Origin of the sequence: Micromonospora sp. LHW51205 (genome assembly GCF_003315815.1) — a bacterium.
In the GTDB taxonomy this organism is placed as follows: domain Bacteria; phylum Actinomycetota; class Actinomycetes; order Mycobacteriales; family Micromonosporaceae; genus Micromonospora; species Micromonospora chalcea.
Genome location: NZ_QMEZ01000001.1, coordinates 1,410,237 through 1,466,883, shown reverse-complemented (window position 1 = coordinate 1,466,883; position 56,647 = coordinate 1,410,237). Strand labels below are relative to the sequence as shown.

The 56,647-nt window shown below is 71.3% G+C and carries 49 protein-coding genes, 1 tRNA gene and 1 pseudogene (2 of these 51 only partly in view); 24 read left to right on the top strand and 27 right to left on the bottom strand.

Annotation, left to right across the window (positions count from 1 at the left end; all coding sequences use genetic code 11):
* Positions 1-2,490, bottom strand: partial view of a helicase HerA domain-containing protein gene (locus DQE82_RS06915; protein WP_113972239.1) — the 5' portion only. Its footprint begins 777 nt before the window's first position; only the first 2,490 of its 3,267 coding nucleotides appear in the window; the start codon lies at positions 2,488-2,490; its stop codon lies beyond the left edge, outside the window.
* Entirely contained in the window at positions 2,487-3,146 is a 660-nt protein-coding gene (locus DQE82_RS06910; RefSeq protein ID WP_113972238.1) for a hypothetical protein, read from the bottom strand. Before DQE82_RS06910 ends, DQE82_RS06915 begins: the two co-directional genes overlap by 4 nt.
* On the opposite strand from DQE82_RS06910, the gene DQE82_RS30630 reads away from it, so the two are divergent.
* The 3 genes from DQE82_RS30630 (at position 3,145) to DQE82_RS06900 (ending at position 7,970) form a co-directional block, all read left to right on the top strand.
* On the top strand, positions 3,145-3,306 hold the full coding sequence (locus tag DQE82_RS30630; RefSeq protein WP_158559967.1) for a hypothetical protein: 162 nt from the start codon (positions 3,145-3,147) through the stop codon (positions 3,304-3,306). The genes DQE82_RS06910 and DQE82_RS30630 overlap by 2 nt on opposite strands.
* Before the next feature lie 215 nt (positions 3,307-3,521).
* Positions 3,522-3,851, top strand: a complete 330-nt coding sequence (locus DQE82_RS06905) for a CU044_2847 family protein (protein WP_013283485.1) — start codon at positions 3,522-3,524, stop codon at positions 3,849-3,851.
* A gap of 15 nt (positions 3,852-3,866) precedes the next feature.
* Positions 3,867-7,970 (top strand): WD40 repeat domain-containing protein, encoded by a 4,104-nt coding sequence (locus tag DQE82_RS06900; protein ID WP_113972237.1) that lies wholly within the window; start codon positions 3,867-3,869, stop codon positions 7,968-7,970.
* Here DQE82_RS06900 and DQE82_RS06895 read toward each other — a convergent pair whose 3' ends face one another.
* Positions 7,971-8,885, bottom strand: coding sequence for an NADP-dependent oxidoreductase (locus DQE82_RS06895; RefSeq protein ID WP_113972236.1), 915 nt, complete (start codon positions 8,883-8,885; stop codon positions 7,971-7,973).
* 115 nt (positions 8,886-9,000) lie between these two features.
* On the opposite strand from DQE82_RS06895, the gene DQE82_RS06890 reads away from it, so the two are divergent.
* Both DQE82_RS06890 and DQE82_RS06885 read left to right on the top strand, forming a co-directional pair.
* Positions 9,001-9,429, top strand: coding sequence for a helix-turn-helix domain-containing protein (locus tag DQE82_RS06890; RefSeq protein WP_043327477.1), 429 nt, complete (start codon positions 9,001-9,003; stop codon positions 9,427-9,429).
* A gap of 278 nt (positions 9,430-9,707) precedes the next feature.
* Positions 9,708-11,192: an endo-1,4-beta-xylanase gene (locus DQE82_RS06885; protein WP_113972235.1), complete on the top strand. Its 1,485-nt coding sequence runs from the start codon at positions 9,708-9,710 to the stop codon at positions 11,190-11,192.
* Positions 11,193-11,275: 83 nt separating this feature from the next.
* On the opposite strand, the gene DQE82_RS06880 is transcribed toward DQE82_RS06885, so the two are convergent.
* The 4 genes from DQE82_RS06880 to DQE82_RS31425 all read right to left on the bottom strand — a co-directional run bounded on the left by DQE82_RS06880 (position 11,276) and on the right by DQE82_RS31425 (position 13,530).
* A complete protein-coding gene (locus tag DQE82_RS06880) occupies positions 11,276-11,794 on the bottom strand; it encodes a cupin domain-containing protein (protein WP_113972234.1) in 519 nt (172 codons plus the stop codon).
* A 93-nt stretch (positions 11,795-11,887) separates the two neighbouring features.
* On the bottom strand, positions 11,888-12,625 hold the full coding sequence (locus tag DQE82_RS06875) for a class I SAM-dependent methyltransferase (RefSeq protein ID WP_113972233.1): 738 nt from the start codon (positions 12,623-12,625) through the stop codon (positions 11,888-11,890).
* A 255-nt stretch (positions 12,626-12,880) separates the two neighbouring features.
* The gene (locus DQE82_RS31055; protein ID WP_043327471.1) at positions 12,881-13,108 is read right to left on the bottom strand and encodes a hypothetical protein; all 228 of its coding nucleotides are present in this window, start codon (positions 13,106-13,108) and stop codon (positions 12,881-12,883) included.
* The gene (locus DQE82_RS31425; RefSeq protein WP_370446777.1) at positions 13,105-13,530 is read right to left on the bottom strand and encodes a hypothetical protein; all 426 of its coding nucleotides are present in this window, start codon (positions 13,528-13,530) and stop codon (positions 13,105-13,107) included. Before DQE82_RS31425 ends, DQE82_RS31055 begins: the two co-directional genes overlap by 4 nt.
* Before the next feature lie 416 nt (positions 13,531-13,946).
* Here DQE82_RS31425 and DQE82_RS06855 point away from each other — a divergent pair.
* Positions 13,947-15,367 (top strand): annotated as a pseudogene (locus DQE82_RS06855) (helix-turn-helix domain-containing protein).
* Here DQE82_RS06855 and DQE82_RS06850 read toward each other — a convergent pair.
* Positions 15,368-15,931: an NUDIX hydrolase gene (locus DQE82_RS06850; RefSeq protein ID WP_370446785.1), complete on the bottom strand. Its 564-nt coding sequence runs from the start codon at positions 15,929-15,931 to the stop codon at positions 15,368-15,370. It lies immediately after the preceding pseudogene.
* A 436-nt stretch (positions 15,932-16,367) separates the two neighbouring features.
* On the opposite strand from DQE82_RS06850, the gene DQE82_RS06845 reads away from it, so the two are divergent.
* Positions 16,368-17,897: a P-loop ATPase, Sll1717 family gene (locus tag DQE82_RS06845; protein ID WP_113972380.1), complete on the top strand. Its 1,530-nt coding sequence runs from the start codon at positions 16,368-16,370 to the stop codon at positions 17,895-17,897.
* 1,882 nt (positions 17,898-19,779) lie between these two features.
* Here the strand turns inward: DQE82_RS06845 and DQE82_RS06840 are convergent.
* A tRNA-Lys gene (locus DQE82_RS06840) sits at positions 19,780-19,851 on the bottom strand.
* Positions 19,852-19,982: 131 nt separating this feature from the next.
* Between DQE82_RS06840 and DQE82_RS06835 the strand changes: the two genes are divergently transcribed.
* Both DQE82_RS06835 and DQE82_RS06830 read left to right on the top strand, forming a co-directional pair.
* Positions 19,983-20,282: a hypothetical protein gene (locus DQE82_RS06835; RefSeq protein WP_064448380.1), complete on the top strand. Its 300-nt coding sequence runs from the start codon at positions 19,983-19,985 to the stop codon at positions 20,280-20,282.
* Between the two features lie 37 nt (positions 20,283-20,319).
* The gene (locus DQE82_RS06830; protein ID WP_113972231.1) at positions 20,320-21,402 is read left to right on the top strand and encodes an NAD-dependent epimerase/dehydratase family protein; all 1,083 of its coding nucleotides are present in this window, start codon (positions 20,320-20,322) and stop codon (positions 21,400-21,402) included.
* Positions 21,403-21,823: 421 nt separating this feature from the next.
* Here the strand turns inward: DQE82_RS06830 and DQE82_RS06825 are convergent, their stop codons facing one another.
* The 5 genes from DQE82_RS06825 to DQE82_RS06805 form a co-directional block, all read right to left on the bottom strand.
* The gene (locus tag DQE82_RS06825) at positions 21,824-22,975 is read right to left on the bottom strand and encodes a hypothetical protein (protein WP_113972230.1); all 1,152 of its coding nucleotides are present in this window, start codon (positions 22,973-22,975) and stop codon (positions 21,824-21,826) included.
* Positions 22,976-23,127: 152 nt separating this feature from the next.
* Positions 23,128-23,877 carry a ZIP family metal transporter gene (locus DQE82_RS06820; RefSeq protein ID WP_030500687.1) on the bottom strand — a complete coding sequence of 250 codons (750 nt, stop codon included), beginning with the start codon at positions 23,875-23,877 and terminating at the stop codon, positions 23,128-23,130.
* Between the two features lie 39 nt (positions 23,878-23,916).
* Positions 23,917-25,116, bottom strand: a complete 1,200-nt coding sequence (gene eis / locus DQE82_RS06815) for an enhanced intracellular survival protein Eis (protein WP_113972229.1) — start codon at positions 25,114-25,116, stop codon at positions 23,917-23,919.
* A gap of 52 nt (positions 25,117-25,168) precedes the next feature.
* A complete protein-coding gene (locus DQE82_RS06810; RefSeq protein WP_013283512.1) occupies positions 25,169-25,888 on the bottom strand; it encodes a PP2C family serine/threonine-protein phosphatase in 720 nt (239 codons plus the stop codon).
* Between the two features lie 93 nt (positions 25,889-25,981).
* Positions 25,982-26,545, bottom strand: a complete 564-nt coding sequence (locus DQE82_RS06805; RefSeq protein ID WP_113972228.1) for an XRE family transcriptional regulator — start codon at positions 26,543-26,545, stop codon at positions 25,982-25,984.
* 57 nt (positions 26,546-26,602) lie between these two features.
* Between DQE82_RS06805 and DQE82_RS06800 the strand changes: the two genes are divergently transcribed.
* Entirely contained in the window at positions 26,603-27,817 is a 1,215-nt protein-coding gene (locus DQE82_RS06800; protein ID WP_113972227.1) for a benzoate/H(+) symporter BenE family transporter, read from the top strand.
* A 7-nt stretch (positions 27,818-27,824) separates the two neighbouring features.
* Here DQE82_RS06800 and DQE82_RS06795 read toward each other — a convergent pair whose 3' ends face one another.
* From DQE82_RS06795 to DQE82_RS06765, 7 genes are all read right to left on the bottom strand, one after another.
* Entirely contained in the window at positions 27,825-29,729 is a 1,905-nt protein-coding gene (locus DQE82_RS06795; RefSeq protein WP_113972226.1) for a GGDEF domain-containing phosphodiesterase, read from the bottom strand.
* A complete protein-coding gene (locus DQE82_RS06790) occupies positions 29,716-30,339 on the bottom strand; it encodes an RNA polymerase sigma factor (protein ID WP_113972225.1) in 624 nt (207 codons plus the stop codon). Before DQE82_RS06790 ends, DQE82_RS06795 begins: the two co-directional genes overlap by 14 nt.
* Positions 30,336-30,629, bottom strand: a complete 294-nt coding sequence (locus DQE82_RS06785) for a hypothetical protein (RefSeq protein WP_069088721.1) — start codon at positions 30,627-30,629, stop codon at positions 30,336-30,338. Before DQE82_RS06785 ends, DQE82_RS06790 begins: the two co-directional genes overlap by 4 nt.
* 234 nt (positions 30,630-30,863) lie before the next feature.
* Complete coding sequence (locus tag DQE82_RS06780; protein WP_113972224.1) at positions 30,864-31,229, bottom strand: hypothetical protein; 366 nt, start codon at positions 31,227-31,229, stop codon at positions 30,864-30,866.
* 29 nt (positions 31,230-31,258) lie between these two features.
* On the bottom strand, positions 31,259-31,507 hold the full coding sequence (locus tag DQE82_RS06775; protein WP_026268772.1) for a hypothetical protein: 249 nt from the start codon (positions 31,505-31,507) through the stop codon (positions 31,259-31,261).
* 77 nt (positions 31,508-31,584) lie between these two features.
* Positions 31,585-32,055, bottom strand: coding sequence for a large conductance mechanosensitive channel protein MscL (mscL, locus tag DQE82_RS06770; RefSeq protein ID WP_043327441.1), 471 nt, complete (start codon positions 32,053-32,055; stop codon positions 31,585-31,587).
* Between the two features lie 40 nt (positions 32,056-32,095).
* Positions 32,096-32,779 (bottom strand): FadR/GntR family transcriptional regulator, encoded by a 684-nt coding sequence (locus DQE82_RS06765; protein WP_064448388.1) that lies wholly within the window; start codon positions 32,777-32,779, stop codon positions 32,096-32,098.
* 49 nt (positions 32,780-32,828) lie between these two features.
* On the opposite strand from DQE82_RS06765, the gene DQE82_RS06760 reads away from it, so the two are divergent.
* Positions 32,829-34,097 (top strand): MFS transporter, encoded by a 1,269-nt coding sequence (locus DQE82_RS06760; RefSeq protein ID WP_113972223.1) that lies wholly within the window; start codon positions 32,829-32,831, stop codon positions 34,095-34,097.
* Between the two features lie 10 nt (positions 34,098-34,107).
* On the opposite strand, the gene DQE82_RS06755 is transcribed toward DQE82_RS06760, so the two are convergent.
* Positions 34,108-34,464, bottom strand: a complete 357-nt coding sequence (locus tag DQE82_RS06755) for an STAS domain-containing protein (protein WP_030500698.1) — start codon at positions 34,462-34,464, stop codon at positions 34,108-34,110.
* A 159-nt stretch (positions 34,465-34,623) separates the two neighbouring features.
* Here DQE82_RS06755 and DQE82_RS06750 point away from each other — a divergent pair, with 159 nt between their 5' ends.
* Genes DQE82_RS06750 through DQE82_RS06725 form a run of 6 tightly spaced genes read left to right on the top strand, consistent with a single transcriptional unit; the run spans position 34,624 to position 40,204 of the window.
* Positions 34,624-35,484, top strand: coding sequence for an STAS domain-containing protein (locus DQE82_RS06750; RefSeq protein WP_043327435.1), 861 nt, complete (start codon positions 34,624-34,626; stop codon positions 35,482-35,484).
* A complete protein-coding gene (locus DQE82_RS06745) occupies positions 35,484-35,894 on the top strand; it encodes an STAS domain-containing protein (protein WP_043327433.1) in 411 nt (136 codons plus the stop codon). The genes DQE82_RS06750 and DQE82_RS06745 overlap by 1 nt, the downstream gene beginning before the upstream one ends.
* Positions 35,891-36,310, top strand: a complete 420-nt coding sequence (locus tag DQE82_RS06740; RefSeq protein WP_043327430.1) for an ATP-binding protein — start codon at positions 35,891-35,893, stop codon at positions 36,308-36,310. Before DQE82_RS06745 ends, DQE82_RS06740 begins: the two co-directional genes overlap by 4 nt.
* Complete coding sequence (locus DQE82_RS06735) at positions 36,307-37,320, top strand: SpoIIE family protein phosphatase (RefSeq protein ID WP_113972379.1); 1,014 nt, start codon at positions 36,307-36,309, stop codon at positions 37,318-37,320. The genes DQE82_RS06740 and DQE82_RS06735 overlap by 4 nt, the downstream gene beginning before the upstream one ends.
* Entirely contained in the window at positions 37,317-38,663 is a 1,347-nt protein-coding gene (locus DQE82_RS06730) for a sensor histidine kinase (protein WP_064448391.1), read from the top strand. The genes DQE82_RS06735 and DQE82_RS06730 overlap by 4 nt, the downstream gene beginning before the upstream one ends.
* A 2-nt stretch (positions 38,664-38,665) precedes the next feature.
* Complete coding sequence (locus DQE82_RS06725) at positions 38,666-40,204, top strand: SpoIIE family protein phosphatase (RefSeq protein WP_113972378.1); 1,539 nt, start codon at positions 38,666-38,668, stop codon at positions 40,202-40,204.
* A gap of 307 nt (positions 40,205-40,511) precedes the next feature.
* On the opposite strand, the gene DQE82_RS06720 is transcribed toward DQE82_RS06725, so the two are convergent.
* Entirely contained in the window at positions 40,512-41,300 is a 789-nt protein-coding gene (locus DQE82_RS06720; protein WP_064448392.1) for an AraC family transcriptional regulator, read from the bottom strand.
* Between the two features lie 31 nt (positions 41,301-41,331).
* Here DQE82_RS06720 and DQE82_RS06715 point away from each other — a divergent pair, with 31 nt between their 5' ends.
* A complete protein-coding gene (locus DQE82_RS06715; protein WP_043327422.1) occupies positions 41,332-41,898 on the top strand; it encodes a TIGR03086 family metal-binding protein in 567 nt (188 codons plus the stop codon).
* Between the two features lie 85 nt (positions 41,899-41,983).
* Here the strand turns inward: DQE82_RS06715 and DQE82_RS30780 are convergent, their stop codons facing one another.
* Complete coding sequence (locus tag DQE82_RS30780; protein ID WP_166455678.1) at positions 41,984-42,127, bottom strand: hypothetical protein; 144 nt, start codon at positions 42,125-42,127, stop codon at positions 41,984-41,986.
* Between the two features lie 22 nt (positions 42,128-42,149).
* Here DQE82_RS30780 and DQE82_RS06710 point away from each other — a divergent pair, with 22 nt between their 5' ends.
* Positions 42,150-43,094 carry a threonine/serine dehydratase gene (locus tag DQE82_RS06710; RefSeq protein ID WP_113972222.1) on the top strand — a complete coding sequence of 315 codons (945 nt, stop codon included), beginning with the start codon at positions 42,150-42,152 and terminating at the stop codon, positions 43,092-43,094.
* A gap of 6 nt (positions 43,095-43,100) precedes the next feature.
* Here DQE82_RS06710 and DQE82_RS06705 read toward each other — a convergent pair whose 3' ends face one another.
* Entirely contained in the window at positions 43,101-45,194 is a 2,094-nt protein-coding gene (locus DQE82_RS06705; RefSeq protein WP_113972221.1) for a S9 family peptidase, read from the bottom strand.
* 100 nt (positions 45,195-45,294) lie between these two features.
* On the opposite strand from DQE82_RS06705, the gene DQE82_RS06700 reads away from it, so the two are divergent.
* Positions 45,295-46,776 carry an FAD-binding oxidoreductase gene (locus DQE82_RS06700; protein WP_233514600.1) on the top strand — a complete coding sequence of 494 codons (1,482 nt, stop codon included), beginning with the start codon at positions 45,295-45,297 and terminating at the stop codon, positions 46,774-46,776.
* Positions 46,777-47,087: 311 nt separating this feature from the next.
* On the opposite strand, the gene DQE82_RS06695 is transcribed toward DQE82_RS06700, so the two are convergent.
* Positions 47,088-49,151 carry a SpoIIE family protein phosphatase gene (locus DQE82_RS06695; protein ID WP_043327416.1) on the bottom strand — a complete coding sequence of 688 codons (2,064 nt, stop codon included), beginning with the start codon at positions 49,149-49,151 and terminating at the stop codon, positions 47,088-47,090.
* A 168-nt stretch (positions 49,152-49,319) separates the two neighbouring features.
* Between DQE82_RS06695 and DQE82_RS06690 the strand changes: the two genes are divergently transcribed.
* Positions 49,320-53,684, top strand: coding sequence for a HAMP domain-containing protein (locus tag DQE82_RS06690; protein WP_043327414.1), 4,365 nt, complete (start codon positions 49,320-49,322; stop codon positions 53,682-53,684).
* Entirely contained in the window at positions 53,681-54,238 is a 558-nt protein-coding gene (locus tag DQE82_RS06685; RefSeq protein ID WP_013283536.1) for a two-component system response regulator, read from the top strand. The genes DQE82_RS06690 and DQE82_RS06685 overlap by 4 nt, the downstream gene beginning before the upstream one ends.
* A 4-nt stretch (positions 54,239-54,242) precedes the next feature.
* Here DQE82_RS06685 and DQE82_RS06680 read toward each other — a convergent pair whose 3' ends face one another.
* On the bottom strand, positions 54,243-54,767 hold the full coding sequence (locus tag DQE82_RS06680) for a GbsR/MarR family transcriptional regulator (RefSeq protein ID WP_223201263.1): 525 nt from the start codon (positions 54,765-54,767) through the stop codon (positions 54,243-54,245).
* Positions 54,768-54,820: 53 nt separating this feature from the next.
* Between DQE82_RS06680 and DQE82_RS06675 the strand changes: the two genes are divergently transcribed.
* Positions 54,821-55,714 carry an ABC transporter ATP-binding protein gene (locus tag DQE82_RS06675; RefSeq protein WP_069088713.1) on the top strand — a complete coding sequence of 298 codons (894 nt, stop codon included), beginning with the start codon at positions 54,821-54,823 and terminating at the stop codon, positions 55,712-55,714.
* On the top strand, positions 55,711-56,647 hold the 5' portion of the coding sequence (locus DQE82_RS06670) for an ABC transporter permease (protein ID WP_069088712.1). The gene runs 656 nt beyond the window's last position; only the first 937 of its 1,593 coding nucleotides appear in the window; it begins with the start codon at positions 55,711-55,713; the stop codon falls past the right edge of the window. Before DQE82_RS06675 ends, DQE82_RS06670 begins: the two co-directional genes overlap by 4 nt.

The window sequence follows — 56,647 nt, the reverse complement described above, 5'->3', positions numbered from 1 at the left end:
CCGGGCCTTGTCGGTGCCGCCGTCCACCCGGGCGTGCGGGGCGAGCGTGGCGACGGCGGCGTTGACGGCCGAGGTGAACCCGTCCGGGTCGTCGAGCACGTCGGCGAAGGCCGGCAACGGCTGGAAGCTCAACGGCCGACCGGCCTGCCGTCCCGGCGTCCAGACGACCACGTCGGTGCCGGCCAGATATTCCGCCGCGCGGCGGGCGTCGTCCGCGCCCCAGCCCGGCGGTGCGGCGGGCCAGGTCTCGCCGAGCCGGGCCAGGTCGTTGTTGGGGTCGAGCACGATGGCCGACACGCCACGCAGGGCGCACTCCTCGACCAGGCGGCGGATCAGTACGGTCTTGCCGGAACCGGAGCCGGCGAAGATGACTGTGTGCCGGCGCAGCGCTTCCAGGTCGAGGCCGACCGGTTCGGGCCGCCCGGTGACAGTGCCGATCTCCATCCGCTCCGGGTCGATGCCCGCCACCGGTGGCAGGGGAGCGACCACCGGCGGCGCCGGGTCGAGCCCGGCGGAGCGCGGCGTCGGGACGGGACCGGCGGAGCGCGGTGCAGCGGTGACCGGCGGTGGCGTCCCGACCGGGGGTCGGTCCGGCGCCTCCTCTGGCCGCTCCTCGGTCCGGACGGCTTCCGGCGCACCCGGCCAGTCGCCCAGCGCCTCCCGCAGGCAGGTGATGTCGGAGGCCGGCCGGCGATCGGCGAACCAGGGCCGCAGCGTCTCCCGCCCGTAGTCCTGGATGAGTTGTTCGAGCGCGGCCAGCCGGGCGACGTCCGGTGCGTCCAGGGGAAGCCGCCGACCGCCGGCCCGCTCGAACGCGTCAAGCACCTCACGGGTACGGGCACCGGCCGACCACTCCGCGCTGCGCAGCAGGAAGAGCCGTCGTTTGGCGACCCCCTCGGTGAGTCCGGCGGTCGTGATCGCGTTGCGGATCCGGTTGAGCACGGCGATGTGGTGCGGCGCGGAGATCGCCCGGAACGACCAGTGCTCCTCGTCCTCGCTGTCCTCGCTCAGGCTGTGCCGTAGCCGGGCGTGCAGCGCCGGCTTGGTTCCGGCGGGGATCGGGTCGAGGCTGAACGCGTCGACTGCCGCGCCCTGCGCGGCGATCCACGCGGTCAGGCCGGCTTCGAGCAGGCGCGGGACGCGGGCGTCCTCCGTCTGCGGGGACAGGGCGGTGTCGGCGGCGGCGACCAGCTCCGCGTACCGGGCGTCGAGCTTGCCGAATCCGTTCGTCCGGCTCTCCGGTGGCGGCCCGGTGACCGTGGCGGGCGCGATATCCCCGGCGACGCGCTCGCCGGTCGCGTGCAGCAGGTGCCGCAGTTCCCGCGCCTCGCCGTCGGCCAGGCAGGCCCGGACGTGCGTGTCGATCCGCCGTAGCAGCTCACGAGGGGTGAAGCCGACAACCTCCTGGAACGCGTCCGGGTGGACCGGCCAGGTGGGGTGCGGCGGGGTGAACCCGAGGCCCTCGAAAAGCACCGCGAACCGCTTCTCGACCAGCTCGCGGCCCACCTCGACGGAGGGGATCTCCTTGAGCGGGGCGGCCTCCCGGAACCGGTCCTGGACGGTGTCCGTCGCCTGCTGCTGGATGCTGCGCCACGTCTGCGGCAGGCACGAGACGACGGACAGCGTCCGGCGAGTGGTCTCGCGTAGCGCCATCAGACCGCTGGCGACCTGTTCGAGCAGGAGCGAGGTCTGCCAGTCCGCCTCGCCCCGGGCGTCCTGGTTCGTGGCCTTCACGGACTGGGCGATCATCAGGTCGATCTGGTCCACCGCGATCACGGTCGGACCGACGACGGCGAGCAGCCGGGAGATGTCCCGGACCACCTCCTGGGGCGCACGACGATTGCGCCGCAGCCCCCACCCGGCCCGTTGGCCGGGCTCCTCCTCGTCCATCGAGGAGAGGAAGTCGTAGCCGATGTCCTGCACGGCTGACTGCTCGGCCGCGTAGAGCACCAGGGCGCGCGCGGTGTCCTGGCACTCCGTGCCGATCTGCCGGTCCTTCTTGCGGATCAGGTCGACGAAGGCGTCGAGCGTCGGACGGCTGAGTTCGGTCTCACCGGCGACCGCGCGCCGTACCGTCCGGGGCGCACCCACCGCGTCGGCCAGCCGGCGCAGGAACGCCCGTAGCTGGGTCGTCTCGTCCGGCATCGGACGGACCAGGCCCTCCAGCATCGAGATCGCGGTGCGTTGCCAGAACGTCCGGGCTTCGAGCAGTTCGACCAGGAAGAAGAAGCCGCCGCGTCCCTGCACCTGCTGGCGGACCGTGCCGATGAGGTGGGTCTTGCCGGTGCCGCGCTGGCCGAGGATGGCCACGCCCACCGGACTGGAGTCGGTGCTGGCCTGAGCCTCCGCGAAGCTGTCCAGCACCGTCGTGACGACGTCGTGGTGCAGACCCTCCACGTGGAACGGTGTGGGTTTCCAGACGTCGTCCGGGGTCGGAGCCCAGTTGAACCTCAGCGCCGCCAGGGCACGGCGTTGCTCGTCACCGATCATGACGAGATGGCGACCAGATGCTTGTCCTGGTTGCCGATGGTCACCGCCGCCGCCCGCTCCTGCGGCTTCAGCACCTTCTGGTTGGACTCGGGCACCAGGTGCACGCCGCGCTCCCGGTTGAGCGTCACGAGCGCGGCGTCGAACTCGGGGCGGGGCAGGTCGGAGAGGGCGTCGCGAAGATCGGCCAGCATGACGTAGTCGCCGGGCTTGGCGGCCAGCTCGTGGTACGCCTGCCGGATCAGCGTGACCGCGTCCGCGGCCGGGGACGCCGACGACGCCACCGGCGGCGGCGCGACGACCTCGTCCCGGTTGATCTGCATCCGGAACAGGTCGTCGGCGCGGGTCCCGGAGTGGTCGATCAGCCGGCGCAGGAAGTCGAGCGCGACGTAGAGGGTTCCGCCCGCCGTGCCCGCGCGCTTCGGCGGTTCCGCGCCCAGTTCCTCGGTGGCCCGCTCCCACCCCTTGTCGGTGAGCGTCAACGTGATCGGCTTCTCCGTGACCTCGATCAGGCCGAGGGATTCAAGTCGGCTGCGGTGCTCCGGCTTCAGACCGATCCCGGCGACATTTCTGAGGTAAGTCTGCGGCAGAGGTGCCGCCTTCACCATCAGCGTGACAAGAATGCACCGGTCGACGAGGGTCAGTTCCTTTTCCGGCATGCGGATGCTCCTCTGCGGCACGAGCTCCCACCGCGTCGACGGTGTGATCGAAGGCTCGGAAGGGGTGGCCATGATCGAGGTGGGCAACGGGGACGACCCCGGCGCACGGGCCGATTCTGCCGACGGCGCCGGACTCGCGCAAGGTCACCGATCTCGCTGACGAAAGCCGACAGGGCCGCGTAGTGGATCTCCAACGGTCCTGCGTGGACGCCTCGATTGAAACGCCTGTTCGGCGGCTTCGGCGCGGTCGGTCGACCCGACCATTGCGAAATGACAAGGACAGCGGGCAGCATGGCAGACCGGCGAGAGGGCCGGAGTTCTGCTCCGCCGCGAACCCTCCTGCCTGTTCTCCAGAAATACGTCACGGAGGTGACCGTGCAGTCTGAGGTGGTCCGCTACCAGGTCGACGACGAAACGGTTGCCTTGATCGAAGTCGAGCCGACACCCGGTTTCCAGCCCGCAGGCTTCGGCGACGTCGCCGGCTGGGTACGCGAATCCGCGGCACCGGCGGTCGCCGCCGCCCGGGAATTGCTGGAACAGGTCAAGACCGTCTCTCCCGACGCGGTGGAGGTGCGCTTCGGGATCAAGGCCACCGGCACGGCGAGCTGGGTGGTGGCGAAGGCGACCGGAGAGGCGAACTTCGAGGTCACCCTCGCCTGGCAGCCGGACGGCCCCACCGATCGCGGTGCCGGTCCACGGCGCTGACGGACGGCTCGGACCGTGACAACGGGCCCGGACGAGAGCTCGTGGGCGGTTGCCCTGCACCGTGAGGCGGACCCGCACACGGCACTCGGCACCGGCATCGTCATCGCCACCAACCTGGTGCTCACCTGCCACCACGTGGCGTTCGCCGCCGACGGCACCCTCCGCCCCGATCTCACTGTCGCCTTCCCGCGCGCGCCCAAGGTCGCCTACTTCGACCGGCGCAAGGTCCGGCGGTGCCGGCACGACGGCATGCCGGCGGCGCACGTCGACGTGGTGGTGCTCGAACTCGTCGAGCCGGTGCCGGCGACCGTCACCCCGGCGCGGCTGCGCTGCCTCGCCCCCAAGCCGCTGCTCGACCGCCCCTTCTGGGCGTACGGCTTCCCGGCCGGGGTGGTCGGCGGCCTGCAGGCGACCGGTTCCGTCGTCGAAGACGGCGGGTACGGCCGCGTCACCATCGACAGCGGCGCTGCCGGGCCGCTCAGCAAGGGGTTCAGCGGGGGCGCGTTGTGGTCCCCGGAGTACCAGGCGGTGGTCGGCGTCGTCGTCACGGCCGACGGCAAGGGCAAGGGGCAGGCGGTGACGCTGCACCACGTCGACGAGCAGGTGCCGGCGATGACGTTGGGCGCGTTGTCGGCCTGGCGGGTCGAGGACGCCGACGACGCCGCGCTATCGGCCTGGGGGTGGACGTTGAGCACCGACGGTGAGGCCGGCCGGCACTGGCTGCCCCGGGCGCGGGGCGTCGCCGTGGACACCGAGGGCGGCGCGCGGTTCCGGGGTCGTACGGCCGCGCTCCGGCGGATCGTCGACTTCATCGACGGGAAGGCGCCCGCCACCCGGCCGCTGATCGTCACGGGTTCGCCAGGCGTCGGCAAGTCCGCCGTCCTGGGCCGCGTGGTGACCACGGCCGACCAGCAGATCCGGGACAGCCTGCCGGGCGGCGACACCGCCGTACGGGCCACTGTCGGCTCGGTGTCCTGCGCCGTGCACGCCAAGGGTAAGACCGCGCTCGAGGTGGCGCTCGAGATCGCCCGGGCGGCCGCCGTCGACCTGCCCGGTGCGCCGGCCGATCTGATGCCGGCCGTGCGGGACCGGCTGGCGCGGCGTCCGGCTCGCTTCGCGCTCGTCATCGATGCGCTGGACGAGACGGCCGACCCCGGTCAGGCCCGGCAGGTCATCGACGACGTCCTGCTGCCGCTGGCCCGGGAGTGCGGCCGGTACGGCGTGCGGGTGGTTGTCGGCACCCGGCGCGGCGACGACCGGGGTGACCTGATCGCCTGCTTCGGTGATCCGGTCGAGCTGGTGGATCTGGACACACCGGAATACTTCGCCGGGGCCGATCTGGTGAACTACGCCCTGGCGACCCTGCGACTGCTCGGCGCGGAACGACCGGGCAACCCGTACAGCGACTCGGCGGCGGCTATCCCGCTGGCGCGCCGGATCGCCGAGCTGGCGAAGGGAAACTTCCTGGTGGCCGGTCTCGTCGCACGGGCACACGCGCTGCGCGACATCGAGCCCGTCGACCCGGCGTCGGTGTCGTTCAGCGCGACAGTGGCCCATGCGCTCGACTCCTATCTGGCCGGGCTGCCGGCTGCCGGCTCGGCCTCCGCCCGGCTCGCCCTCACCGCCCTGGCGTACGCCGAGACGCCGGGTCTGCCGCTGTCGCTCTGGCGGATCGCGGTGACCGCGCTCGGCGGCACGGTCACCGAGGACGAACTCCTCGCGTTCGCCCGTACGTCGGCGGCGAACTTCCTGGTCGAGACCGGTGGCGGCAGCCGGCCCGCGTACCGCCTGTTCCACCAGGCCCTCAACGACGCGTTGTTGGACGGCGCGTCACGCCGGGACGACCAGCGACGGCTGGTCGCCGCCTGGGCGGACCTGGCGGCCGAGGTGGGATGGGCCTCGGTGCCCGACTACCTACGGCGCTCCCTGCCCCAGCACGCCTCCCGCGCCGGGCTCGTGGAGCGGCTCCTCGCCGACGAGGGCTACCTCCTGCACGCGCACCTGGAGCGGTTGCTCTCGGTCGTCGACATGGAGAGACCGCTGGAGCCGCTGTCCCGATCACGGGTGCGGCTGCTGCACCGGACGCCGCTCGCTGTCGCGGCGGCACCGGCCGAGCGCGCCGCCCTCTTCTCGGTCGTCGACCGGCTCGACGGACTGGGCAGCGGGATCGAGGCCGACGGCGCGCCGTACCGCGCGCGCTGGGCGCACACCCCGCCCCGGCAGGAGCGCAGCGTGCTGGACGGGCACTCGCAGGCCGTCTACGACGTGGCGGCCGTCGAGCTGGACGATCGGTGGTTGCTCGCCTCCGCCGGTGACGACGGCACGGTCCGGCTCTGGGACCCGATGACCAACCAGGCCGTGGGAGTCTTCCCGTGTCACAACGACACGATCCGCGGGCTGTGCGCTGTCCGTACCGGCGGCGGCGAGACGTTGATCGCCACCGCCAGCCACGACGGGACCGTCGGCCTGTGGGATCCCCGGACCGGCCAGCGTCGGCACGAACTGAGCGGGCACGACGACTGGGTCCGCAACATCTGCGTCATTCCACTGCCGGACGGCGACCTGCTCGCCTCGGCCGGCGACGACCGGACGGTCCGGATCTGGGATCCGGTGACCGGGACGCAGCGCTACGCGTTGACCGGGCACTCGGGCTGGGTGACGGCCGTGACGTACGTCCCGTCGGACGGCCGGCACCTGCTCGCCTCCACCGGCTTCGACGGCGTGGTCCGGGTCTGGGAGCCGACGGCCGACACGCGCCCGACGCTGACCCTCACCGGACATGTCGGCTGGGTGACCACGCTCTACGCCGTTCGAGCGCCGGGTGGCACGTTGCTCGCCTCGGCCGGCTACGACGGCACGGTCCGGCTCTGGGACCCGCAGAGCGGCGAATGCGTCCACGTCCTTGCCACCGGTGGACCGGTCACGGATCTGTGCACGGTCGAGGTCGACGGGGGCTGTCTGCTCGTGTCGACGGGTGAGGACGGGCTCATCCGGGTCTGGGACGTGCCGACGTGGACGAGCCGGCCGAGCCTGCGGGGGCACGCGAGCTGGATCCGTGCGGTCTGCGAGCTGCGTACGGCGAAGGACCGGATGCTGGCGACGGCGGGTGACGACGGCACGGTGCGGCTGTGGGACCCGGCCGGCGGCCGACCCGACACGGTCGCCGAGCGGGACCGGCTCGGGCCCGTGCACAGCCTCTGCGCGGTCCCTGACGAGCGACCGGGCCTGGTCGCCTCCGGCGGTGCCGACGGCCGGGTGCGGATCTGGGACGCCGCCACGGGCGAGCGGCTGCGGGAGATCCCGACACCCGGCGGGCCGGTGAACGCGATGTGCGCGGTCGCCGACGTCGAGGAGCCGCTGCTCGTCACCGCCCAGGACGACAACACGGTCGGAACCTGGAGTGTGCGGCACAGCGCCTTGGTGGGGGAGATGACCGAGCACCACGCTCCGGTGGCGGCGGTCTGCCCGATCGTCATCGGCGGTGAGACGCTCGTCGCGTCGGCCGGCGACGACCAGGCCATCCGGCTCTGGCACCCGCAGACCGGCACCGTGCGGGCGGTCCTGCTCGGGCACGTCACCCGCGCATGGGTGACGGCCCTCGCGACGGTTCGGTGGCCCGAGGTGGAGGCGCTCGCCTCGGCCGACAAGAGCGGCACGGTGATGCTGTGGGGCGGTGGTGACACGCCGGTCTGGACCCGGCAGGGACATCAGGACGCGGTCACCGCGCTCTGCGGCCTGGTCGTGGCGGGTCGCCGGATGCTGGCGTCGGCCAGCGCCGACCACACGATCCGTCTGTGGGACGCCGAGTGGGGTGAGCCCGTGGACGTGTTCACCGGCCACACGGCTGCCGTAACCGGGCTGAGCCTGGTGCGGGTCGGCGGGCGGGATCTGCTCGCCTCGACCAGCCGGGACCGGACGGTGCGGATCTGGGACCCGTCCACCGGACGGGCGCTGCACACCATCCCCGTCTATCACCCGGCGCTGACGTGCTGCACTGTCGACGGAACGTTGCTCGTCGGTCTGGATCAGGGCCTGCTGGCGTTGGACGTCGACGGCCGGAGCGACCTGCCACCCGAGGCCGCGGACCGTGCGGTCGCTCGGGTGGCGGTGCGCTGCTGATCAGGGGCGCAGCACGTAGCGTCCGCGTACCCCGCCCTCGGCCGCCGCCCGGTGCGCGTCCGCCACCCGGTCCAGCGGCACCACCGCGTGCACCCGCGCCGGCAGCTCACCGGCGGCGGTGCGGGCGAGCAGGTCGGCCAGGCGTGTCCCGTCGGCGTGCACCTCGACCGCGCGCACCGTGACACCGCGTTCGGCGGCCGGGTGGGCGTTCGGCCGTACCCCGACGAACACGCCGCCGTCACCTACCAGCGCGAGCCCTCGGTCCTGGAGCGCCGCGGCGTCGGCGACCGCGTCCCAGCCCGGCTCGGCGGCGGTGGTGAAGTCGGCGCCGAGCCCGCGCACGAACTTCTCGTCCCCGGCCCGCGCGAGGCCGGTCACCCGCCATCCCCGGTCCCGGGCGAGCGGCACGACGTAGCCGCCGACCGCGCCGGCCGCGCCGGTGACCAGCAGCCGGCCGCCGGCGGGCGGGTCGCCGAGCAGGTCGACGATCTGCGCCGCGGTCAGGCCGTTGAGCGGCACTGTCGCCGCCGCCACCAGGTCCAGATCATCGGGTACGACCGCCAGGTCGGAAACGGGCACGACGAGCTGCTCGGCGTACGTGCCGAAGTCGCGGTCGAACCCGCCGACCAGCCCGGCGACAGGGGTGCCCACGGCGAGGTCGACGCCGGGTCCGGCCGCGGCGACGACACCGGCGAAGTCCCAGCCCAGGCCGGTGTGGTGCGGCTGGTGGATGAGCCCCAGCGAGTGGAAGAAGCCGCCGACGACGCCGAGGTCGGCCGGGTTGACCGGTGCCGCCGCGACGTCCACCCGGACCTCGCCGGGTCCCGGCTCGCGCTGCGGGACGTCGATGATCTCGATGGCCTCGGGTCCGCCCGGGGTGCGGACGACTGCGGTGCGGAAGGTACGCGTACCCATGGTTCTGTCTCCTTGTTCGTGAGGGATGCCCTGCTCCACGATGGAGGGGTAACTTTCCATCGGGAAGTACGCACTTCGGAGTGCGTTGGGTACCCCCGGGTAGGAGGCGCGGACGATGCCGACGCAGACGGCGGCGGAGAAGCGGGCGCAGGCGCGGGAGGAGTACGACGCGTTCCTCGCCGGCTGCCCGAGCCGGCAACTCCTGGACCGGATCTCCGACAAGTGGGTGGCGCTGATCCTGGCCGCGCTCGGCCGCGACGGGCCCGACCGCAACGCGGAACCCCGGGTCATGCGCTACTCCGAGCTGTCGCGGCGGTTGGCCGGGGTCAGCCAGAAGATGCTCACCCAGACGTTGCGCTCACTGGAACGCGACGGCCTTGTCACCCGCACCGTGACGCCGAGCGTGCCGGTGACTGTCACCTACGAGCTGACCGACCTCGGTCAGTCGCTGCACCAGCTGATGTACGGCATGAAGCTGTGGGCCGAGGCGCACATGGACGAGGTGCACGCCAACCGCGAGCGGTACGACGCCGCCGGTCACTGACCGGATCTCCGAAACTTTCGGTCGTGCTCGCGCTTCTCGGCGCCCTTCGCTCGCACGGTCATCCATGGACTCCCGCGCTGATCAGCCGGTTGAGTCCATGTTCGCGTCGACATCGACATTGACCGATCGTGCCGTCGCGGATATCTTCCCAGGGAAGTTACCGGTACATCTTCGAAAAGTTTCAGGGCAGTGACGCGGGGGGTGGGCGCACCGCCTACTCCACTCGCGTCAGGCCGGGCATCGCCAGCGCATCATCGTCCGATATGCAGAGGAGTGTCATGAAACATCTACCGAGGCGCAGCCACCGCGTGGTGCTGGCCGCCGTCAGCAGCGCGCTGGCTCTCGCCGGCGCCGCGCTCGTGGTGCCCACCATTGCCCAGGCGGCGGCGAGCACGCTCGGTGCCGCCGCGGCACAGTCGGGCCGCTACTTCGGCACCGCCATCGCGGCGAACCGACTGGGCGACTCGACGTACAGCACGATCGCGGCGCGTGAGTTCAACATGATCACCGCCGAGAACGAGATGAAGCCGGAAGCGCTCCAGCCCAACCGGGGCCAGTTCAACTTCTCCTCCGGCGACCAGATCTACAACTGGGCCACCCAGCGCGGTCTCCAGGTCCGTGGCCACACGCTGGCGTGGCACGCGCAGCAGCCGGGCTGGATGCAGAGCCTGAACGGCAGCAACCTGCGTCAGGCGATGATCGACCACATCAACGGTGTGATGGCCCACTACCGGGGCAAGCTGGCCGCGTGGGACGTGGTGAACGAGGCGTTCAACGAGGACGGCAGCCGTCGGCAGTCGAACCTGCAGGGCACCGGTAACGACTGGATCGAGGTGGCGTTCCGCACCGCGCGGGCGGCCGACCCGTCGACGAAGCTGTGCTACAACGACTACAACATCGAGAACTGGTCGTACGGCAAGACGCAGGGCGTCTACAACATGATCCGGGACTTCAAGTCCCGGGGTGTGCCGATCGACTGCGTGGGTCTGCAGACCCACTTCACCGGTGGCAGCTCGCTGCCGGGCAACTTCCAGACCACGCTGCAGAACTTCGCCGCGCTGGGTGTGGACGTGGCGCTGACCGAGGTCGACGTCACCAACTCCTCGACCAGCCAGTACGCCGGTCTGACCCAGGCGTGCATCAACGTGCCGCGCTGCATCGGCATCACCGTGTGGGGCGTGCGTGACAGCGACTCGTGGCGCTCGAACGAGAGCCCGCTGCTGTTCGACGGCGGAGGCAACAAGAAGGCCGCGTACAACTCGGTCCTCAACGTCCTCAACTCCGCGTCGCCCAACCCCACGCCGACCGCGACCGTCTCGCCGACCGTGTCCCCGACCGCCGGGCCGACCGGCGGACCGACCACGCCGCCGCCGACCACCGGCGCGAGCCGGATCGTCGGCAACCAGTCCGGCCGGTGCATCGACGTGCCGAACTCCTCGCAGAGCAACGGCACCCGGGTGCAGCTCTACGACTGCCACGGCCAGACCAACCAGCGGTGGACCTACACCTCCAGCCGGCAGCTGACCGTGTACGGCTCGATGTGCCTGGACGCCGCCGGCTCCGGCAACGGCTCGGCGGTCCAGATCTACAGCTGCAACGGCCAGACGAACCAGCAGTGGAACGTCAACTCCAACGGCACCATCACCGGAGTCCAGTCCGGCCGCTGCCTCGACGTCTGGGGCACCGGCAACGGCCAGCAGGTGCAGATCTACGACTGCAACGGCCAGGCCAACCAGCGGTTCCAGCTCGTCGCGACGAGCTGACCTTCGCGTACGGAAAACGGCTCACCGTCGTGGTCTCGGCCACGGCGGTGAGCCGCCTTCGTGGTGCTCGCGTGCTGCCGGTGTCAGCCGATCAGCAACTCCGTGCGGTAGTCGGCGGCCAGCGCGGCGGCCCGGTTCCGGCGCTCGGCCTGCTCCTCCTCGGTCAGAGCCGGCGGCGGCGAAGTGGGACCGTCCACCCGGTCGCCCACCTGCAGGAAATACTCGTCCTGCCCGGCCGGCGTGCACATGCACAGCAGCCGCGCCGGCTGGTCGAAGGAGTTGCGGAAGAAATGCGGCGCGTTCGCCGGAATGTTCACCGTCTCCCCGGCCCGCGCGACGGTCTGCTCGCCCCGGAACGTGAACTCCACCGCCCCGTCGAGCACCGTGAACATCTCCTCGAAGTCGTGCCGGTGCGGAGGCGGCCCACCACCCGGCGGAACCCGCATGTCGATCAGGCAGTACCGGCCGGCCGTCTGCTCACCGGTGACCAGGATCGTGTAGGTGCCGCCCGCGATGGCGAGGTGCGCGAGGCCGGGGTCGTCGGGCCGGGCGTGGACGAGGGTACGGGTCGGATCGTCGGACGGGATCGCACCGCTGGCCATCGGCTCTCTCCTCGATCGTCGGTCTACGGATCGATTCCCCTCATAGCCATCCGGCAAGCTGCTAAACCTGGGGCGCTTCCCGTGCTGGGGCCGTCATGCCGGGCGGCGGGCGACAACCGCCAGGGCCATGCCGAAGAACTTCAACGGCGAGCGTTCGATCGCGTCGGTCACCGGCCGGATGCGATGCCCGAAGCGGGACCTGTCGAACGGCGGCATGATGTAGTCCACCGCTACCGGCTCCAGCCCGGCCCGCCGCAGCTGCGCGGACAAGCCACGGGCGGTGAAGGAGCGGGCGTCGGCGAGCCGACGGTGCAGCGGCACGATCCACGGCAGGAACGGGCCCCGCGCCGGCCGGTACCGCCGGCCGCGGATCAGGAAGCCGTGCGTCTCGAACGGGAACCACCGGTTGGGCGTCGTCAGCGCGAACCGGCCGCCGGGCACGAGCACGCGGTGGACCTGCCGCAGGGCGGCATCCAGGTCGTCGATGTGCTCCACCACCTCGATGGCGGTGACCAGGTCGAAGCTGCCGTCCGGGTAGTCCAGCTCGGTGGCGGACAACTCCCGTACGTTGATCTTCCGGGCCGCCGCCGGATCGCCGGCCAGCCGCTCCCGGAACAGTTTCAGCCGGTCCTGTTGGATGTCGACGGCCTCGATCTGCGCGAACGCGTCGACCAGCCGCATCGTGTACGTGCCGTCCCCGCAGCCGATCTCCAGTAATCGCCGGCCGGTCAGCGATGTGTGCCGGCCCAATGTGCCGAGCCTCTTCGCCACCCCACGCTCGCCGAATGCGCTGCCGTGCCCCAGCCCCAGATTGCGATTCGTATTCATCATGGTCGCTGACCATAGACCTAACGAGCGTTAGCGTGGGGGCGTCGATCGACAGGCAGTGCCGGCTCTGGCCGACCCCTCTGGCGTCCCGATCTCCGACACCGGAGGGGCCGGCGCGTACGCGGTCGTAGTGCCGGGAACACCGGCACCGCCCGACCAGGTGCCGTCAGGATACTGAGCGGTGACGACATAGGGCGCGTTGCCGACGGGGAACTCGAAGTCCGTCACGGGCGAGAACTCACCCTCCGTCGGCCGGACCTAGTCGGCCTGCCTGGTCCAGCCGAGAAAGCGGCGGTGCAACACCCCGGCTGGCGTCCACGGCATGTCCTCAGTGGCTTGGACCAGGTAGGCGCCGAGGTAGAGGGCCAGTGACACGGGAGCGCGGTCATACTCCGCGCGCAGCTCGCGTTTCCGTGTCGGGCAGGGCCAGGGCAGATCGCAACCTCCGCAGCTCCAGACCGGCATGACCGGGCCGTGGGTGGTCACCGCACACCCTCGAGGAAACGGGCGGTGATCGTCCGTGCCTGTCGGCTGGTCGCCCATTCCACCTGCCAGCAGGGGTACGGCGACAGCCGCGACCACCAGGCGCGGCAACCGGTGCACATGCCGTCGAACCCACGGACATGCACGGCCAGGATCGCCTGCTCTAGGTCGTCCTTCACGACGCGTCCTCTCCCGGCCAGTGGCCACGATTGATAGGGATTCGGTGCCGGGCGCGGCAGGGCAGATCTGCTCCGCAGCGGCAGATCCGTCGCCACTTCCGCCAGCACCAGACAGGGCGGTGCCTCCGGGCGAGAGTGAGTGCCGTCGCGACCAGGTAGTCCTCGTACGAGACGTGTCGTCTGCTCGGAGTCGTCCGGGCCGCCCTTCGGCTCATCGCTGCTCTGCCGCGTCCTGCGCCGGCTCACGGTTGCCTTCCGGTCGCCCTAGCTGCGCTGCCAGGTCGAGTAAGCGCTGTCGCGCTGCCGCGCGCTCGGCGTCCTGGTACCGCTGCCCTGTTCCGGGCGGTGATGCCGGATCGGGTTGCCGGAACAGCCATCGCACCAACGGACACAGGCGACCCCGGATAGTCACGAGCCCGTCCTGCCGTGCCGGGTCGGGAAGGCGAGCCTGACCGGCGGCTCAGAGCCGTAGACGAACATCCCGCCCGGCGGGTCGTCGACGTCGAAGTCCATGCCGGAGACGGTCCCGCCGAGTGGGGTGCGGTGACCATGTCGACTGGTCATGTCACGGTGACATGAGCGGACTCGACCCTGCCCGTACACCGACCGTAGGCTCCTGACCGACCACCATGGGTAGTCGTCTGACGACGCTGGGAGCCGTAGTGCTGCTGGAAAACCTCCGGATACCCGACGACCTCTGGTCGCGCGAGGACATGCACAAGGCTCTGGCGGCCCGCGACATCGGTGCCGTGTTCCGGCTGCTCGCTCGGCAAACCGGCGCGAGCCAAACTCGCATCGGCGCGGCTGTCGGCCTGGAGCAGGGCTACATCAGCCGGATCATCGCCGGCCGACGGGTGACCTTGATCGACGTGCTCGAGCGGATCGCCGACGGCTGCGGCATGCCCGACGAAGCCCGGATGACGCTGGGCCTCGCGCCCTGCCAGCGGTCATATCGCCCGGCCATGGCGGATCACTCCCTCGGTCGGCACAGTGACGTGCCGGCCAACCGGTCCTGGCGCGAGGACGTCCGGGCCGCCGCGCAGCTATGGGAAGGCGATGTGAACCGTCGAGACATGCTTCGCCAGACAGGTTCAGCTCCACCGCGTACACCTTGCCCGCCCTACGCTGGTTCACCGCCACCACGGCGCAGCCCGTCGAGCAGGAGGGCCGACGAACGGTCGGTCAACCCGACATCGACACGATCCGGCAGATGACCGCCACTTATCGGCGACTCGACAACCAGTACGGCGGCGGGCATGCCCGCGACAACGTCACCCGCTTCCTGCACCACGAGGTGGCGCCCCTGGTGACCGAGGGCCGGTACGACCCGGCGACCGGCCGCAGACTGCTCGCCGCTGCTGCCGAACTGACGCAGCTCGCCGGGTGGCAGGCGTACGACATGGCCGAACACGGCCTCGCCCAGCGGTACCTCACGCATGCCCTGGACCTCGCCCGAACGGCCGCCGACGCCGGCCTTGGTGCCGAGATCCTCGCCGCGATGAGCCATCAAGCCACCTACCTCGGGCACGCCGCCACGGGGGTCGACCTCGCCCGCGCCGCCCGGCAGACAGCACAACGCGCCGGCCTCACCGCGCTGACTGCCGAAGCGCTGGTCATGGAAGCGCATGCCCACGCTGTCGCCCTCCACGAACGCGACTGCGCGACCGCGCTTCACCAAGCGGAGCGAACCCTCGACCGAGCGGACCGCAGCAGCGATCCTCAGTGGCTCGGCTACTTCGACGAGGCGTACCTGTCGGCCAAGTTCGGCCACTGCTTCCACGCGCTCGGTCAACACCGCCGAGCCGAACGCTTCGCCGCTCGCTCACTCAAAATGGACGAGCGCTACGTACGCGGCAAAGCCTTCAACCTCGCCCTGCTGGCGAGCGTCCACGCCCGCCACGGCGAGCCGGAACGTGCCAGTGCCGTCGGCGCGGAAGCCCTGACCCTGACCATCCAACTACGGTCGGCCCGCGCCGTCCGCTACCTACGCGATCTGCAGACCGGTCTGGCACCCCACCGCCGCAAGCCGGCAGTACGGCAGTTCATCACTCGGGTCGACGCGGCGCTCGGCCAGCGGCGCTGACTACAGCTCACCCCGCGCCTGGCGTGCCATCAGCTCCAACACCGCGATCACCGTGCCGGCGCCCACGATTCCACCCTCGGACACGAGTTGCCGCGCTTCCTCCAACGGAATCCAGGCCACCTGCTCAGTCTCGTTGACGTCGACCGGAGCGCCGATGTGCTCCGCGTTCCGGGCGAGGAACAGCAGGTTCTCCGCGTCCGCGGTCGCCACCCACGGCTGAAACGACAGCAGAGGCTCTACCGCCTCCGGACGCCACCCGGTCTCCTCCTCGACCTCCCGGATCGCGCACCTCGCCGGATCTTCGCCCTCATCGACGTAGCCGCCCGGTAGCTCCCACACCCACCTGTCGAACACGAACCGGTGCCGCCGCATCAGCAACAGACGTTCCTGGCCGTCGAGCACGGCAACCATTGCAGACCGGGGCGCCCGGATCACGTACTGCTCGAAGCGCACCCCGTCCGGAAGCTCCACGTCCGCGATGCTCAACCGGGAGCGTCGGCTGCCGTCAACAACCCGCTCACCGTGAATCGTCCACCGTGTCGACCTACCAGCCAGTTCGTCCATCACCCCGCCAGTATCCGACCTGCGAGATCGGGCGCCCGGGACTCGAACCCTGTACCCGTGGATTGTCCGGCGCGTTGGGAACGAGTGTTGTGCGAGGTCATTCGGGCTGCTGAAGTGCTTCTCGGCTGGCATGGCTGCCGTACACCGCTACTGTACGGTCGGCGTCGAACGAGCGGCCTCCTTGGCCTAGCCGAGAGATGCCGGTGCAACCACAGGCCAACTTACACGGCTGTCCTCGGCGGCTCGGTCGAGGTAGGAGTCGAGCACTAGATTACACCTCCATTCACGTCCCTGCCGGACACTTGCCTGGGCGCAAGGAGCGTGTTGGGTTCGGTCCGTTCCGGCCCTTGCTGTGCGTCCCTCGTTACGAGATTCTGAGCTGCTGACGACCAGTACCGGCCGTCAGCTATCCGCCTGCTACTTGACGGGAGAAAAGTTGGAGGCCAAGCAACTCCTGAAGCAGCTCGACTTCGGGTCATCTGTGGCGGAGCATGACAAGCTTCTAGAGAGCTACTTCGTTGAGACTGAAACGTTCCGCGCACTGATTGAGGACAGGGCAGACGTTATTGCGGGAGACAAGGGAACGGGCAAGAGTGCCCTCTATAGAATTCTCAGCACTCGTTACACGCAGATTCCTGAGCTGCGGGATGTCGAGGTTATCTCTGCTTTCAATGCTGCTGGATCGCCCATTTTCCAGCGACTTAACGAGGGTGCAGTTCAGACTGAATCGCAGTACATTGGTATCTGGAAAGCATACATCTTAGCGTTGGCTGGGAACTGGATCCTGGAACTCGCTGCAGGGGACTATACGGATGACATGGTCCGCTTGGATGCCTTGCTTAAGGGCGCCCAGCTCCGCTCTCCCGATGACACGGCGACTGGCGTATTCTCCCGGATAGTTAATCGGCTTCGCAGGATGAGGCAGGTGTCGGCGGCAGAGGGTGAGATTTCTATAACGCCTGAGGGTCTTCCGCTCGTCGGCGGTCGCCTAGAGTTTGAAAGCTCGCAAGACAAGGATTCTCCGGGATTTGTGCGGCATGAGGACGCCTTGCGTCTACTTGATTCGGTCCTTTCCCGCGCGGGAATAACCCTTTGGCTGGTAGTCGATCGGCTCGATGAGGCCTTCCAAGGCTCGCCGGAGCTGGAGCGACCCGTCCTGCGAGCGCTTTTCCGCAGTTACCTCGACATGCAGGAATTTTCTTGCATAAGGCTTAAGCTCTTCGTCCGTCGTGACCTGTTCCGCAGGATCATCGCCGGAGGTTTCGTCAATCTCAGTCACGTGAACGCGCGGAAGATGGAGATTGTATGGGATGAGGCTGATCTCTTGAGTCTTCTCCACAAGCGAGTACGGCTATCTCCTGCCTTTATGACGAATGCAGGGCTGTCCTTGACGGACGATGCCGAAAAAGTCTTCTATCGGATCTTCCCTGAGAAGGTCGACGTGGGGGATAGAAAGCCGACCACATGGGTTTGGATGCTCGGCAGGATCAGGGACGGAAATCACGTTCGGCCACCTCGCAACCTCATCGACCTTGCGCTAAAGGCGCGAGAGGCGCAGATTCGCCGAGAGGACCGTGAGCCCCTAACGCCCTACAATGGGAATTCCTCCGTGAAGCGCTCCGAGCGGCGTGAATTGATCTCGCCGGAGGCCGTCAAGCGCGGGCTAGATTCGCTTAGCGCACAGAGAGTCGAGGACACACTGCTGGCCGAGGCAGGGGAGAATGCTCATCTGATTGAACGGTTCAGAGATGGCAAGGCAGAGCACAATGACGAAACTCTTGAATCCATCCTGGGTCCCGACTTTCATGAGGGCATTCCTTACCTAACCGCGATCGGTTTTCTTGAGAAGGTTGGACCAACCTATAAGATTCCAATGCTTTATAGGGGTGGACTGAACATCACCCAAGGGAAGGCGTTTAGTGCGGATATGTCCAAGTCGCAGGATGAGCACTTGGAAGTAGAATAGCGGATCTGGAGGCCCAGTCGATCGATCTGAGACTGCTGCCGCAGCACGCCCAACGGCCGGGCAAGGATCCTGGATCGGTCAGATGCAGGGCGCCAACCTCTTTGGCGACTGGCGCGATCTGTGGTGGGTTGTAGGCAGGAAACGGTCGTAGGCGGGCCGCGAGAAGGGGTTGAGCGGCTGCCTGCGCCACTACCTTACGGCCTCCGATCTAGGGGGCGCTCGCATGCTGATTTCGGGTTGGTCTCGCCGGCATGGCGCTGCCTCGCTTGCTGCGTCTGCGGATAGCATCGACCGTCACAGAATGGGGAGGCGAGATATGCCCATCATAGCCCCAAATGATCGAGTTTGGGTAGATGGTGTAATTCTCTATCGAGATGACCTGGAGCGACTGGCTCGCCTGGTGTGGGAGCGCCTACACGAGCAGAGCCGGGTTGTCTCCGTTCGGTACAGGGGGCACCGAGGGCTCATTGAAAAGGTTGCCCTTGAAGACGTTGATTTTGGGTCCGTCGCGGTTCTCGACATCGCTCACGGCCGGGTAGTGGTTGACGTTGAGAGGGGGAAGTTGACCTTTCGGCTGCCACATGAATATCAAGACAGAAAAATTATCGGCGACTTCTTCAAAACTCTCGAGCGCATCAAGGCGCCCACTCGAATACTCTATTTAATCAGGAAGCCGGACCCATATCGGATCGAGCTTAATGACCTAACGCGCGCGCAGGCAGGGCGGCAGCAGAAGCGAGACATGGGTAAAATAGTGGCCATTTGGGCGGGCGTAGCAGGAGTAGTGAGCGCGATTGTGGCGGTAGTTGCACTTTTCCGTTGACGGGTCCTCGTCGTCTTGCCGATCTATGAGATGCGACCAGTCATGACTGTTCTACGCTAGCTACTCCAGTCGCACTCGGCAGAACCCCGAGGAGATTGTGCCAGGTTCCGCCATGCGCTCAGGCGGCACCGCCTACACAATACCGTTGTGGGAGTGGGGCATTCTTATCCTGGGCTTGGGGCAAGCTGTTATCCCGTACTTGTGCGCCCTTCAGCGAGGGATCGGTCTTAAGAACTATCGCGGTTGGCGAGGCGCTGTGGTGGATATCTGCAGCAGACGGTTTCCTGTCAGCGGGGTGTCAGGACTGGACTCCTGACCTTGCTGCGCAGATAGTAGCGAGGACCCCGGCCGCGAAGCGTCTTTGGAGCTAGTTTTTCCGAAACCGAGCAGGATGTCGACTCGCGGCACTCTCGCCGCGATGTATTGAAGGTCGAGCGCCCGTCTCCGGGGAGGTTTCGGTGGCAATCAGCGCGTCGATATAGCAGCCCACGCTCTAGATGCATTAGGTCTGACGCGCGTCGAGAACGCCAGCGCGGCCGTCGTGTCGGATCGCTGGAATCGATTTCGGAGATGCCGAGCGATCGTCCTGCCGGTGATGCGTTACGTCCCGCCGGCTCTCGAACGCATCGCCCCCATGCCGCTTCGCTGATTCCGCTGATGTCCCCATTTGGTCTTGCCTGCTGTCCATGATGGCCTGAATCGCGCAGCTCCACGGACGGGAAAGCCTGCGACGACTCGTCGGGTGCTGGTACTTCAGGCTCTTCGCCCGTGCCGACCCCATCGTCCGCTCGGCGACCTCGAAAGGACATGACCGATCAGCGGGCCGGTGGTTCAACTAGGGTCGCGTCCTCCGGCGTCAGCCGCCCTCTCATCGGCGGTGCCAGGAGACACGAGGAACTCCAGCAGTCAGACGTCCCCGGCTGGCGGGGGCCTCGTCTCCCGTCCCTGCCACCCCCTCATGAGGAAACAGTCCTGTCCACCAGTCGCTCACCATCTAGCGCCGACGAGGCGTGCTGACAAAGCAGCGAGCCCGCAAAGGGCCGCTGAGCTGGAACGGAGTGGGCCGCCAGGGACTCGAACCCTGAACCTATGGATTAAAAGTCCACAGCTCTGCCATTGAGCTAGCGGCCCGCCCGCTCAGGTTACCGGAACCTGCCCGCCCTAAGCTCGCGGCTTCCACCGCCTGTCGATCTTCAGACCTGAACCAGGCGACGCGCCGGACGCGAGGCGTGAACCTCCCCGCCCGGGGAACCGGGGCAACCATGCGAGTGACCAGCACCGCCGCCGTCGCGGCCTCCCGCGAGGTTCCAGGCGCCGACGGCGTACGCCGGCCCGGCGGTGAGGTGCACGCCTGGCTGCCGGGCCAGAACCAGACGCTGTGCGGGCTGCCGCTGAGCCGTACCCGCCTGCGCCGCTTCCCGCACGTTCCGTTCGACTACTCCGGCATCGACGTGCTCACCGAGGCCGATCCGGAGGGCTGGGTCTGCCCGCGCTGCCTGGCCGCCACGTCGGGTCGCCGCGATCGGGAGAAGGGCTGGGTGCGCACGAACCCCCGTCCGTGAGCGGTTGCTGCCCGGTTCAGCGGGTACCGCACCGGACATGCGCATCGTGATCGTGGGAGCGACCGGCAACGTGGGGACGGCCGTGCTGCGCCGGCTGCGGCGGGAGGCGGAAGCGGAACTGGTGGGCGTCGCGCGCCGGCTGCCCGGGCCGGACGCCGGTGAGCCGTACGCCGACGTGGAGTGGCACTCCTGCGACATCGGCGCGCCGGGTGCCGCCGACCAGCTCGTGCGGATCTTCGCCGGCGCGCGGGCGGTGGTGCATCTGGCCTGGCAGATCCAGCCCAGCCACGACCGCCGCACGCTTTACCGGACCAACGTCGGCGGCAGCCGCGCGGTGATCGAGGCCGCCGTCCGGGTCGGCGTTCCGGCCCTGGTGTACGCCTCATCGGTCGGCACCTACGCGCCCGGCCCGAAGAACCATCCGGTCAGCGAGAACTGGCCGGCGACCGGGGTGGAGACGTCGTCGTACAGCCGGGACAAGGCGGAGGTGGAGGCGCTGCTCGACGGTGTGCAGCGGGAGCACCCGAAGCTGCGGCTGGTACGGCTGCGTCCGGGGCTTATCTTCCAGCGGGAGGCCGGTACGGAGATCAGCCGCTACTTCCTCGGCCCGCTGGCGCCGGTGCGCCTGCTCCGGTTCGGCCGCATTCCGCTGGTGCCGTCGAACAAGCGACTGCGGATGCAGGCGGTGCACGCCGACGACGTGGCCGACGCGTACGCCCGGGCGGTTCTGGGGGATGCGAGCGGCGCCTTCAACGTGGCGGCCGACCCGGTGCTGACGCCGGAGCTGGTGGCCCGGCACTTCCACGGCTGGACGGTGCCGGTGGCGACGCCGGTGCTGCGCGCGGCGGCGGCGCTGACCTGGCGGGCGCGGCTGCAACCGGTCGACACCGGCTGGGTCGACCTGGCGCTGAACGTGCCGCTGATGTCCAGCCACCGCGCCGAGACCGAACTCGGCTGGACCCCGGCGGTCGACACGGTGACCGCCCTGAAGGACCTGTTCACCGGCATGGCCACGAGAGCCGGCACGGATTCCCCGCCGCTGTCCCCGGACCCGACCCTCCCCGGCCGCCCCGCAGCCCTGACCCGAGGCCACCTCCCCGGCCACCCCAACCCCTACTGATCCCACCCTTCGCCGCTGCCCGCCGCTGTCCCATCCGCTCCGGCGTCGGCCCCGCCCTCGCCCCACCCCGCCACCCCGCCCCACCCCGCCCTGTTGATCAAGGAGTTTGTGTCACGCGCAGAGATCAACTGGAACCCAAACTCCTTGATCACCGAGTTGAAGGGCAGGTGCGCGGGTGGGGCGGGTGGGGCGGGGGCCGTAGGGCGGAGGACTGGCCGGTGATCATGAAGTTGGCGGGTCGACACGCCGACATCGGGACCGTCAACTTCATGATCGACGAGGCGGGGTGAGGGCAGCGTGCGCGAGCTGGCTGGTCAGGCGGCGATCATGAGGTTGGCGGCGCGACACGCCGATGGCGAGGCCGCCAACTTCATGATCGACGGGGCGAGGCGGGGCGAGGCGGGGCGGGGCAGGGAGGGGGTCAGGAGATTTGGGCACCCAGGAAGAAGATGCCGGGGTGGCCCTTTGTCTCGAAGCCTCTGCTCGGGTTGCGGCGCAGCGTCGAGTTGTCGATCTGCAGCGTGCCGGTGCGGTTGTTGCTGACGAAGAAGATCGCGCCGCCGCCCTCGTTCGCGCTGTTGTCCTCGATGACCGTGCCGGCGATCCGCACCGCGAACTCGTTGCCGTCGCAGTAGATCGCGCCGCCGCTGCCGCCGCCCGGAGTACCGCCCCGGGCCGGGTTCGCGCCGGTGCCGACCGCCCGGTTGTCCCGGAAGACGCTGTTCAGCACCGTCCAGGAGACGCCGATGCTGCTCAGCGCCCCGCCGTTGGCGCACACCCCGCCGGTGAAGGTGCTGCTCACCACGTACACCGGTTTGTTCTCGAACTGGCTGAGCACGCGCAGCGCCGCGCCGCCCAGGTCGGGGCCGGTACGGTCGCAGCGGTTGCCGACGAACCGCGAGTTGACCACCTTGAACCGCCCGCCCCGGACGAAGATCGCGCCGCCCCCGCCGCCCTCGGTCCGCTCGCCGGTGGAGTCGCCGTCGGCGAACGTCAGGTTCTGCACGGTGAGCTGCGGGTGGTCCTGATTCTGGCAGTGCGAGGTGGTGAAGCCCTGCGCCTGGTCGCAGGTGTTCATGTAGAGGACGCGGCGCTTGCCGCTGCCGCTGAGCGTGACAGTGCCGCCGCCGTCCAGCACGATGCGCGGGCCGTGCGAGTTCACCACCTTGGCGGTGGCCTTCATGGTGATGGTGACCGGCGCGGGCCCGCAGTCGAAGGTGATGACGCCGCCGGCCGCGACGGCCTTCACCACCGCCTCGGAGGTGCAGCTCGCCGGGGTGCCGCTGCCGACGGTACGGGTCGGGCGCGAGGTGTCCACCGGACGCGCCTCGGCCGGCACGCTCGCCCGGCCGGCGGGGTTGCCGGCGCGGAACGCCACGGTGGCGGGGGTGGGGCTCGGCCGGGCGCTGCCGAGTCCGGAACGCCCGCTCGGGGAGAGCGAGGGCGACGGGGCGGCTGCCGGACCGGCCGGCGAGCCGGGGTCGGCGGCGGGTGCGGGGGCCGGATCGTCGCCGCAGGCGGGCAGCGTCGCCGTCGCCAGGGCGAGGACGAGGAGAGTGACAGCCGACTTCACGCGCACCGCCCGATGCTAGGAGGCCCGGTCGCCCCGGCACGACTCCACAGCCGATCCTTAACCCGCCGCTAAGCCGCAACCGCAGCCGCCACCGCAGCCGCAGCGAGCGGCCGCGCGCCCGCAGGCAGCGGCCCCGGCAAAGCGCGCGACGGTCAGGCGTGCGACAGCGCGAACGCGACCAGGAAGCCGAGCACGGTGATCAGCCCGACCAGCAGGTGCGCGTCCGCGAACGCCTCCGGCACCATCGTGTCGGTGATCATCGCGAGGATCGCGCCCGCCGCGAGCGCGGTGATCGTCGCCAGCACCTCGGGCGGCGCGCCGCCGAGCAGCGTGTACCCGGCCAGCGCCGCCGCGCCGGAGATCAACGCGATGGCCGTCCACAGCCCGAACACGTAGCGCCGGGTGCGCCCGGCCTGCCGCATGCCGGCCGCGCTGGACAGCCCTTCCGGCACGTTGCTGAGGAACACCGCGATGACGGTGACCAGGCTGACCGGGCCGCCGGCCAGCAGGCTCGCGCCGATCACCACCGATTCGGGTACGCCGTCGAGCAGCGCGCCGACAGCTATCGCCGTACCCGAGCCGGGCTGTTCCCGCTCGGAGGGCTGCTCGTCGCCGGAGCGCTTGCGGTGCCGCGCGCCGTGCCGGGCCAGCAGGACGTTCGCCCCGGTGTACGCGAGCGCGCCGATCGCCGCGCCGATCACCACCGGCCGCAGGCCGCCCTGCTCGTGCGCCTCGTCGATCAGCTCGAACGAGACGGCGGAGAGCAGCACGCCCGCCCCGAACGCCATCACCGAGGCGGTCGTCCGGCGCGGTACGCGCGCGAAGAACCCGACGGCCGCCCCGATCAGCAGGGCCGACCCGGCGAGCAGGCCCCAGAATCCCGCTTCCAGCCATTCCGGCACGCGCTGGACCCTACCCCCGGCCGCGTGCCGCCAACCGGGTCAGAAGTCGGCGAACAGGTGCGGCAGTTCGCGGGGGAAAAGGCGGCGCAGCTCACCGGCCGCGTCCACCGGCACGTCGCCCAGGCCGCGTACAACCACCTCGGCCGGGTCGAGCACGCCGTACGCCAGGGCGGACAGCCCGGCGGCGGTGAGCCGCGCGGTCGGCACGCCGCCCTCGGCGGTGGTCTGCGCGGGCAGCACCGCCAGTTTGCCGGTGGTGCCGTCGAGCAGGTGCCGGCCGGCGAGCCAGCGGTCGCCGACCAGCTCGATCAGCACCCGGCCCACCCCGACCGGCTGGTCGGCGAGCGCGTCCAGGCTGAGCAGCCGGGCCATCGGCGCGGTCGGGTCGGGCCGGGCCACTCTCGCCTCCACCTGCACGTCGAGGTCGGTGAGCCACAGCTCGGGCAGTTCGTCCGGGGGAATCTGGACGCTGATCCGGGCCACCTGGTCGACGTGCCGGGCGAAGAACTGGAGCACCGACGCCCGGGCGTACGGGTCGTCGACGAGCAGGTCGTCGGCGTGCAGCGTGCCGGCGTGGTCATCGATGCGGTAGGTGACAGCGCCGACCGTCTCGCCGCCGCGCACCACGCTGACCAGCCAGCGGTCGTCGCGGTCGCGCAGGCCGACCGCCCGGAAGTCCGGGAAGACCGCGAAGCCGTGCCGTTCCCGCAGGCACCGTTCGGTGTACGCGCGCCACCGCGCATAGCCGGTGCCGATCCGCTCCCAGACCAGCTCGTCCGGCAGTTCGGCGCGCAGCAGCGGCGCCAGGTCCGCGGGGGAGAAGACAGCGGTACGCCGCCGGGGCAGCCCGATGTAGCCGAAGCGCTCGTAGAACGAGGCGCGGAACGGGTGCAGCGCGCTGAGCTGCTGCCCCTCGTCCCGCATGCCGTCGAGGAGCTGGTGCATGAGCGTGCGGACGTGTCCGCGCCGGCGGGCCAGCGGGTGGGTGGCCACGCCCGCGACACCGGCCATCGGCAGCACCGCGCCGCGCAGGTTCTGCCGCATCGGGATCGCCGAGACCGCCGCCGCGGTGACGCCGTCCTCCTCGGCCACCAGTGTCGTGTTCCCGGCGTTGTACGGCAGGTAGGCGCGGAACTGGTCGGTCCGGGAGGCGCCCATCGGCGAGGCCTCGAACGCGTACGCCTGGAGCGGGAAGCTGGTGGTCAGTCGTTCATCGGCGGCCAGCCGGCGGATGTGCATCCGTTCATCCCAACCGCAGCGGGCGCGCTCCGCAACCGGAAAGGACGCCGACTCACGCCTCGGTGACGTCCGAGATGACCACTGTCACGTTGTCCGGCGCGCCGGCCTGGTGGGCCAGCTTCACCAGTTGCTCGCCGCACTGCTGGCGGTCGCCGTAGGTGGCGAGCGCCGCCGCGATGGCGGCGTCCTCCACGTAGTCGGAGAGGCCGTCGCTGCACAGCAGCAGCCGGTCGCCGGGGAACACGGTGAGCGCCCCGACGGCGGGTGGCGCGTCGGAGCCCTGCACCGCGCGGGTGACCAGCGAACGCTGCGGGTGGTGGCGGGCCTGGTCGCGGGAGAGCGCGCCCTGGTCGACGAGCGCCTGCACGAACGTGTCGTCGCGGGTGAGCTGGGTCAGCTCGTGGTCGCGCAGCAGGTAGCAGCGGGAGTCGCCGACCTGGGCGAGCACCAGGGTGTCCCCGGCGAGCAGGGCGGCGGTCAGCGTCGTACCCATGCCGTCGCGGGCCGGGTCGACGGTGATGGCCGCGCGGATGCGCTGGTTGGCGGTGCTGACCACGGCGCGCAGCGCGTCGGCCGCCTCGTCGGCGCCGGTGGGCGGGGTCAGCTCGTCCAGGATCCGGATGACGATCTCGCTGGCCACCTCGCCGGCGGGGAGCCCGCCCATGCCGTCGGCCACCGCCACGAGGCGGTCACCGGCGAGGGCGGAGTCCTCGTTGTTGGTCCGGACGAGGCCGACGTCGTTGAGGATGGCCGAGCGGAGGATGAGCGTCATGAGGACAAGCTTGCCAAGAAGAACGGCTCCGCGTCTCTACGCGGTGGCGGGTCTGCTGAAAGAAATGTCATCCGCTTGCATCCTGGGTATGCGTCAACTGTCCGGTGTGGACGGTCGAGGATAACGCAGCAGCAGGCTCGCGTGGACCTCCTCCTCGCCCACCGCCGCGTACGTGTGCGGCACGTCGGAGACCCACCGCAGGTAGCCGCCCGGACCGGCGGTGAGCGGGGCGTCGACCGGGCCGGCGCGCAGTACGCCGGAGAAGACTGTGACGTGCTCGGTCACGCCGCTGGAGTGAGCGGGGGAGAGCTGAGCCGGACCCGGGGTGACCCACATCCGGTACAGCTCGTAGGTCGCCTCCCGGTCGCCGAAGACCTCCAGCAGCGTGGCGCCGACAGCGGCCCCGCGTACCGTCGGTGCCTGCTCGGGCGCGGAGAGTACGGCGGTCAGCGGCACGCCGAGCTGCGCGGTGATCGCGTACAGGGTCTCCAGCCGGGGGTTGCGCACGCCGTTCTCCAGGCCGGAGAGCGTGGCCTTGCCGACGCCCGCGAGGCGGGCCAGCTCGGACAGGGAGATGCCCCGTTCGGTGCGGAGCGAGCGGATGCGCCGGCCGACCTCCCGGGCGCCCCGGTCATCGGGTGGTGCGGCGGCTGTCATGAGGGCTATCGTGCTACACCGTGCCGTTCCGTAAACGGAACGGCGGAGGAGGAGAGCATGGGGGGTCGGCTCCAACCCGTCCTGGCCGGCGTGGTGACCGCCCTGGTCGGCTTCGCCAGCTCGTTCACAGTCGTCCTGGCCGGGCTGCGCGCCGTCGGCGCCGACCGGGACCAGGCCGCCTCCGGCCTGCTCGCGCTCTGCGTCGCCAGTGGCGCCTGCGCGGTCTGGCTCGGCCTGCGGCACCGGCTGCCACTGTCGATCGCCTGGTCCACGCCGGGCGCGGCGCTGCTCGTCGCCACCGGGCCGGTCACCGGCGGCTGGCCCGCCGCGGTCGGCGCGTTCCTGCTCGCCGGCCTGCTGATCGTCGCCGCCGGGCTGATCCCCGCGCTCGGCCGCGCGGTCGCCGCGATCCCCGCCCCGATCGCCTCCGCCATGCTCGCCGGGGTGCTGCTGCCGCTGTGTACGGCGCCCGTACGCGCCCTCGTGGAGGTGCCCCGGCTGGCCGGGCCGGTGGTGCTGGTCTGGCTCCTGCTGCACCGGTTCGCCCGCCGCTGGGCGGTACCCGGCGCGCTCGCCGTGGCAGTTGTCGCGATCGCGCTCACCACCTCCGGCCCGGCCCGGATGGACGCCGCACCGGTCGTCGCGCTCACCGCGCCGGCCTGGACGCTGCCCGCCGTCGTCGGGCTCGCCCTGCCGCTGTTCCTGGTCACCATGGCCGCCCAGAACGTGCCCGGCACCGCCGTGCTCGCCGGCTACGGCTATCGGGCCCCGCTGGGCTCGGCGCTGCGGGTGACCGGGCTCGCCACCGCCCTCGGCGCTCCGGCCGGCGGGCACGCGGTGAACCTGGCCGCGATCACCGCCGCGCTGGCGGCCGGGCCGGACGCCCACCCGGACCCGGAACGGCGCTGGATCGCGTCGGTCACCGCCGGGATCGGGCTGGCGCTGCTCGGGCTCGGCGCGGGCGTGGCCACCACACTGGTGTTGCTCTCCCCGCCGGTGCTGGTCGAGGCCGTCGCCGGGCTCGCCCTGCTCGGCGCGCTGGCCGGGGCTGTCGCGGCGGCTGTGGCCCAGCCGGACGCGCGGGAGGCGGCGGTGGTGACGTTCGTGGTCACCGCCTCCGGGGTGAGCCTGTTCGGGGTGGGCGGCGCGTTCTGGGGACTGGTCGCGGGCTGGCTGATGCTGCTGCTGTTCCGCCGCCGCGCGGCCGCGTCCCCGCCGGCCGGGTCGCCCGAGGCGGAACCCGCCCCGCCGGTTCCCAGCCGGGCCGGGTGACGACCGGTCATCCCATGGCGGTCTGCTGAGGCGGGAGCCGCAGTTCGAGTTCGATGCTCTGCACCTCCTCCTGGCCCACAGTTATCGGTTCCGGTCGCCCGATCTGGTAGCCCTGCGCGAAGTCGACCTCCGCGGCGCGCAGGAGATCCAGGGTCTCCTGGTCCTGGACGTACTCGGCGGCGACCCGGATGCCGAGCGTGTGGCACAGCTCGACGAGCGCCGACACCACAGCCTGGTCGGCCGGCGACCGGCACAGGTCGACGATGAACGCGCCGTCGATCTTCACCAGGTCCACCGGCAGGTATTTGAGCTGGGCGAGGGCGCCGTATCCGGTGCCGAAGTCGTCGAGCGCCAGGTGGCAGCCGACCTCTCTGATTCCGGTGGCGAAGGCCAGCGCCTCGTTGCGGTTCTCGATGAGCGCGGTCTCGGTGATTTCGAACGTCAGGCATTCCGGCTTGACGTGGTGCCGGTGGATCGCCCCGGTCACGAAAGCGAGCAGTCCCGGGTCGGCGAGCGACTTCCCGGAAATGTTCACCTGGTAATGCGAGGTCTGTGCCCCGCGGCCGATCAGTTCCAGAGCGTGGTCGATGACCCACTTGTCCACCGACAGGATCTCGCCGACCCGCTCGGCCATGTCGAGAAAGGCCCACGGCGCGACCGGTTCACCGGTGTCGCTGCGAACGCGCAGCAGAATCTCGTGACGGGCCACCTGATTGAGCCCGAGATCGATGATGGGCTGGGCGTACAGGGCGAACCGGTTGGCCGAGACGGCGCGGTGAATCCGGCGGCGGCACCGGTCCGTACGTTCCCGCTCGGCGACCGGCCGCTCCAGGACCTTGACGGCGGTGGCGTTGCGGTGCGCGTCGCGGGCCGCGTGCTCGCCGTCCACGAGAAGGTCGAAGCCGGTGTCCGGGATGTCGTTGTCGAAATGGACCACGCCGGCCGAGGTGTTGAGCCGCAGGGGCTTCTGCCGGACGCTGAACAGATGGTTCCGGAACTTGTCCACGATCCGGGCGGCCAGGGCCTCGGCCTTCCCCGCGTCGTCCCGGGGGGCGAGCAGTAGCCCCCACGAGCCGGAACCCACCAGCCCGCTGGTGACGCCGTCCCCGGCGACTGCGCGCAGGGTCCGGGCGATCTCCGCCGTCACCTGGTCGCGGTCCTCGTCGGTCAGCGCGTCGGGCAGCCGGGTGGCCGGTTCGGTCGCCACGACGATCAGGGCGCCGCCGGTGGTGCGCCGCGCCCGGTCGACCTCGTCGATCACGTACCCGCGGGTCTGGAGCCCGGTGAGCACGTCCCGGACGGCCGGGTCGGGGCCGAGCATCCGGCTGCGTACGGCGAGCCGGCGCTGCTCCTGGCGGGCGAGTTCGAGCGCGGTGATGTCCTCGCCGGTGGCGATGACGCCGACCGGCCGGCCCGCGTCGGTGAGGATCTCGAGGTGGCAGTACACGTGGCGGACGCTGCCTCCGGGCTGGACCACCCGGAAGCCGATCTCGTCGGGGCGGCTCTGTTCCCACGCCGTCCGCACCGCGGCGAGGACGCGCTCGACATCGGCGGGATGAACGAGGTCGGCGAGCGTCCGCGGGGTGAGGCGGAGCGTTCCCGGCGCGTGCCCGACGATCATCGCCATCTCGTCGGACCAGGAGAGCCGCTCGAAGCGCTCCGCGTCGTGGTTGCCGGGCAGCCAGGTGACGGTGCCCTGCTTCGCCAACTGGGCGGCGCGGGTGACCCGGACGGCCTCGTCGGCGTCCCAGGTAAGGGGATCGGCGAGGTCGGTGTCGACGATGATCTTGTAGCCCTCGGCGAGGGACAGGTCGTGCTGGCTCTGCACGGTCCGCGCCACCCGGCGGGCGCGCGCGAGCTCCAACGGGCTGGGTGTGGTCTCGGCGAGCGCCAGGATGTCATCGAGATCCACGGCCGGCCCCCTGCCGCCGCTCGCTCTCCGAGCGGGTGAAGCCGGCCTTCTCGGCCAGTTCGCACAGCTCCTTCTTGGCGGCGGCCTTGTAGGAGCGGACGCTGTTCTCGGTCAGGCCGAGGATGCGGGCGATCTCTTGGTTGGAGAAGCCCTCCTTCGACATCTGGAACACCTCGGCGTGCCGTACCGGCAACTGGTGCAACCAGCCGCGCAGCGTCTCCTGCGCCTCCCACGCGTCAGCGATGTCCGAGTGGGACGACGGCGGCAGGTCCTCCGGCGCCACCGCGGCCTCCCGCAGTCGTCGGTCGTGATCCTTCAGCATCTTGAACCGCGCCGTACGGACGATCCACCCGATCGGCCGGACGTGGTCGCGGAGTTTGGACCACTCGACCCGACCGTGCAGAAAGGCTTCGTGAAGCGCGTCCTCCACCGCCTGACGGTCCCGGCATCTCGCCCGGAGAATCCGTTCCACGGTGTGGTACGAGCCTTCGGTGAATTCGGCGAACTCCCGGTCGTGAACGGCCTTCAGGCGGGCCGCCTCCGCCTCGCGCAGAGCGTCGTTGTCGTCGGGATCCGGTGTGAGAGCGGCGGTGCCCTTGATGTCTGTCACGCCGCCTCCTCGACAGGGCCGGGCTTCGACGCAGCGCGCCCGCCCAGTTCGACCTCCCGATGCCCGTCGCGATCGCGCTCCACGATCCGTACGACGTCATGGTCCGCCTCGGCCAGCCGGATCAGCCACGTGACCCGCGCTGTGGTGCGTGTTGTCGCCTCGCGTTCCTCGTTCATCCGGGCGCGGTATGCCACGTAGGCCCGCACCAGGCCCGCCACCACTCCGGCGACGGCAGTGGCCACGGCCACCACCTGATATCCGGTGAGCGGTTCCGCCAGCGCTTCGTTCATTGTTCCCCCTCGGCCCCCTTGGTTCGCCAATTACTATCCGTGGCGAGAGGCCGATGTAGATACCAGAACACGCGCAATGTTTTTGAAGATCAACGATCAAGTCGTTCATCAGCGATTAAAGCGCAAAGTCATGGCATTGGGACTCTGCGCAAGGGGATTGACGGGCGGCTTTTCCGGGCAACTTGCATTGATCACCTATTACTGCGGGTGACAAATCCATCACCTCGGCGGGCGTCACTCCTCGGCGGGCAGCTCCGTGGCCGGGACGGTGAGGCGTACCGCGCCGTCGCCCACCGAGGCGATCCGGTCGGCCAGCACGTAGACCGCGCCGGTGTGGACCAGGCCGGTGGAGACCTTGAGATAGCCGTCGCGCAGCAGCCGTGCGGCCAGGTCGGCCGGCACGTCCGGCTCCTCGACCGCCGCCGACTCGATCAGCTCGTCCAGGCTGCTGCCCGGGTCGACCGGCGCGGGCGCCTGCACGGTCACCGCGGCCGGGTCGCCGCGCTGGACGAGATCGACTGTGCCCACCTCGACGCCTGCGGAGTCGACCACCCGCATGCCGGTGGTGACCCGGGAGACGGTGTCCTGCTGCTGGCTCATACTGCAGCGGTTCCCGGGTCGCGCGGGCGCTAAACGGACGGGGCCCAGCCGCCCGGCGGGCGGGGGGACAGCTCGCGCCACGTGTCGGTGCCGTCCAGCAGCGCCCGGACCGTCTCCTCCGCCTCCTCGACGCTGGCGTGCTCGTAGAACCGGGAAACCCCCTCGGCGCCGCCGGCCCGCTGCTCGACGTGCCAGCGGTCGCCGTCCACCCGGAGGAAGACGTCACGCCGGGCGAGGCGTCCCCATTTCCCGTTCCACCAGTGCCTACGCTGCTCCATGCCCGGACTCTATCGAACATGTGTTCGATACACGTCGGCCCCCGCGAGATTGTCGCGGGGGCCGATCGGCTATGGCGTCAGCGCGGCGCGGGCGGCTCCTGCCGGCGGCCGAGCACGTCGTCCAGGGCGCTGCGCTGGCCCGGGGTGCCGTGGTTGCCGGCGAGCAGCGCGTCACGGATCTCGGTGAGCAGCTTGACCTCCTCGCTCGGGGCCGACGGCGGCGGCTCCTCGCCGCGCTTGCGGCGCTCGGCGAGCTTGTTCATCGGGTAGACGACCAGGAAGTACAGCGCCGCCGCGGTGAGCACGAACGTGATCAGCGCGTTGACGAAGGCCACCCAGTCGAAGGCGACGCCGCGGAAGGACGGCGTCGAGCCGCCGATCCCGTCCTCGTTGCCGGTGATCAACACGATGAACACGCGTACTAGCGGTTCCAGGAACGACTTGGTGAGCTGGGTCACCACGCCGGTGAAAGCCGCGCCGATGACGACACCGACCGCCAGGTCGACGACGTTGCCGCGCATGATGAAGTCTTTGAAGCCCTTGAGCATCCGTACTCCCGTGCCCTGATGAGTCTGCGTCGGGGACAACCTATGCCCCGGCGGGCCCTTCGAGAAAAGCACCGGCCTCGATCGCCGCCCGCTGCGGGTCGCCGGCCCGGATCGCCTCCACCAGCCGGCCGTGATCCACGTACCGCTCCGGGGTCAGCGCCTCGCCCATCGCCTGGGCCACGGTGCTGCGCAGCGCGGCGCCGACCGAGGCGTACAGCTCGGCCAGCATGGCGTTGTGCGCGGCCGCCACCACTGCCGTGTGCAGCGCGGCGTCCGCCTCGACGAACTCGTCCACCCGGCCGCCGCGCCACGCGGCCTCCCGGGCCGCGTGCGCGCCGTCGAGCGCCACCAGGTCCTCAGGGGTACGCCTCAATGCGGCGAGCCGGGCGGCCTCCACCTCGAACGCGCGCCGGACCTCGATCACCTCGGTCATCCGGTCGTCGGTGAGCCGGCGGGCCACCACCGGGGCCAGCTCGTCGGTCGACACGACGTAGGTGCCGGAGCCCTGCCGGCACACCAGCACCCCGGCGTGCACGAGCGCCCGGACCGCCTCGCGGACCGTGTTCCGGCCCACGCCGAGCTCGGCGACGAGTTGCGGCTCGGTGGGGATGCGCCCGCCCACCGGCCACTCGCCGCCGAGGATGCGCTCGCGGAGCTGCTCGATGGTCTGGCGGACCCGGTGACCGCGCGGCGGCACGACGACGGAATCCACGGCGGGTGTCACCGGTTACACCTCGTGCCGAAATTCATCCCATGATTGTAGGTTCGAGGTCATGACTCCGCCACCCGCGCCCGCCGCGACAGTGCCCGCCCCCGGCGCCGGCTCCGCGGCCCTCCCCACCCCGGCGCCCCGCGCGGTCCGAGGCGGACTGCTCGTGCTGACCGGGATGCTGCTCGTCGCGCTGAACCTGCGCGCGGCGGTGACCAGCCTCGGCGCGCTGCTCGACGAGGTACGGGTCGGTCTCGGCCTCTCCGGGGCGATGGCCGGCCTGGTCACCACGCTGCCCACCATCGCGTTCGCCGGACTGGGCGCGCTCACCCCGTGGCTGGTCCGCCGCTGGGCCGCGCCCCGGGTGCTGGTGCTCGCCATGCTGGCGCTCACCGTCGGGCAGGTGCTGCGCGCGCTCACCGGCTCGGCGGCGGTCTTCGTGGCCACCAGCGCGCTCGCGCTGGCCGGCATCGCGGTGGCGAACATCCTGCTGCCGATGCTCGTCAAGCAGCACTTCCCGCACCGCACCGGGCTGGTCACCGGGGCGTACACGATGGCCCTGACGGTGGGCACGACGGTGGCCGCCGCCGCGGCGGTGCCGGTCGCGCACGCCTTCGGCTCCTGGCGGGCCGGACTCGGCGTCTGGGCCGGGCTGGCCGCGCTGGCCGTACTCCCGTGGGTGCCGCTGGCGCTGCGGGCCCGCGCGGCGCGACGGGCCGCGCCCCCGGCGGTGGCCGTCGCCACCCCGGCCCGGGTGCAACCCGCCCGGACCCGGCTCGGCTGGGCCATGGCGGTCTACTTCGGGGCGCAGTCGCTCAGCGGGTACGCGATCATGGGCTGGCTGGCCCAGCTCTTCCGGGACGCCGGGTACCGCCCGGAGGCGGCGGGGCTGCTGCTCGCCGGCGTGACCGCGCTGGGCGTGCCGGTGGCACTGATGATGCCGACGCTGGCCGGCCGGCTGGCCACGCTCCGGCCGCTGGTGCTGTCGCTCACCGTGTTCTCCGCCGCCGCGTACACCGGTCTGGCGCTGGCCCCGCACGGCCTGGCGCCGCTGTGGGTGCTGCTGCTGGCGCTCGGCCAGGGCGCGTTCCCGCTCATCCTGACCACGATCGGGCTGCGCGCCCGGACCGCCGAGGGGACCGTGGCGTTGTCCGCGTTCGCGCAGAGCACCGGGTACGTCATCGCGGCGCTCGGGCCGCTGCTGGTGGGCATCCTCTACGAGGCGACCGGCGGCTGGACCGCCCCGATCGGCTTCCTGCTGGTGGCGCTCGCCGTGCAGACGGCGGCGGGCATGGTGATCGCCCGTCCCCGCTACATCGAGGACGAGCGCTGAGCGGAACCGGTCAGGAGGAGGTCGGGGTGGGCTCGCCCGCGACGGCCTGTTCCACGGTCGGGTACGTGTGCAGCACCTCGACCAGCCCGCTGACCTCGAGGATGCGCAGCACGCCGCGCTGCGGAGCGGCCAGCCGGACGACGCCGCCGGCCTCGTCGCAGTTGTTCTTCGCCCGGACGAACACCGACAGGCCGGTGGAGTCGCAGAACGACACCTCGGCCAGGTCGAAGACCAGGCGGTTGCGCCCCTTGTCCAGCAGATCCGTGATCTGGTCCTGCAGCTGCGGTGCCGTGGCCATGTCCAGCTCGCCCGCGACCGACACGACGACCACGTCGCCGCGCTGTTCCGTGTGCACCGTCAAGGACATTCGTCGACCTCCTGTGTTCGGGGGAAACGGTATCCCACGACGGGCGCGCCGCGCAGAACGGGAGCGGTCACGGGTGCGGTCGATCATTCTTTGCTCCGTGACAAGTACCGCGTCAGCCCCCGGTGATAGAGTCCGCCCGTCCAAATCAGGGAGGTCAGGATGGCGTTGAGCGCCGAACAGGGTGGTCGGCTCGCCCACCTGCTCAGTCAGCACGCGGACCGGCTGACCAACCGCTGGACGGAGATCGTCGCCAGTTCGCTGCGCGGTCGCCTGAGCCGGGCCGAGCTGGCCCGGCAGGTGCAGGAGCTGCACCGCGCGCTGGTCGACGCCGGGCGCCAGGGCGTCTCCGACCTGGCCGACGAGCACGGCGGTGAGCTGCGGGCGGTGCTGTCCGAGCTGTCCACCAACCGGGCCCGGCAGGGGTTCTCCGCCACCGAGACCGCGATCAGCGTGTTCGCGTGCAAGGACGCCCTGCTGGAGCTGATGGAAGAGGAGAAGGGTGACGACACCCTGCGCGACTTCGTCGCCTTCTCCGCGCTCGTCGACCAGATGGGCCTGTTTACGTTCGAGACGTTCGTCCGGGCCCGCGAAAGCCTGATCGCCGACCAGGCGGAGCAGCTGCTGGAGCTGTCCACCCCGGTGGTCAAGCTCTGGGAGGGCGTGGTCGCCGTCCCGCTGGTCGGGACGCTGGACTCGGCCCGCGCCCAGGTGGTGATGGAGCGGCTGCTCCAGACCCTGGTCGACACCGGCTCGCCGTACGCGATCATCGACATCACCGGCGTGCCGGCGGTGGACACCCAGGTCGCGCAGCACATCCTCAAGACCGTGGTGGCCGCCCGGCTGATGGGCGCCGACTGCATCATCTCCGGCATCCGCCCGCAGATCGCCCAGACGATCGTCGCCCTCGGCATCGAGTTCGGCGACATCGCCACCAAGGCGAGCCTCGCCGACGCGCTGCGCCACGTGCTGCGCCTGACCGGGGTCGAGACCACCGCTCGCCGCCCGCGGCGGGAGTCCTGATGGAACGGGTGCCGATCCTCAAGATCGGCGACATCCTGCTGGTCTCCATCCAGGTCGACATGTCCGACCAGACGGCGATCCAGTTGCAGGAGGACCTGGCCGAGCGGATCGTCGCCACCGGCTGCCACGGCGTGATCATCGACATCACGGCGCTGGACATCGTCGACTCCTTCGTCGGCCGGATGCTCTCCACCATCGCGTCCATCTCGAAGGTGCTGGACGCCGAGACGGTGGTGGTCGGCATGCGCCCGGCCGTCGCCATCACGCTCGTCGAGCTGGGGCTGTCGCTCAACGGCATCCGTACCGCGCTGAACGTCGAGCGCGGCATGGAGCTGATCGCGGCCAGCCGGGCCGACGAGTGGGACGAGGGCGCCGACGACGAGGACACCGAGACGACGGCGACGGCATGACCACGGGCGTCGACCTCGGCGTGCCGGCGACGCAGGCGATCCGCAGCGACGAGGACGTGGTGCGGGTCCGGCAGTTGGTGCGTACCACGGCCGTCGCGGTCCGGCTCTCCCTGGTCGACCAGACGAAGCTGGTGACCGCCGCCAGCGAGCTGGCCCGCAACACGCTGATCTACGGCGGCGGGGGCAGCGCCGAGGTGAGCACAGTGGAGGACGGCCGCCGGCGTGGCGTACGGATCCTCTTCGCCGACGAAGGGCCGGGCATCCCCGACCTCGACCTGGCGCTGACCGACGGCTACACCACGGGGGGCGGGCTGGGCCTCGGGCTCAGCGGGGCCCGCCGGCTGGTGGACGACTTCGACATCCAGACGGCTGTCGGCGAGGGGACGAGGATCACCGTCACCAAGTGGTCACGATGACCGCCGACGTGGTCCCCGACCACGGGGTGTGGTTCCGGGTCGACAACGGCGCGACCGCCGGCGGCGTACGCCGGGCCGCCGAGCGTCTCGGCCGGCAGCTCGAACTGAGCACCGATCGTGTCGCGGACCTGGCCATCGTCACCGCCGAGATCACCAGCAACCTGGTCAAGCACGCCCGCGAGGGCACGCTCCTGCTGCGCCCGGCGCGCCGGGCCGGACGGGCCGGGGTGGAACTGGTGGCCATCGACTCCGGCCCCGGCATGGCCGACCTCACGCTCTCGTCGGTCGACGGCCACTCCACCGCCGGCACGCTCGGCATCGGGCTCGGCGCGATCACCCGGCAGTCGAGCCGGTTCGACGGCTACTCGACGCCCGGCCGGGGCACGGTCCTGGTCGTCCAGGTCTGGGACGGAGCGCCGCCGGAGCCGGACTGGGCGGCCGGGCTGGCCCGGCCGATCACCGGCGAGCAGAGCAGCGGCGACGGGTACGCGGTGCGCGAGGTGGACGGCCGTCGTCAGGTGCTGGTCTCCGACGGCCTCGGCCACGGGCCACTGGCCGCCGCCGCGACCGGGGCCGCCGTGTCCGCGTTCCGCTCGGCGCCGGACGGGCCGCCGGATGTCGTGGTGCGGCACCTGCACGCCGCCATGTCGCACACCCGGGGCGCGGCGCTCGCGGTGGCCGAACCGGATCGCGCCGCCGGGCTGCTCCGCTTCGCCGGCCTGGGCAACATCGCCGCGATGATCGTCGCGCCGGGCGAGCGGCGGCGCGGGCTCGTCTCGCTGCCGGGCATCGCCGGGCACCAGCGTCCGGCGATCCGCGGGTACGACTACCCCTTCTCGCGTGACTCCACCCTGGTCATGCACAGTGACGGGGTGGTGGATCGCTGGGACCTGGACGACTACCCCGGGCTGGCCGGGCGCAACCCGTTGCTGGCCGCCGCGACGCTGCTGCGTGACGCCGCCATCCGTCGCGACGACGCCTGCGTCCTGGTCGCGCGGGGGGCGGCATGACCGAACCCCTTCTGCACCTGGCACTCCGGGTCGAGCAGGACATCTTCCTGGTCCGGCAGCGCGGCCGCGAGGTGGCCGCGGCGGTCGGGCTGGAACACCAGGACCAGGTGCGGATCGCCACCGCGCTCAGCGAGGTGGCCCGGGAGTTGTTGAGCGGCGCCGACGGCGCGGACGTCACGTTCGCTCTCGACCGGGACGCCGTGGGCCGCCGGATCCTCCAGGTCGACCTGTCGCCGTTGCGTCCACTGCCAGGCGGCCGGTACGAGCCGAAGTCCGGCGCCGTCGCGCGTCTGGTGGACACGTTGCAGGTCGTGGCCGTCGAGGGCGATACCGTCGTGAGGATGTCCAGACGGGTGCCCGACCACGCCGAGGAGCTGACGCCGGAACGCGCCGGCCGGCTCCGGGCCGAGCTGGCCGAGCGTGCTCCGGCCTCCGCGCTGGACGAGCTGGCCGCGCAGAACTCCCAGCTCATCGCGGCCCTCGACGAGGTACGCAGCCAGCGCGACGAACTGGCGGTGCTCAACTCCGAACTGCAGGAGACCAACCGGGGCGTAATGGCGCTCTACAACCAGCTCACCGAGGAGCTGGAGGAGACCAACCGGGGCGTGGTGGCGCTCTACGCCGAGCTGGAGGAGAAGTCCACACAGCTGCGGGCCGCGAGCGAGTCGAAGAGCCGGTTCCTCGCCAACGTCAGCCACGAGCTGCGCGCGCCGGTCACCGCGATCATCGGTCTGGCCCGGCTGCTGGCCGACTCCGCCTCCGACCCGCTCACCGGCGAGCAGGCCCGCCAGGTGGGGCTGATCCGGTCCTCCGCCGGTGACCTGCTGGGGCTGGTCAACGAGCTGCTCGACCTGGCGAAGGCGGAGTCGGGCCGGATCGAGCCGGACTGGTCCGAGGTCGACCTGCGCGCGGTGTTCGGGCAGCTGCGCGGCACGCTGCGGGCGCTCACCGTCCGCTCCGATGTGGAGCTTGTGGTCGAGGAGCCCCCGGCCCCGGCGACGCTCCGCTCGGACGAGGTGCTGCTCGCCCAGGTGCTGCGCAACCTGCTGCACAACGGCCTGAAGTTCACCGAGCGCGGCGAGGTACGCCTGCGCGCCGAGCGCCGGGGCGAGCAGTGGACGCTGTCGGTCACCGACACCGGCGTCGGCATCCCGCCCGAACTGCACGAGCGGGTCTTCGAGGAGTTCTACCAGGTGCCCGGCACGACGCGGGTCGGTGGCACCGGGCTCGGCCTGCCGTACGCGCGGCGGCTGGTCACGCTGCTCGGCGGGACGCTGGAGCTGACGAGCGAAACCGGCCGGGGCAGCACGTTCACAGTGGTCCTTCCCGCGGGCGGAGCGTGACGGTGGACAGCGGGCCGGTGACCGTGCTGGTGGTCGACGACAGCGGCCCCAAGCGGTACCTGCTGGTGAACTGGCTCACCCGGGCCGGTTTCGTCACCGTGGAGGCGGAGAACGGCACGGAGGCGCTGGACCGGGTGGCCCGTGAGCACGTCGACCTCGTGGTGCTCGACGTGCGGCTGCCCGACATGAGCGGCTTCGAGGTGTGCGAGCGGATCAAGGAGACGCACCCGTACATTCCGGTCATCCACGTCTCCGCCCACGCGGTGGACGTGGTCGACCGGGCGCAGGGTCTCACCCGGGGCGCGGACGCCTACCTGGCCGAGCCGATCGAGCCGGAGGAACTGGTCGCCACCGCGCACGCGGTGCTGCGCTACTACCAGGCCCGGCTGCGTGCCGAGCAGCTCGCCGAGCGGCTCGCCGCGCTCGCCGACGCCACGGTGGAGATGCACGCGACGCCGAACTTCGTCCGGCTGCTGGAGGCGGCAGCGAGCGGCGCGGCGCGGATCTTCAAGGCCCCAGCGGCGGTGGTCGCCGAGACGTTCGACGGGGACTGCCTGGCGGGGGTGGCGGTCGACCCGCACACGCCGGCCACGATCGTGCCGTGGGTGGTGGACGACACCGGTGTGCCGATCGGCACCCGGGTACGGGTCGACGACCCGGGCAACTGGGCGCTGACGGGCTGGCCGGACGGGGACACGGTGACGGTGGCCGCCTCCCGGCTGCGGGAGGACCGCGCCCCGCTGTACGTGGTGGTGCCGACCGCCACCCAGACCGTCCGTACGCCGGTGCTGGTGCAGCTCGCCCAGGCCGTCGCCTCGGCGGTGGAGGCGCAGCGGTCCTTCGACGAGGAGCACCGGATCGCCGTGACGTTGCAGCGCAGCCTGCTGCCGCAGCGGCTGCCCGACGTCGTGGGCCTGGACCTGGCCGTGCGGTACGAGCCGGCGAGCGCGCAGACCGAGGTGGGCGGCGACTTCTACGAGCTGGTGATGCTCGACGGGCACCTGCTGGTGGCGATCGGTGACGTGGCCGGGCACTCGCTGCACGCGGCCACCGTGATGGCCGAGCTGCGCCACGCGGTACGGGCGTACGCGGTCGAGGGCCATCAGCCCGGGGTGATCCTGGACCGGGTCAACGAGCTGATGCGCAACCTGCTGCCGAATGAGCTGGCCACCATCTGCGTGCTGCTGCTCCAGCCGTCGACCGGGCTGGTCCGGATGGCCAGCGCCGGGCACCTGCCGGCGTTGCTGAGCCGGGACGGCCGGGTCGAGTTCGTGGCGCAGTCCGCGCCGCTGCTCGGGGTACGCGCGCCGCGCCCGCCCGACCTGGAGTTCGTGCTTCCCGCCGGGGCGACGCTCGTGCTCTACACCGACGGGCTGATCGAGCGGCGGGACGCCACCATCGACGACGGCATGGCGGCGCTCGGCGTGGCCGCCGCCCGGGTGGACGAGGACCTGGACCAGTTCTGCCAGCGGCTGCTGGTCGAGTTGGCGCCGCCGGAGATCCAGGACGACGTTGCGGTGGTGGCGGTCCGCCGCCGCTGACGCGCGTTCCCGATCACGTACCGTAGCTAAGCTGCCTGTAACGCTGCGTCACGGCCGCCGCCGGGCGAGTGAGTGGGCTTGCTGCCGACTTTGCTCTGCAGCCATCGGTGCAGCAGGCACCTGAGCAGGCGCTTCCTGTTGACCATGGTCGGCGGCGTCGCACCGCCACCGTCACCGTCGGTGTGCGTTGCGTCAATGGCTGCAGAGCAAAGTCGGCGCGAGGCGAGGCCCGCCGCTCGGGCCGACTGTCACCGTGCGTAACCGCGCGGAGTGAGGGTTGGCCCGCGCTCGGCAGGCCTGGCCCGCGTCACGGCCGCAGGGCCGCCAGCGAGCGGGCGTACGCCGCGGGCGAGACCCCGGCGACGGCGGTGAACTCGCGGACCAGGTGGGCCTGGTCGGCGTACCCCAGATCGGCGGCGACCCGCGACCAGTCCAGCGGCCCGGCGGCGGCCTGTTCGATCGCCTCCTGGAGCCGGTAGCGGCGGATCACCCACTTCGGACCGACGCCGACGTGGTCGAGGAAGAGGCGCTGGAGCCGGCGGACGGAGACGCCGCGCCGCCGGGCGAAGTCGGTCACCCGAAGCACGGTCCGGTCGGCGCGGATCTCCTCGACCAGCGCGGTGGCCTCCGCGGCGAGCGGATCCGCGACCGGCGGCCACGAGGTCAGCAGCTCGTCCAGCCTCGCGCAGCGCTCGTCGTCGGTCCCCGGGCAGATCGGCCCGCCGGGGATCGGCACGCGCCGGCCGGTCAGTTCGGCGACCGGGCGCCGCCAGAACGGCCGGAAGCCGCCCGGGCGGAACTGGACGCCGGAGACCCGGCCGACGCCGTGCAGCGTGACGGCGAACAGGCCGGTGTCGACGCCGGCGATCTCGCCCTGTTCGGGCGCGCCCTCCTGCGCCTGGAACACCACGTTCACGGTGGGGTGCGGCACCACCCGCTGCTCGAACGGCTCGGTCAGATCCCAGTCGATCAACCAGTAGTGCTCCACCCACCGGCGCAACGCCGGGGCGGCCATCCGGCGCCGGAACCGGACCTGCTGCCGCAGCCGGCCCGGATCGAGGATGCCCCGGTTGTCACGCCGCGGTTCGTGTCGCATTTCTTCAAGACCGCCCTCATACGCTGCCCCTATGAGCACGAAGACTAGTGAGCTGCTCGCCGTCGCGGCGCCGCGTACGGTCGCTGTGGTTCGCGGCATCTCCGACGAGCAACTCGGCCTGCCCACCCCGTGCCCCGACTACACGGTGCGCGACCTGCTCGGGCACCTGTTCGACGTGGTGGTCAACTTCCAGGCGCTGGCCCGCCGGGAAGAGGTCGACTGGTCCGGCAAGACCGATCACCTGACCGAGGGCTGGCGTGACCGGTTCGCGACCGAGACGGCCCGGCTCACCGAGGCCTGGTCCGACCCGGCCGCGCTGGAGGGCGTGTCACCCGGCATGGGGCTACCACAGGAGACCGTCGGGTCGATGGCGCTGATCGACCTCACGGTGCACGGGTGGGACCTGGCCCGGGCCACCGGCCAGGAGCTGACAGTGGATCCGGCCGTGGTGTCGGCCGGGCACGAGTTCATGGATCGGATGGGCGACATGGGGCAGAAGATGGGCGCGTTCGGCCCGCCGGTGCCCACCGAGGCGGCGCCGGCCAGCATGGACGCGCTGCTCGGCCGGGCCGGACGGAACCCGGCCTGGACCCGTTGACGTTGCTTGCTCGCCGGCACGGGGCGGCGAGCGGCACGGACGGCGGCGCCCGCCGGGCCGGGACGGCCGGCGTCCGGCCCGGCGGTCAGCGACCGAGCAGCCCGGCGGAGCCGGCGACGACCAGCCCGATCACCGTCGAACAGCAGCAGACGACGAGCGCGGCGGCCACCACCACGAGGATCAGCCAGGTCGGTCCGCGTCGCGCCGCCGAGGGCTCCTCCGCACTCATGCCGGCAGTCTAGGTTGGTGCGATGGAGCTGATCTCGATCGCCGACATCCGCGCCGCCGCCGAGGACGTGGCCGGTACCGTGCTGCGGACCCCGTTGGTGCCGGTGCTCTGGGACGATCAGCTGTGGCTCAAGCCGGAGAACCTGCAACCGGTGGGGTCGTTCAAGCTGCGCGGCGCCACCCACGCGGTGGCCCGGCTCGATCCCGCGACCCGCGCCCGGGGGGTGGTCACCCACTCGTCGGGAAACCACGGGCAAGCCCTGGCGTACGCGGCCCGCGCCCTCGGCGCGCCCTGCACGGTGGTGGTCCCCGAGGGCGCGCCGGAGGTCAAGGTGGCCCGGATGCGGGCGCTCGGCGCGGACGTACGGCTGGTGCCGCCGGCCCGGCGGCTCGCCGAGGCGGAGCGGATCGTGGCCGGGACCGGCGCGACGCTGGTGCCGCCGTTCGACCATCCAGCTGTCATCGCCGGTCAGGGCACCGTCGGGCTGGAGATCGTCGCCGACCTGCCGGACGTGGACGTGGTGCTGGTGCCGGTGGGCGGCGGCGGGCTCGGCTCGGGCGTGGCCACGGCGGTCAAGGCGCTGCGCCCGTCCGCCGTCGTGATCGGCGTGGAGCCGGCGCTGGCCGCCGACGCCCAGGAGTCACTCGCCGCCGGTGAGGTGGTCGTCTGGGACGTCGAACGCACCTACCGGACGTGCGCCGACGGGCTGCGGACCAGCCTGTCCGCGTTGACGCTGGCCCACCTGCGGGACCGGCTCGACGGCATCGTCACGGTCACCGAGGACGAGATCATGGCGGCCACCGGCCGGCTGATCCGGGACGCGCGACTGGTGGCCGAGCCGAGCGGCGCGGTCGCCCTGGCCGCCCGGCTCTTCCACAGTGGCGAGCTGCCGGCCGGCCGTACCGTCGCGGTCGTGACCGGCGGCAACGCCGACCCGCAGGTGCTCACCGCGGCACTGGCCGCCTGAACCCCGTCACGCGCGGCCGACGCGGTCCAGGATCCAGGCGTTGACGAACGCCTCCTCACGCCACGAGTCGTACCGGCCGCTCGGCCCGCCGTGGCCCGCGCCCATCTCGGTCTTGAGCAGGTAGTCGCCGGCCGGCGCGAGCGCGCGCAGCCGGGCGATCCACTTGGCCGGCTCGTGATAGAGCACGCGAGTGTCGTTGAGGCTGGTCACCGCCAGGATGGCCGGGTAGTCGGCGGCGGTCACATTCTCGTACGGCGTGTACGACTTCATGTACGCGTACACCTCGGGGTCGTCCAGCGGGTTGCCCCACTCCTCCCACTCGGTGACCGTCAACGGCAGCGACGGGTCGAGGATCGAGGTGAGCGCGTCCACGAACGGCACCTGCGCGACGATCCCGGTGAACGCGTCCGGGGCGAGGTTCGCCACCGCGCCCATCAGCAGGCCACCGGCCGACGCGCCCCGGGCGACCAGCCGGTCGCTCGCCGTCCAGCCCGCCTTCACCAGGTGCCGGGCGCAGGCCACGAAATCGGTGAACGTGTTCTTCTTGGCCAGCAGCTTGCCCTCGTCGTACCAGCGCCGGCCCAGCTCGCCACCGCCCCGGATGTGCGCCACCGCGAAGATCACGCCGCGGTCGAGCAGGCTCAGCCGGGCGATCGAGAACCACGGGTCCATGCTCGCCTCGTACGACCCGTAGCCGTAGATGACGGCGGGCGCCGAGCCGTCGCGCGGGGTGTCCCGGCGGCAGACCAGCGAGATCGGTACCCGGGTGCCGTCGTCGGCGAGCGCCCAGTCCCGGTGCTGCTCGTAGTCGGCCGGGTCGTACGGCCGCCCGTCCGGCCCGGGGCGTACCGGCTTCTGCCGCCGCAGCGTCAGCTCCCGGGTCACCAGGTCGTAGTCGTAGACCGAGTCCGGGGTGACGAGCGAGGTGTAGCGCAGCCGTACCTCGTTCGTGCGGTACTCCGGGTTCGCGTCCAGCCCGACGCTGTAGATCGGCTCGGGGAAGTCGATGTCCCAGCTGTCGTCGCTGCCCACCGGCAGCACCCGCAGACCGGTCAGCCCGTTGGTGCGCAGCGACACCACGAGGTGGTTCTCGAACGCGTCGACCGCCTCCAGCCGGGTGCCCGGCGTGTGCGGGATCAGCGGCGTCCACTCGCCCGGCGCGTCCGCCGAGGTGTACGCCAGCGCGAAGTCCTCCGCGCCGTCGTTGTGCAGGATCAGGAAGCGGTGGCCGTGGTGCTCCACCGCGTACTCGATGCCCTGACGCCGCGGGGCCACGACGGCGGGCTCGCCGGTCGGGTTGGCGGCCGGGATGACCCGCACCTCGCTGGTGATCTTGCTGTGGATGTCGATCACCACGAAGCGCTCGGAGCGGGTCAGCTCGACGCCGACCCAGAACCGCTCGTCGTCCTCCTGGTAGACCACCACGTCCTCGGTGGACGACGTGCCGACGGTGTGCCGCCAGACCCGGTTCGGCCGCCACGCCTCGTCCACCGTCACGTAGAACAGAGTCGAGGCGCCGCTCGACCACGCCGTGCCGTAGAACGTGTCCGGCACCTCGTCCGGCAGCGACTCGCCGGTGGTCAGGTCCTTGATCCGCAGCGTGAAGCGCTCGTCGCCGGAGAAGTCGGTGGAGTAGGCCAGCCAGCGGCCGTCCGGGCTGACGTCGAACGCGCCGAGCGAGAAGAAGTCGTGCCCCTCGGCGAGCTGGTTGCCGTCGAGCAGCACCTCCTCGCCGTCGAGCGGCGCGCCGTCGGCGCTGACCGGGGGCGCGGTCTCGCCGGGGCGGACCGCGCGGCGGCAGTGCACGCCGTACTGCTGCCCCTCGACGGTGCGGGTGTAGTACCAGTGACCGTCCTTGCGGGTCGGCACCGACAGGTCGGTCTCCTGGGTGCGCCGGCGCGTCTCCTCGAACAGCTCCGCGCGCAACTCGGCCAGGTGGGCGGTGCGCGCCTCGGTGTACGCGTTCTCGGCGTCCAGGTAGGCGATCGTGTCCGGGTCGTCCTTGGCGGCGAGCCAGGCGTACTCGTCGAGGACTGTGTCACCGTGATGGACGCGCTCGGTCGGGACGCGCTTGGCGACGGGCAGTGGGGTTTCGGTCACGGCGCCACGTTACCGGGCGCCGGACCGCCGCCGGGGCCGCCCGCCGCGCGAATCCGGCGACTCGCCGCCAGGGCTTTCGAACATGTGTACGATAAGCGCCATGGCGGATGCAGCTCGTTCCACCAACCGACCCGGAGCCCTCGACATCACCCGGAAGCTGGCGGAGATCTGTGGTTCGCCGTTCGCCCGCTTCGCCGGCCCGGCCGACGAGGTGGCCGGGCGTACCGCCCGCTGGGTGGCCGTGCCGGGCGGCCCGCACGCCGCCGCCGAGGTGTTGCGGCTGGCCGCGGCGTACGACCTGACAGTGGTGCCCCGTGGCGCCGGCACGAAGATCGACTGGGGTGCCGCTCCGGCGCAGGTGGACATCATGCTCGACACCGGCCGCCTCGCCGGCGTCTGGCACGAGCCGCATGCTGCGGCGGTGGCCGAGATCGGCGCCGGTACGCCGCTGCGCGCCGTCCAGGCCACGCTGGCGCGTACCAACCGGCGGCTGCCTGTCGACGCGCCCTCGCCGGGCGCGACGCTCGGCGGGGTGCTCGCCGCCGACGAGTCCGGTCCGCTGCGGCACCGGCACGGCAGCCCGTGCGCCCAGCTCATCGGCGTGCGCTATCTCGACGCCGACGGCGAGTTGGTGAGCGTCGGCGAGTCCGGCACGGAGGCGTTCGGCCGGGCCGCCCCGGGTGTTGGCGGTGGCCGTCCGGGCGGACGCGCTCCGGCGGCCGATGCCGGTGCCGACGGAGGTCCGGGTCGCGGTGGTGGCGATGCGATCCTCGGTCGGGGTGGGATGCCCGGGCTGGACGTGGCACGGCTGCTCTGCGGCTCGCAGGGCGGGCTCGGCGTGCTGGTCTCGGCCACCATGCGGGTGCAGGCCGTGCCCGCGAGCCGGGTCTGGGTGTCCCGTCCGGTCTGGACCCCGCTGGAGGTGCACGACCTGGTCCGTGCCGTACTGGCGTCCGGCGTCGGCCCGGCCGCCGTCGAGCTGGACCTGCCCGTGCCGGTGCCGTTGCCCCGTCGCAGGATTCCGGCCACGCACCCGTCGGTGATCAACCGCCCCGATCACCCGGCCGTGACCGGCCGGCCCGCGGCGGGCAGCCTGGTGGTGCTCCTGGAGGGCGGCCCGGCCGACGTGACCGAGCGGGCCGAACGGCTCACCGCCGTGCTCGGCGCCCCGGCGATGGTCAGCCACCACGCGCCGGAGTGGTGGGGGCGCTATCCCTTCGCGCCCGGAGACACCGCGCTGCGCATCGAGGTGCCGATCAACGACCTGCACGCCGCCGTCTACGCGCTGCGCGACGCCGCCGGCACCCCCGTGCCGGTACGCGGCTCGGCCGGCGGCGGCGCGGTGCACGCCGCCCTGCCCGGCGCGCTGCCGCCGGAGCGGGTCGCCTCGATCCTCACCGCCGTCCGCAGCGTGCTGATCGCCCGGCGAGGCCGGTGTGTGGTGGTGGCCGCGCCGCCGGCGGTGCGCCGTGCCGTGGACCTCTGGGGCGAGCTGCCCGCGTTGCCGCGCCTGCGCAGCGCCAAGGCCCACCTGGACCCGCACCACCGGCTGGCCCCCGGCCGCCTCCCCGGTGGTCTCTGAATCCGGCCCGCCTCGGCCTGCTCACCCGGCACCCCGACCTGCCTCCACACTGGATGCCCGTCCCAGCGGGCGCGGCACCGGCAGGCACCAGTTCGGGGTGGTGGTTGTGTCCACGTGCGCCGGATGCCGCCACTTCGGCGAGCTGGCGCCGCCTACCCGCCACCGACAACCCGCACTCCCCACCACTGTCGTGATCAAGGAGTTTGTGTCACGTTTCGCGCCTCCCCAGGCCACAAACTCCTTGATCACCGCCGGGTCGGAACCGGGGTCGGAACCGGAGTCGGAACCGGGGGCGGGGCGCGGGGAGAGGGCTACGGGGTGTCGTTTCGGAGGACCAGGACGGCTATGTCGTCGCGCGGTGGCTCCACCGAGAAGGCGATCGTCGCCGCGCGCAGCCGTGCCGCGACCACGTCGGCCGAGTACCCGGCCAGCGGCGCCGCCGACTCGCGCAGCCGTTCGGTGCCGAACAGCTCGCGTCCGCGCCGCCGCTCGGTGACCCCGTCGGTGTAGAAGATCAGCGCGTCGCCGGGCTTGAGCGCCAGCTCGGCGGTCGGCGTGGTGATCGTGTCGAGCAGGCCCAGCGCCGTACCGCCGGTGCCGACGAAGGTGGCGCCGCCTCCACCGTGCAGCAGCACCGGGCGGTCGTGGCCGGCCAGGTGCAGCGAGACGTCGAGCTGGTCGCCGTCGCCGGGTGAGACGGCCGCCAGCGCCAGCGTGCAGTAGCGTCCGCCGCCGCGCTCGACGAGCGTCTCGTTGAGCCGGCTGAGCACCTCGGGCAGCGGTTTGCCGTCGCCGACGAGGACCCGGATCACGTCCCGGACCAGGCCGGTCACGGCGGCCGCCTGCACGCCCTTGCCGGATACGTCGCCGACCACCACGAGCCAGCGGCCGTCCGGCAGCGGGACCACGTCGTAGAAGTCGCCGCCGACTTCCGCGTCGTCGCCGGTCGGGACGTACTCGGCGGCGAAGCCGATGCCCTCGACCACCGGGAGCACCGGCGGCAGCAGCGACTGCTGGAGCGTCTGGGCGACCCGGCGGCGTTCGGCGTGGATGCGGGCGTTCTCGATGGCGAGGGCGGCGCGGCGGGCCACGTCCTCCAGCACCGAGACCTCGTCCGGGTCGTGCCGGTGCCGCTGGTGCCGGCCCACGGCGAGGGTGCCGAGCCGCTGGCCACGGGCGATCAGCGGTACGGCGAAGCCCTCCATCGGCCCACCGAGCGGCACCTGGGCGGCGTTGCGGGACGCCTCGCGCAGCCGGGACTGGATCGAGTCCGGGCCGGTCTCCTGGAGGATCCGGTGCAGCTGCGGCAGCATGGCCTCGTCGGCGTGGCTGGACGCGGCGAGACGCAGCCGCCCCCACTCGTCGGTGGTGTGCACGGCGCACCACTGGCCGAGCCGGGGCACCACGAGCTGCGGGATGAGCGCCATGGTCAGTTCGACGTCCAGCGACTGGGCGAGCAGTTCGCTCGCCTCGGCGAGGAACGTCAGCCAGGTGGACCGGCGTACGTCGGCGCGGCGCAGCCGGTCGTTCTCCAGGTGCAGCGACAGCCGCTCGGCGGCCAGCACCGCCAGCGGCCGCGCGTACGTGGAGGGTGCCGCGTCCAGTTCCAGCTCACCGGTGTACGGGCGGTGCACGGCGAGCGGTACGCGCAGCAGTTCGTTGCCCTCACGCGGGTGCCGGCCGTACCGGGCGAACACCTGGGTGCCGAGCCCGTCGCCCCGGTCCAGCCGGACCGTGCCACCGGCGGCGCCGACCATTTCGCCGACCCGGCTCAGCAGGGCGGTCGCGAACTCGGGCAGTGGCTCGTCGGCGTACGGGTCGGGGGTGATCTGCATCAACTCGCTCATCGCGGCGGCGCTGGGCGTACCGTCGCCGGTCCGTTCCGGCTCGGTCACCGGCGGTGGGCCGGCCGACGGGCGGGCGGGCCCGCCGGGGCCGGGCCGGTCGAGGCGGAACCAGACGCCCTTGCCGGTGGGCAGGTACGTGGTGCCCCACCGGCTGGAGAAGTGGTCGACGAGCAGCAGTCCGCGTCCCCGCGCGGCCACTTCGGTGATGTCGGAGGTGGTGTTGCGCACGCCGACGATCAGTTCGTCGACGGGTCCGGAGGCGAAGTCGGTGACGGTGACGGTGAGGCCGTTCGGGTCGGCTTCGACCTCGATGTCCAGTTCGGTGCGCGCGTGTTCGACGGCGTTCGTGGTCAGCTCGGTGGTGAGCAGCAGCGCCTCGTTCAGCAGTTCGGGCAGCCGCGCTTCGAGCAGCATGGTGCGTACCACCGCGCGGGCCGCCGCCGGGGTGCGGCGGTCTGCGGGGAGGCGGACGCGGCGGACGTGCTCGTCCGCACCGCCGCTCCGAGTGGCCCCCGCCTCCGCTGACACCTCCGTATCCTCCACCGGTCCGGCCCCGGGTGCCAAGGGTCCGGCGAACCGGCCAGTCGGGCGGATACGGCGCGTGACGCGCGGTTGCACGCCGTGACCTCGACGGATCGCGCGGCAGAATGATGGGATGGCCGCGTGACGGCACGAGCCCGAGCGGAGCGAGGAACCATGACCACGGCAAAACAGTCGGTGACCGCGGACCCGTCCGCGCCCGACCACGAGGTGCTCCTCGGCGAGCTGGTCGACGCGTTGCGCCGGGTGGCGCACGGTGACCTGCGGGTACGCCTGCCGCGCCGGGCCGGACTGCCCGGTGAGGTCGCCGACGCCTTCAACGACGTGGTGTCGTTGCAGGAGCGGCAGCACCTGGACCTGCGCCGGATCAGCCGGATCGTCGGCCGCGACGGCCGGCTCACCGAGCGCCTGGACGACGAGGGCCTGGACGGCTCCTGGGCGGAGGGGCAGCGGGCGGTCAACTCGCTCATCGACGACCTGGGCCGGCCCACCACGGAGATCGCCCGGGTGATCGTGGCGGTCGCCGACGGTGACCTCTCCCAGCACATGGCGCTGGAGATAGACGGTCGTCCGCTCCGGGGTGAGTATCTGCGCATCGGCCGCACGGTGAACACGATGGTGGACCAGCTGTCGTCGTTCGCCGACGAGGTGACGCGGGTGGCCCGTGAGGTGGGCACCGAGGGCAAGCTGGGCGGCCAGGCCGACGTGCGTGGCGTGGCCGGCACCTGGAAGGACCTCACCGACTCGGTGAACACCATGGCGTCGAACCTCACCGGCCAGGTGCGGTCGATCTCGCAGGTGGCCACCGCCGTCGCGAAGGGCGACCTGTCGCAGAAGATCACGGTCGGTGCGCGCGGCGAGGTGGCCGAGCTGGCCGACACGATGAACTCGCTCACCGACACGCTGCGGCTGTTCGCCGAGCAGGTGACCCGGGTGGCCCGCGAGGTGGGCACCGAGGGCAAGCTGGGCGGCCAGGCCGAGGTGCCGGGCGTGGCCGGCACCTGGAAGGACCTGACCGACAACGTCAACTCGATGGCGTCGAACCTGACCGCGCAGGTGCGCAACATCGCCCAGGTGTCGACGGCGGTGGCCAAGGGTGACCTGTCGCAGAAGATCACGGTGGCCGCGCAGGGCGAGATCCTGGAGCTGAAGGACACCGTCAACACGATGGTGGACCAGCTGTCGTCGTTCGCCGACGAGGTCACGCGGGTGGCGCGCGAGGTGGGCATCGAGGGCAAGCTGGGCGGCCAGGCGCAGGTGCGCGGCGTCTCCGGCACCTGGCGGGACCTCACCGAGAACGTGAACCAGCTCGCCGGCAACCTGACCAGCCAGGTGCGCAACATCTCCCAGGTCTCCACGGCGGTGGCCAAGGGCGACCTGGGTCAGAAGATCACCGTGGACGCGCAGGGCGAGATCCTGGAGCTGAAGAACACCGTCAACACGATGGTGGACCAGCTCTCGTCGTTCGCGGACGAGGTGACGCGCGTGGCGCGTGAGGTGGGCACCGAGGGCAAGCTGGGCGGCCAGGCCCAGGTCAAGGGCGTCTCCGGTACGTGGCGCGACCTCACCGACAACGTGAACTCGATGGCGTCGAACCTGACCAGCCAGGTGCGGAACATCGCCTCGGTCACCACGGCGGTGGCGAAGGGTGACCTGTCGCAGAAGATCACCGTGGACGCCCGGGGCGAGATCCTGGAGCTGAAGTCGACTGTCAACACGATGGTGGACCAGCTGTCGTCGTTCGCCGACGAGGTCACCCGGGTGGCCCGTGAGGTGGGCACCGAGGGCAAGCTCGGCGGCCAGGCGCAGGTACGCGGCGTCGCCGGCACCTGGCGGGACCTGACGGACAACGTCAACTCGATGGCGTCGAACCTGACCGCGCAGGTCCGCAACATCGCCCAGGTGTCCACTGCGGTGGCGAAGGGTGACCTGTCGCAGAAGATCACCGTGGACGCGCAGGGCGAGATCCTGGAGCTGAAGTCGACTGTCAACACGATGGTGGACCAGCTGTCGTCGTTCGCGGACGAGGTGACGCGGGTGGCCCGTGAGGTGGGCACCGAGGGCAAGCTGGGTGGTCAGGCCCAGGTCAAGGGCGTCTCGGGTACGTGGCGGGATCTGACCGACAACGTGAACTCGATGGCGTCGAACCTGACCAGCCAGGTGCGGAACATCGCCTCGGTCACCACCGCGGTGGCGAACGGCGACCTGGGTCAGAAGATCACCGTGGACGCGCAGGGCGAGATCCTGGAGCTGAAGAACACCGTCAACACGATGGTCGACCAGCTCTCCTCGTTCGCCGACGAGGTCACGCGCGTGGCGCGCGAGGTGGGCACCGAGGGCAAGCTGGGCGGTCAGGCCCAGGTCAAGGGCGTCTCCGGTACGTGGCGCGACCTCACCGAGAACGTCAACCAGCTCGCCTCCACGCTCACCACGCAGTTGCGCGCGATCGCGCAGGTCTCCACGTCGGTGACCCGCGGCGACCTGACCCAGCGGATCAACGTGAAGGCGCAGGGCGAGGTCGCCGAGCTGAAGGACAACATCAACCAGATGATCGTCACCCTCCGGGAGACGACGAAGAAGAACGCCGAGCAGGGCTGGCTCGACTCGAACCTGGCCCGCATCGGTGGTCTGCTGCAGGGCCAGCGCGACCTGGGCGAGGTCTGCCGCATGATCATGATGGAGGTGACCCCGCTGGTGGACGCGCAGCTCGGCGCGTTCTTCCTGGCGGACAGCTCCGAGGGCAGCATGCGGCTGCGGCTCACCGCCTCCTACGGGTACGTGGCCCGGGGGCACGACGTCACGTTCGGCCCGGGTGAGGGGCTGGTCGGGCAGGCCGCGTTGTCCCGCCGGACCATCCGGGTCAAGGCGCAGCCGGACGGGCGCCTCGTGGTGCGCTCCGGGCTGGCCGACACGCCCCCGGCCGACCTGGTGGTGCTCCCGGTCCTGTTCGAGGGCGAACTGCTCGCCGTGATCGAGTTCGCCGGCGTGGCCACGTTCTCCGACCTGCACCTGGCGTTCCTGGAGCGGCTGGTGCTCACCATCGGCGTCGCGGTCAACACCATCCAGGCCAACCGGCGTACGGAGGAGCTGCTGGCGCAGTCGCAGCGGCTGGCGCACGAGATGCAGGACCAGTCGGCCGAGTTGCAGCGCACCAACGCCGAGCTGGAGGACAAGGCGAAGCTGCTGTCCGAGCAGAAGGCCAACATCGAGACGCAGAACCGGGAGATCGAGCTGGCCCGACTCGGCTTGGAGGAGAAGGCGCAGCAGCTCACCCGGGCGTCGGCGTACAAGTCGGAGTTCCTGGCGAACATGAGCCACGAGCTGCGTACGCCGCTGAACTCGCTGCTCCTGCTGGCCCGGCTGCTGGCCGAGAACCCGGAGCGCAACCTCAGCGCGAAGCAGATCGAGTTCGCGCGGACCATCCACGGCGCCGGCTCGGACCTGCTCTCGCTGATCGACGACATCCTCGACCTGTCGAAGATCGAGGCGGGCCGGATGGACGTGGAGCCCACCGAGATCCAGTTCGCCGAGATCCGGAGCTACGTCGAGCAGGCGTTCGCGCCGCAGGCCGAGGAGAAGGGCCTGGACTTCCAGGTACGGGTCAGCAGCGATCTGCCGCCGGCGCTGGTGACCGACGCCCAACGGTTGCAGCAGATCCTGCGCAACCTGCTCTCCAACGCGGTGAAGTTCACCGACAACGGCGCGGTGACGCTGCGGATCGGGCCGGCGGCCGAGAACGCCGTCTTCGACGTGCCGGCGCTGACGAACGCGCAGCGGGTGATCGCGTTCACCGTGATCGACACCGGCATCGGCATCTCCGACGACAAGCTGTCGCTGATCTTCGAGGCGTTCCAGCAGGCGGACGGCACCACCAGCCGGCGGTACGGCGGGACCGGCCTCGGGCTGTCCATCAGCCGTGATCTGGCCCGCCTGCTCGGCGGCACGATCACCGTGTCGTCCGCGCCCGGTCAGGGTTCGACGTTCACTCTCTTCGTACCCGATGTGCTGGCGCCGGACGCGGTGGTGGCGCCGGCGCCGCCGTCGCCGAGCCGCGCGGGCCTGCCGTCGTCGCTGCTCATGCCGATGGAGCTGCCGCAGCCGCAGGAGACGCCGGCCACCCGGCGGCTGGACGGCGTGACCGTGCTGATCATCGACGACGACGTGCGGAACGTGTTCGCGTTGACGTCCGCGTTGGAACTGCACGGCATGACCGTGTTGTACTCGGACAACGGGGCGGACGGCGTCCGCCAGCTCGCCGAGCATCCGGAGGTGGACATCGTCCTGATGGACGCCATGATGCCGGACCAGGACGGGTACGAGACGACCGCGCAGATCCGCCGCAACCACCGGTTCGCGGACCTGCCGATCGTCTTCCTGACCGCCAAGGCGATGCCCGGCGACCGGGAGTCGGCGCTCAGCGCCGGCGGCAGCGACTACATCACCAAGCCGGTGGACCTGGACGAGCTGATCGAGCTGATGGCGTCCTGGATCGGCCGCAGCCGAGGCGAGGAGAACGCGTGACGCAGACGGCCAAGGCCCTGCTGGTGGACGATCGGCGGGAGAACCTGATGGCGCTGGAGGCGATCCTCCAGGGTCTCCCGGTGCAGTCGGTCGCGGTGGAGAGCGGCGAGGCCGCGCTCAAGCAGCTCCTCGTGGACGACTTCGCGGTGATCCTGCTGGACGCCCAGATGCCCGACATGGACGGCTTCGAGACGGCGACGCACATCAAGCGGCGCGAGCGCACCCGGCACGTACCGATCATCTTCCTGACCGCCGCGGACAAGGACGCGCAGCTCGCGTTGCGCGGCTACGCGGCGGGTGCGGTCGACTACCTGACCAAGCCGTTCGATCCGTGGGTGCTGCGGGCGAAGGTGACCGTCTTCGTCGACCTGTGGGTGAAGACCCGGCAGCTCGCCGCCCAGTCGGACCTGGTGCGGGAGCGGGATCTGCAGTGGCGGCACCTGACCGACGCGGTGGACGAGGCGACGGCGCTGCTGCGCGCCGACGACGACCCGTCCACCCGCGAACGCGCGGTCGAGCTGCTGGAGCAGGCGCGCTGGGGCAACACCCGCTGACGGTTCAGCCGCCGGCCGGGCCGCCGTGCCCGGTCGCGGCCCGCCGGGCCCGCCACCGGTCGCCGAGCGATTCCAGTTCCTCCTGTACGAAGAGGAAGAAGTCGCGCATCTCGGCGACCCGTTCACCGGCCGGGGTGCTGCGGCCGTGCAGCGCGTCGACCCCGCCGGCGGCGATGTCGATGAAGTTCTTGTAGAGCGTGGTCTTGGTGATCGTCGCCTCGTACCAGGGGTTGTCCGGCATCCGGTAGCGGTCGCGCCGGGAGCCCTTGACCGGCTCGCGGACCAGCATGGCGAACTGGGTCAGGTAGCGGACCGCGCCGCTGACCGCCGCCGCGCTGACGCCGAGCCGTTCGGCGATCTCGCCCGCGGTGAGCGGGTCGTCGGCGCTCATCACCGTGAACAGGACCCGGGCGGCCATCCGGGGGAAGCCCACGTCGGCGAAGGCCATCGCCATCCGCTCCACGAAGAGGTGTACCTCCTCCTCGTCGTGGCGGAACGGCTCGTTCATGGTCGGCTCCTCGACACTCACCCCGTGACCCTACAGTCTTCACAAGTTTGTGAAACGAGCGTAGCTTCTGAATTATGGAAACGGCAATCGATGTGTCCGGCCTGGTGAAGACCTTCGGCCGCACCCGGGCCCTCGACGGGCTCGACCTGACCGTCCGCACCGGGGAGGTGCACGGCTTCCTCGGCCCGAACGGCTCCGGCAAGTCGACCACCATCCGGGTGCTGCTCGGCCTGCTGCGGGCGGACGCGGGGGCCGCCCGGCTGCTGGGCGGCGACCCCTGGCGGGACGCGGTAGCGCTGCACCGCCGCCTCGCGTACGTGCCCGGCGACGTCACGCTCTGGCCCAACCTCAGCGGCGGCGAGGTGATCGACCTGCTCGGCCGGATGCGCGGCGGGCTCGACCCGAAACGCCGCGCCGAACTGCTGGACTCCTTCGAGCTGGACCCGCGCAAGAAGGGCCGCACCTACTCCAAGGGCAACCGGCAGAAGGTCGGCCTGGTCGCCGCGCTCGCCTCCGACGTCGAACTGCTCATCCTCGACGAGCCGACCTCCGGGCTCGACCCGCTGATGGAGGAGGTCTTCCAGCACTGGGTCCGCCGCGCCGTCCACGACGGACGCACAGTGCTGCTGTCCAGCCACATCCTCGCCGAGGTGGAGGCGCTCTGCGACCGGGTGACGATCATCCGGGCCGGCCGGACGGTGGAGTCCGGCACGCTCGGCGACCTGCGCCACCTGCACCGCACCGCCATCGACGCCGAGGTCACCGCGCCGCTCGACGGCCTGGCCGACCTGCCCGGCGTACACGACCTGCGGGTCGACGGGCGGCGGGTGCGCTTCGACGTCGACACCGCCGCGCTCGACGCCGCGCTGCGCCGGCTCACCGAACTGGGCGTACGCAGCCTGGTCAGCACCCCGCCCACGCTGGAGGAACTGTTCCTGCGGCACTACGAGACGGCGGACCGGGCATGAGCACGCTCACCGGCACCCGCCACCTGGTCCGGCTGATCCTGCGCCGGGACCGTCTCCTGCTGCCGCTGTGGGTGCTGATCCTCGCGGTGCTGCCGATGACGTACGCGGCCAGCTTCGCCGGGCTGTTCCCGACCGCCGCCGAGCGGGCCGCGTACCTGGAGGGCACCGCCCGCAACCCGTCGATCGTCGCGCTGCTCGGCCCCGCCTACGGCGACAGCATCGGCGGGCTGACCGCCCAGCGCAGCGGCTTCCTGCTGCTCATCGTCGCGCTGGCCAGCCTGCTCACCGTCATCCGGCACACCCGCACCGAGGAGGAGGCCGGCCGGCGGGAACTGCTCGGCGGCAACGTGCTCGGGCGGCACGCCGGGCTGACCGCCGCGCTGCTCGTCACGTACGCGGCGGATCTGCTGCTCGGCCTGCTCACCGCCGCCGGGCTGGTCGCGACCGGGCTGCCGGTCGGCGGCTCGCTGGCGTACGGCCTGGTCACCGTGCTGACCGGCGTCGTGTTCGCCACGCTCGGCGGGCTGGCGGCCCAGTTGACCGAGACCGCGGGTGGGGCGCGGGGCATCGGCCTCGCCGGTCTCGGCGCCGCGTTCGGGCTGCGCCTGGCCGGGGACACGGCGGGCAACGACTGGCCGAGCTGGCTGTCCCCGCTGGGCTGGGCCGCCCGGGTCCGCCCGTACGAGGGGGAGCGGTGGTGGGTGCTGCTGCTGCCGCTTGCCGCCACGGCGCTGCTCGCCGCGTTCGCGTACCCGGTCTCGGTCCGCCGCGACCTGGGCGCGGGCGTGCTGCCGCCCCGGCTCGGCCCGGCCGCCGCCGGTGGTGGCCTGTCCGGTCCGTTCGGCCTGGCCTGGCGGCTGCACCGGGGGCAGATCCTCTGGTGGTCGGTCGGGTTCGGCCTGCTCGGCCTGATCCTCGGTGGCGCGGCCGAGG

What these genes read in the sequence shown, in the direction of transcription:
- DQE82_RS30630 (WP_158559967.1), top strand. Translation starts at nt 3,145, where the DNA reads ATGCGGATGCTCCTCTGCGGCACGAGCTCCCACCGCGTCGACGGTGTG.
- DQE82_RS06910 (WP_113972238.1), bottom strand. Translation starts at nt 3,146, where the DNA reads ATGCCGGAAAAGGAACTGACCCTCGTCGACCGGTGCATTCTTGTCACG.
- DQE82_RS06895 (WP_113972236.1), bottom strand. Translation starts at nt 8,885, where the DNA reads ATGGGTACGCGTACCTTCCGCACCGCAGTCGTCCGCACCCCGGGCGGA.
- DQE82_RS06890 (WP_043327477.1), top strand. Translation starts at nt 9,001, where the DNA reads ATGCCGACGCAGACGGCGGCGGAGAAGCGGGCGCAGGCGCGGGAGGAG.
- DQE82_RS06885 (WP_113972235.1), top strand. Translation starts at nt 9,708, where the DNA reads ATGAAACATCTACCGAGGCGCAGCCACCGCGTGGTGCTGGCCGCCGTC.
- DQE82_RS06880 (WP_113972234.1), bottom strand. Translation starts at nt 11,794, where the DNA reads ATGGCCAGCGGTGCGATCCCGTCCGACGATCCGACCCGTACCCTCGTC.
- DQE82_RS06875 (WP_113972233.1), bottom strand. Translation starts at nt 12,625, where the DNA reads ATGATGAATACGAATCGCAATCTGGGGCTGGGGCACGGCAGCGCATTC.
- DQE82_RS06850 (WP_370446785.1), bottom strand. Translation starts at nt 15,931, where the DNA reads ATGGACGAACTGGCTGGTAGGTCGACACGGTGGACGATTCACGGTGAG.
- DQE82_RS06835 (WP_064448380.1), top strand. Translation starts at nt 19,983, where the DNA reads ATGCGAGTGACCAGCACCGCCGCCGTCGCGGCCTCCCGCGAGGTTCCA.
- DQE82_RS06830 (WP_113972231.1), top strand. Translation starts at nt 20,320, where the DNA reads ATGCGCATCGTGATCGTGGGAGCGACCGGCAACGTGGGGACGGCCGTG.
- eis (WP_113972229.1), bottom strand. Translation starts at nt 25,116, where the DNA reads ATGCACATCCGCCGGCTGGCCGCCGATGAACGACTGACCACCAGCTTC.
- DQE82_RS06810 (WP_013283512.1), bottom strand. Translation starts at nt 25,888, where the DNA reads ATGACGCTCATCCTCCGCTCGGCCATCCTCAACGACGTCGGCCTCGTC.
- DQE82_RS06805 (WP_113972228.1), bottom strand. Translation starts at nt 26,545, where the DNA reads ATGACAGCCGCCGCACCACCCGATGACCGGGGCGCCCGGGAGGTCGGC.
- DQE82_RS06800 (WP_113972227.1), top strand. Translation starts at nt 26,603, where the DNA reads ATGGGGGGTCGGCTCCAACCCGTCCTGGCCGGCGTGGTGACCGCCCTG.
- DQE82_RS06785 (WP_069088721.1), bottom strand. Translation starts at nt 30,629, where the DNA reads ATGAACGAAGCGCTGGCGGAACCGCTCACCGGATATCAGGTGGTGGCC.
- DQE82_RS06780 (WP_113972224.1), bottom strand. Translation starts at nt 31,229, where the DNA reads ATGAGCCAGCAGCAGGACACCGTCTCCCGGGTCACCACCGGCATGCGG.
- DQE82_RS06775 (WP_026268772.1), bottom strand. Translation starts at nt 31,507, where the DNA reads ATGGAGCAGCGTAGGCACTGGTGGAACGGGAAATGGGGACGCCTCGCC.
- mscL (WP_043327441.1), bottom strand. Translation starts at nt 32,055, where the DNA reads ATGCTCAAGGGCTTCAAAGACTTCATCATGCGCGGCAACGTCGTCGAC.
- DQE82_RS06760 (WP_113972223.1), top strand. Translation starts at nt 32,829, where the DNA reads ATGACTCCGCCACCCGCGCCCGCCGCGACAGTGCCCGCCCCCGGCGCC.
- DQE82_RS06755 (WP_030500698.1), bottom strand. Translation starts at nt 34,464, where the DNA reads ATGTCCTTGACGGTGCACACGGAACAGCGCGGCGACGTGGTCGTCGTG.
- DQE82_RS06750 (WP_043327435.1), top strand. Translation starts at nt 34,624, where the DNA reads ATGGCGTTGAGCGCCGAACAGGGTGGTCGGCTCGCCCACCTGCTCAGT.
- DQE82_RS06745 (WP_043327433.1), top strand. Translation starts at nt 35,484, where the DNA reads ATGGAACGGGTGCCGATCCTCAAGATCGGCGACATCCTGCTGGTCTCC.
- DQE82_RS06740 (WP_043327430.1), top strand. Translation starts at nt 35,891, where the DNA reads ATGACCACGGGCGTCGACCTCGGCGTGCCGGCGACGCAGGCGATCCGC.
- DQE82_RS06735 (WP_113972379.1), top strand. Translation starts at nt 36,307, where the DNA reads ATGACCGCCGACGTGGTCCCCGACCACGGGGTGTGGTTCCGGGTCGAC.
- DQE82_RS06730 (WP_064448391.1), top strand. Translation starts at nt 37,317, where the DNA reads ATGACCGAACCCCTTCTGCACCTGGCACTCCGGGTCGAGCAGGACATC.
- DQE82_RS06720 (WP_064448392.1), bottom strand. Translation starts at nt 41,300, where the DNA reads ATGCGACACGAACCGCGGCGTGACAACCGGGGCATCCTCGATCCGGGC.
- DQE82_RS06715 (WP_043327422.1), top strand. Translation starts at nt 41,332, where the DNA reads ATGAGCACGAAGACTAGTGAGCTGCTCGCCGTCGCGGCGCCGCGTACG.
- DQE82_RS30780 (WP_166455678.1), bottom strand. Translation starts at nt 42,127, where the DNA reads ATGAGTGCGGAGGAGCCCTCGGCGGCGCGACGCGGACCGACCTGGCTG.
- DQE82_RS06710 (WP_113972222.1), top strand. Translation starts at nt 42,150, where the DNA reads ATGGAGCTGATCTCGATCGCCGACATCCGCGCCGCCGCCGAGGACGTG.
- DQE82_RS06700 (WP_233514600.1), top strand. Translation starts at nt 45,295, where the DNA reads ATGGCGGATGCAGCTCGTTCCACCAACCGACCCGGAGCCCTCGACATC.
- DQE82_RS06690 (WP_043327414.1), top strand. Translation starts at nt 49,320, where the DNA reads ATGACCACGGCAAAACAGTCGGTGACCGCGGACCCGTCCGCGCCCGAC.
- DQE82_RS06675 (WP_069088713.1), top strand. Translation starts at nt 54,821, where the DNA reads ATGGAAACGGCAATCGATGTGTCCGGCCTGGTGAAGACCTTCGGCCGC.